Here is a 55,412-nt window from a genome sequence, read left to right as displayed (position 1 = left end):
GGCTCGCGGCCCCGGCGGCTGCTCCGAGCGAAACGATCCCGAGCGAACGGACCGTTAGACCAATCTAGTGGGACCAAAGTTCCGTTCACTCCGAATGCACGCGGCTGATCGCGTGGCGCGCGGGCGTGTCACCGCACCGGCCGCATCAAGATTTTCCGAGTGAACGGACTGTTCGTCCAATCTAGTGGGACGAAAGTTCCGTTCACTCCGAACGCATCCCCTGATCGCGTAGCGCGCGGGCGCGTCGGCCGGGGAATCAGAAGCGCGGCGCGAGGCCTTCGGCGATCGCCGAGATCCGGTCGGCGTACGGCGCCTGGGAAGCGCCGACCGGTTCGCTCAGCACCGTCACCGTGCCGCCGCTGCGCGTGGGCAGCTGCGTGATCGCCGTGCCCTTCGGCCGGTCTTCGGCCGCGTTCGCCGACCCGGGCGGCGTCACCAGCACGGCGACCTTCCCGTTGGCCGGGCCCTGCCGCACGGTCACCGCGGCGGTGCGCGCCCCGTCCGGACAAGGCGGCTTGGCACCGATCGGCTGCGTGCCTGCCGCCTCCGGGAACTCGCTGCGCAGCGCGGACGCCACGGCCTGGTCCGGCGGGCCGCACTCCGCGCCGCCGCCGGGATCGCCGAGCACGATCGGGCCGGAGCGCGGCGTGGCGGGGCTCTGCGGGTCCGGCAGCGCCATCGGCGACTGGTCCATCGGCGCGCTCGGCTCCTGCCGCGGCGGCTGCGCCACCGTGCCGGACGGCCCGAACGCACCCGTGCCGAAACCGACCCCGCCCGCCAGCAGGGCCGCGGACACCAGCGTGCCGCCCGCCAGCGCCGTGCGGCGGCGCGCGGTGACCCGGCGCGAGCCGCGCCGCACGTCCTGCTCGTCGAACGACGCCGCGGGACCGCCGTGCGCGGCCTGCCGGAAAACCTCGCTGAGCTCTGCCTCGTCCACTTCCCCGCACCTCCTCACGACGTCGACCGCAGATCGTCGAGCTGTCCGCCCAGCGCGGCCCGCAGCGCCTCCAGCCCGCGCGCGGACTGGCTCTTCACGGTGCCTTCGCTGCACTTCATGACCTCGGCGACCCCGGCGACGTCGAGCCCCTCCAGGAATCGCAGCACCAGCACGGCGCGCTGCTTGGCAGGCACCTGCCGCAGGCCCGCCACCAAGGTCTGCCTGGTCGCGATGCCGTCGTCGACCTCCGCGCCCTCGGCGGGCCGGTCCGGCAGCACATCGGTGAAGCGTTCCCGCCGCCACGGGCGGCGCGATTCGTCGATCACCGCGCGGCTGAGCGTCCGGCGCACGTAAGCGTCCAACGCGCCCTTGTCCCGCACCTTGCGCCAATGCCGGTGCAGCGAGATGAACGCGGTCTGCGCGAGGTCGTCCGCGCGGTGCCAGTCACCGCACATCATGTACGCCATTCGACGCACCGCCTCCCGCCGGGCCGCGAAATACTCCGCGAACTCCTGCTCTTCGCGCTGGTCCACGCGGACTCTCCGCTCGTCCGTGCTTGCACTGACTAGGACGGTGCGCCCGCCTCCCACCGTTGCACGAGGCCGGGTCACGGTGCTGTTCGCCACCCCGGCGGACCGCACCTCGCCCGCCGGAACCTGCCCGTCGGCACGTGCCGGGCACCTTAGTGCCGACGGGCGCACCGATGTCGCGCACCTGCCTCCGCAATGCTTGACGCTCGCGCGGGGGGCCGGGTTGGCCGCGGACGGCGCCGTTCCACGGAGCGGACCCGCGTCGCTGCGAGTTCTCCGGGAAACCGACCGGCCTGGATCACGCAGTTGCCTCTCCCCCGCACGGATGTGGTGTGATCGGTTCGTGACCAAAACGGCATCCATCGATCTGCGTTCCGACACGGTCACGCGCCCCGACGAGAAGATGGCGAAGGCGATGGCCGCCGCCGAAGTCGGGGACGACGTGCTCGACCACGACCCCACGATGCGCGCGTTGGAGGAGAAGTCCGCGCAGCTGCTCGGCACGGCCGCGGCGTTATGGGTGCCCAGCGGCACCATGGGCAACCTGATCGCGCTGTCGTTGCACCTGCACCGGGGAGATCGGTTCCTCGCACCGCGCGGCGCGCACGTGCTCACCCACGAGCTCGGGTCCGCTGCGTGGCTCGCGGGCGGGATGCCCGAGCCGCTGGAGTGGAACGCCGGTCCGGGACGGCCCACGGCCGACGTGATCCGCGCCGAAGCGAGCGACGGGGAGCGCTACGACGCGCTGCGCACCACGCTGCTGTGCCTGGAGAACACGCACAACGGCGCAGGCGGCGCCGTGATCCCGCCGCACGAGCACGCGCAACTGGCCGCCGCGGCGCGCGACTGCGGCTTGCGGGTGCACCTGGACGGGGCGCGGTTGTGGAACGCCGCGACTTCGCTCGGCGTGCCGCCTGCGGCGCTGACCGTGGGCGTGGACACCGTGCAGGCGTGCCTCAGCAAGGGCCTCGGCGCGCCTGTCGGCTCGGTGGTGGCAGGCACCAGCGACTTCGTCCGCGAGGCGCGCCGGGTGCGCAAGATGCTCGGCGGCGGGGTGCGCCAGGGCGGGGTGCTCGCCGCGGCCGGGCTGGTCGCGCTGGGCCGGGTCGAGGCGCTGGCCGACGATCACACGCACGCGACCAGGCTCGCCGAAGGGCTGACCGAGCTGGGCTGGCAGATCACCACGCCGCAGACGAACATCGTGCTGGCCGAGGTGCCCGACGTGCGGCTCACCCTCGACCGGCTGCGCGATTGCGGGGTGCTGGCGGTGCCGATGGACGGGCACGTCCGGTTCGTCACCCACCGCAACGTCGGCAAGCGCGACATCGAGGAAGCACTCCGCCGGATCAAACGCAGCAAGCACTGAGCCGCGCGACCGGTCACGCGGAACCACGCTCCAGGCGCTCGCGCCGGTGCGCGGCCATCCGGACCGGCGCGTTGCTCTCCCCACGTCCCCGGTAGCCGCCGATGCGCTGCACCACCTCGAAGAACACCCGCGCACCCGGCACGGCCACCGAGAAGTGCAGGTATTCGCCCGCGGCGTCGCGGTCGTAGAGCACCGAGTTCGCGCGCAGCTCGGCCAGCAGCTCCGCCCGCGGCTCCAGCCGGGCGTCCAGGTCGTCGTAGTAGTTGTCCGGGATCTGCACCACCGAGGCCCCCGCGTCCCGCACCGCGCGCGCCGTCGCGAAAACGTCTTCGCTGCGCAGCGCCACGTATTGCGGGTGTCGCACAGCGGGCGCCCACGGCCCGCGGCGCAGCACCGCGGAGTCCAGCGCGATCCGCACCGACTCTTCGCGGTCCACCACCATCCGGCTGCGCACCAGCCCGAACGGCGCCGCGAACTCCACCGGCGGCATCGGGTGCAGGCCGAGCACCGACCGGTAGAACAGGATCGCCTCGTCGTAGTGGTCGAACGGCTGGGTCATCGTCACGTGGTCGATCCCGGTGATCCCTGCGCTGGTCACCGGCGTGCCGGTCGGCTCGAAGTCGCCGAGCCACCCGGCTTCCTCGGACGCGCCGGTGCGGCAGAAGAACAGCGCGGTGCCGTCGGGTGCCGCGACCGAGGACAGGTCGGCCTCGTCCGGCCTGGCCGTGCGCGGCAGCACCGGCGCCAGCAGTCCTTCCGACCGGCGCACCGAATCGGTCGGCGCGTCGCTGTGCACTCCGAGCGCGGCGAGTTGCCCGCCGTCGTGCTCCGGTCCCGTGTTGACCAGCACCCGGGCGTCGCCCTGGGTCCACAGCCGCACCGGCTTGGAGCGGTGCGTGCCGGTGTGCCGGAAACCGAGTGCGGACAAGGTGCCGCTGAGCCGCTGGGCACCGGCGTCGTCCGCGCCGAGCTCCACGAATGCGGTCCCGGACAGCGCGGGCGGCGCAGGCAGCGCCGGATCTGGCCGGGGCGCGGAACCGGACAGCGGCCCGTCGACCGACTCCTCCAACGCCCGCAACGACCGCATCGCGTCCACCGCCGCGGGCCCCGGATCGGACTGCCGGAACACGTCGTTGAAGACCTCCAGCGACAACGGCCCCGCGTAGCCGGCCGCCAGCATCGTGCGCACGAATCCGGCCAGGTCGAACTCGCCCTGCCCGGGGAACAGCCGGTGGTGCCTGCTCCACTGCAGCAGGTCCATGTTCAGCCTCGGCGCGTCGGCCAGTTGCAGGAAGAACAGCTTCTCCGCCGGGATGGTGCGGATCGGGGTGAGGTCGCTGCCGCGGGACAGGATGTGGAAGCTGTCCAGGCAGACCCCCAGCGACGGGTGATCGGCCCGGCGCACGATCCGCCAGGCGTGCTCGTAGGTGTTCACGAACCGGCCCCAGGCCAGCGCCTCGTAGCAGACCCGGATGCCGCGACCGGCGGCGAGCTCGGCCAGCTCGCGCAGCTGCTCGGCGGCGAGGTCGTCGTCGTCCACCGCACCCGGCGAGGTCGATGAGCAGACCAGCACGGTGTCCGCACCCAGCTGGGCCATCAGGTCGAACTTGCGCTCGGCGCGGCGCAGGTTGGCCCGCAGCACGTCGCGCGGCACCGACTCGAAATCCCGGAACGGCTGGTACAGGTCGATCGACAGGCCGAGGTCGGCGCACTGCGCGCGGACCTGCGCGGGCGAGCAGGCCGCGGCGATCAGGTCGTTCTCGAAGATCTCCACGCCGTCGAAGCCCGCGGCCGCCGCAGCGGTGAGCTTGTCCTCCAGCGGGCCGGACAGGCAGACCGTGGCGATCGAGCGGTCGCGGTCAGCGGGCGGCGTGGACATCGGAACCTCCAGTACCGGCCACCAGGGCCTCGAAGTGGTCCAACATGCGGTCCGCGTCCGGTTCGTGCCCGGTGAACAGCCGGAACGCGTCGGCGGCTTGGAACACCGCCATGCCGCCGCCGTCCAGCACCCGGCATCCCCGCGCCCGCGCGGTGCGCACGAGCTCGGTGCGCAGCGGCCGGTAGACGACGTCGGCCACCCACAGGTCCGGGCGCAGCGCTTCTTCCGGCACCGGCAGGCCGGGATGCGCGGCCATCCCGACCGGGGTGGCGTGCACGAAACCGTCCGCAGCGCGCAGCGCCCGCACCGGCGCACCGCCGGACTCCGCGCGGTCCGCGCCGAACCGTTCGCGCAGCGCGGCGGCGAGTTCGTCGGCCCGGTGCCGCTCGAGGTCGAGCACGTGCACCGTTCCGGTTCCGACCGTGAGCAGCCCGTGCGCGACGGCGGCCCCGGCGCCTCCGGCACCCAGCAGCACGACCCGGTCCAGCGCGACGTCCGGCAGCCCGCGGCTGAGGCTGCGGGCGAACCCGGACCAGTCGGTGTTGTGCCCGACGGCCCTGCCCGCGCTGAACACGACGGTGTTCACCGCGCCGAGCGCAGCGGCGTCCGCGGACAGCTCGTCCAAGTGCTCGATCACCACCTGCTTGCAGGGGTGGGTGATGTTGAGGCCGGTGAAACCCGTCAGCCGCGCGGCGCGCAGCAACTCGCCCGCGGCCTGCGGGGGCAGTCCGAGCAGGTCCAGGTCGATCCTGCGGTACAGGCAGCCGAGCCCGAGTTCGGCGGCCTCCCGCTGGTGCATCGCGGGGCTCAGCGATGGGCCGATGCCGGCGCCGATCAGCCCGGTCAGCACGCCCTCGTCGCCGTCGTGGCCGTCGATGGGTTCCACCTCCCGGTCGGGAAAGTTATGAACGAACTAGCTAGTACATACTAGGGCGCCAGCAGCCCGCCGGGAAAGCCCGGCGGATTAGGGTGGACTCCCCGACCCGGCGACCAGGGAGTCCTCGTTGGCATCGTCCGCACCCGCCGATGGCCCGGCTGCCGCGGAGAATTCGCCGCCCCGGCAGCGGGACGCCGCGCGCACCCGCGAGGAGATCTTGGACCTCGCCACCGAGGAGTTCGCGGACAAGGGCTACGCGGGCGCCCGGGTCGACGAGATCGCGGCGCGCACCCGCACCACCAAGCGGATGATCTACTACTACTTCGGCGGCAAGGAGCAGCTCTACGTCGCCGTGCTGGAACGCGCCTACGCGGTGATCCGCAGCATCGAGCGCGAGCTCGACGTCGAGCACCTGGACCCGGTGCAGGCGATCCGCAGCCTCGCCGAGCTGACCTTCGACCACCACGAGTCGCATCCGGCGTTCATCCGGCTGGTCACCATCGAGAACATCGACCACGGCGCGCACCTGGCGAAATCCGCCGAGCTGCCCGGGCTGGCCACGCCCGCGCTGGAAGTGCTCACCGGCATCCTGGAGCGCGGCCGGGCCGAGGGCCGGTTCCGCTCGGACGCGGACGCGCTGGACGTGCACATGGTGATCAGCTCGTTCTGCGTGTTCCGCACCGCGAACCGGCACACGTTCCAAGCGATCTTCGGCCGCGACATGCTGGCGCCGCAGCGCCGCGAGCAGTACCGGCGGATGGTCGGCGATCTCGTGGTCCGCTACCTCGGCGCGGAGTGAGCGGGCGGCCGGGCCGCAGCACGGCGAAACCTTGACAGGGCGGAGATGTGGTCGCAAGGTAGCGGACTAACTAGATGGTACATAACTGCTTCGCATTGTTCTGACTGCCTGTTCTGCAACCTGTCTGGTCGCGTTCAGTGTTCTTGTTGAAGCGGCGAAGCCGCTTGCCGGCGACCACCTGAGCAACCGGCACCGCCGCGGGTTCTCAGGCGTCTGCTCGCGAGGACAGCTCCGACGCCTAGTAGGGCGCTACTTCAGGAGGAGATCCCGCAGCGAGCAGACGTCTGAGGTTCCGCCACGCAACCAGCTACGCAAAACCAGACGAGGAACAGGCACTTAGCAATGGAGCACGGATGTCAGGAGCCTCGGTGACCGAGCCTCGCAAGCCCGGGGATCCCGCCCCCGGCACCCCACGGACCGCCGCAATCGCCGCCTGGATCGGCAGCGCGCTGGAGTACTACGACTTCTTCATCTACGGCACCGCCGCGGCCCTGGTGTTCAACGACATCTTCTTCCCGGACGCCTCACCGGCCACCGGCACGCTGCTGGCGCTGGCGTCGTTCGGCGTCGGCTACGTCGCCCGCCCGGTCGGCGCGCTCGTGCTCGGGCACGTCGGCGACCGGTTCGGCCGAAAGCGCGTGCTGGTCATGACGGTGCTGCTGATGGGCTTGGCCACGGTCGGCATCGGCTGCCTGCCCAGCTACGACCAGATCGGGGTGGCCGCGCCGATCCTGCTGGTGACGCTGCGGCTGCTGCAGGGCTTCTCCGCGGCGGGGGAACAGGCGGGGGCGAACTCGATGACCCTCGAGCACTCCCCGGAGCACCGCCGCGGCTACTACACGAGCTTCACGCTCAGCGGCACCCAAGCCGGGCAGATCCTGGGTACCGCGGCGTTCCTGCCGGTCGCCGCGCTGCCGCAGGAACAGTTGATGAGCTGGGGCTGGCGCGTGCCGTTCTGGCTCAGCGCGATCGTGGTCGTCGCCGGGCTGCTGATCCGCCGCTCGCTGGACGAGACGCCGGTGTTCGAGCGGGAGACCGATCACTCGAAGCTCCCGCTCGTCGTGCTGCTGCGCGAACACTGGGGCGACGTGCTGCGGGTCGTGGTGGCCTCCGCGGTCGCCACGGTGAGCACCATGTTCACCGTGCACGCGCTGAGCTACGCGGTGAACACCGTCGGCCTGCAACGCACACCCATGCTGTGGGTGGGCGTGCTCGCGAACGTCGTGGCTCTGGCGGCGATCCCGCTGTGCGCGCTGTTGTCCGACCGGGTCGGGCGCAAACCGGTGTTCATCGGCGGGACGGCGGCCTGCGCGGTGCTGATGTTCGGCTACCTCGGGTCGATCTCCACCGGCGACTACACGCTGATCTTCGCCAGCGGCATCCTGCTGTTCGGCGTCGCCTACAGCGCCCCGAACGGGGTGTGGCCCGCCTTCTACGCCGAGATGTTCCCGCCGAAGGTGCGGCTGTCCGGGATGGCCATCGGCACCCAGATCGGCTTCGCCATCGCCGGGTTCTCACCGACCATCGCCGAGGCGATCGGTCCCGGCCGCGACGGCTGGATCGCGGTTTCCGCGTTCACCGCGGGCCTGTGCCTGCTCAACATCATCGCGGTGGCCACCGGGCGCGAGACGCACCGCGTGCGCACCGCGGACCTGGGCACGCGTCCCGTCGAAGATCCCGTGCCCGCATGAGCCGGCTGCGGCCGGGCTCGTCCGGCCCGGCCGCAGCGGTCCGCGCGACTACTTGGCGTCGAGCTTCTTGCCGTTCGAGCCGAGCTTGTTCTTGTCACGGGCGTAGCCGACGGCCGCCGTCGCGACGAACAGCACTCCGCCGATCACGGCGAGCCAGAACACGCCCTTGACCACAAATCCGATCACGGCCCCGGCCACGCTGAGGACCAGCCACAGCAGCAACAGGCCGCCGATAATCTTCCACCACATCTTCGCCCCACCCCGGTTCCACACCCGGCAACGCTGCTTCCACGGTAGCCGCGCCGCGCCGGGTCGCGGGCCCCGATTTGCTGGACCTCCGGGAAAAATCAGGGTTGCCGCAGCCAGGAAGCCAGCCGCGCGAGCGCTTCGGCGATCTCCTCGGTGGCGCCGGCGAACGACATCCGCACGAAGCGCCGCCCCCGTTCCGGGTCGAAGTCGACGCCGGGAACCACCGCCACCCCGGTGTCCTCCAGCAGCCGGTGGCACCAATCCGCCGAGTCGTCGGTGAGGTGCCCGATGTCGGCGTAGGCGTAGAACGCACCGTCGGCGGGCGCGACCTTGTCGATGCCCAGCTCGGAGAGTCCGGACAGCAGCAGTTCCCGGTTCGTCTCGTACCGCCGGACGTGCTCGGCGACCTCGTCGTAGGCGCTCGGGGTGAACGCGGCGACCGCGCCGTGCTGCGACATCGCCGGTGGGCAGAGGTTGAAGTTCCCGGTCAACGAGTCCACCGCGCGCAGCAGCCGCGGCGGCACCAGCATCCAGCCGAGCCGCCAGCCCGTCATGCACCAGAACTTCGAGAACGAGTTCACCACGATCGCCTCGCGGGAGAACTCCCACGCCGAGCGCAGCGGCTCGTCGTACCCGATGCCGTGGTAGATCTCGTCGCTGATCAGCTGCACGCCGTTGCGGTCGCACCAGGAGGTGAGCGCGCTCAGCTCGGAGCCGGTGAGCACCGTGCCGGTCGGGTTGGCCGGACTGGCCACGATCAGGCCTTGCACCGGCTCGTCCAGCTCGTCGAGCATCGCGGTGGTCGGCTGGAACCGGGTGGACGCGTCGCACGGCAGCTCCACCACCTCGCAGCCCAGCGCGGACAGGATGTTCCGGTAGGCCGGGTAGCCGGGGCGGGCCAGCGCCACCCGGTCGCCCGCGTCGAACGCGCTCAGGAACGCCAGCAGGAACGCGCCGGATGCACCCGTCGTAACCACCACGTCGTCGGACTCGACGGTCAGGTCGTGGGTGCGGGTGTAGTGCCCGGCGATGGCCTTGCGCAGCTCGGGCAGACCGAGTTGTTCAGTGTAGCCCAGCGGATCGCGGTGCAGCGCCTCGGCGGCCGCTTCCCGGACCGCCTTCGGGGCCGGAGTGCCGGGCTGGCCCGCGGCCAGCGAGACGACGTCGCCGCGCACCCGCTGCCGGGCCGCCGCGGCGGAAAGCACCTCCATCACCTGGAACGGCTGGACGTTCGCGCGGCTAGCCACCGCAAGTGCACCGGACTGCTCAACCATGCCCGGGAGGGTGCCAGACCGGACTCGTCATTCCGCCGCCGCTTCCGGATCGAATCCTCGCCAGGTGACCGCGGTCGGTCGTTCAGCGGTTCGCAAGAACTCGCCGAGGACAGCGGTGAAGGTCTCCAGCGGCAGGCCCGAGCCCGGCGGGAAATCGTCGTCGTCGAACTCGCAACCCTCCGATCGGGGATCGCCGACGGGGTATGCCTTGTCGTGGTTGCGGTCCTGGTGGCTGAGGTAGCCGAAGCCATCCACCACGTTGGCGTACACGTCGTGATCACGGAAGCCGTGTTCCTCGTCGTACAGGGGGCGATCACAGTGGATCAGCCGTGCGAGGTCGGCCATCGGATCGGACAGCTCCTGCACCAGTTCGCCGACCGTTACTTCGTCAGTTATCAGCAGGTTCCCGGCCCGTTCACCGCCGTCCTCGGTGATCACTGCCCAACGAGCGTCGATGGTCATCGTCTGCATTCCTTGCCGTTGTAGAGCCGTCCGGTTGGACTGCTTCCATCTTTTACTCTCAGCGTGCTTCCCGTTGGCAGGAAGCGTGCCAGTTGCTTGTCGCATGTTTCGGGGAGATCATCATCGATGCCTGGTCTGCTCCCGCAGACGGGACGGTTGATCTCGATCTCAGCGTGGCTGATGTCCTGATCCGCCATTCGCATCGCGAACTGAACCTCCAGGTGCCGAGCGATGGCAGGCTCAGCGCCGGGGCGCCCGTAAGTCAGCCCGAGCTCCACGCCCCGCTGACGTGCGGCACCGTAGTACTGTCCGCCTCTTCCGCTCTCCAGCATCACCGCATCGCCATCGGGCGTGAACCAACGGCCGTGGGTCTTGCCAGGACGCGGAGGACGTGGGAGTTCGGATCTTCGGGTTTGGATCCCGGGCGCGGTTTCGCCAGCCTGCGGCGCGGCCGGTGTGGGATTCGGTGTTGGTTCAACCGCGGGCAGACCGATGTTCTGCCGGTAGGCGTCGATCAGTGTCGCCGCGAGCCGTATCTGTTCGCGTTGCGCAGCAAGTTGCTGCGGCACGGCCTGCTGTTGGCGTGCTGCGGCAACCGCGTCGTCGGCAGCGGCGCCCTGTAGCGCTCTTCCGAGGTGTTCGTGGGCGTCGTCGGAGTGGCTGATCGCTTGGGTGAGGTGATCGGCGGCTTCACCGATCTTGCGGATCGCTGTCGCGATCCCCTCGCCGAGCTGTTCCATGGCGGATGCCATCGGCGCCCCCTCGACCGGTCGGAACACGGGTCAGGTCGCCGATCATGCCGGTGCCCCCTGACATCCTGTCCGCTCGCAGCCGCTCGGCGAGCTTCGTACTGCTGGTCCGCGCACTTTCCGGCGAACCGCGGATCAGGCCGGGTCGTCGAGGTATCCGGACTTCGCCGCGGTGAGGAACGAATTCCACGCCGCAACCGGAACCACGAGCGGCGGGCCGGAGCGGTCCTTCGAGTCACGCACGCCTACGTGATCAGCGGATAACCGGACTTCCACGCAGTTGTCGCTACCGCCTGAGCTTTTGCTGCTTTTGATCCAGTCAGCGCTCATGAGAACTCCTTGAGTACTTTTTCGATCAGGTCGCGTGATTCATCGGCAGGTAGCGCGTTCCGATACGTGTGCTCGAAAATCCGGGACATCACTGCGATATCGGATTGATCGTCCAGGTAGACCGACGGCCCATACACCACCGAGGAGTACGCGACCGGGCAGCCACGATCACCGAAGCCGAAGAGCGTCAAGCCGCCGCCTCGGCCGGGATGCGCGAAGACACCCGACCGCAGCACACGCACATCGAGACAGGCGTGCCGGTCGTTGAGTGCCAACAAGTGAGCCAGTTGCTCGCGCATCACCTCGGTATCACCAACGGTCGTGCGCAACGCGACCTCATCGACGACTGCGCGCACGGACTGCGGCCCATCCGGAACGAAGATCTGTGCGTGTCGTGCGCGGCGGAAGGCGATGCGGTCTTCGACTTCCGTTGCGGACTCGCTCGGGAATATCTCACCCCACTCCGCTATCAACGCTCGAACATATTTCGGAGATTGCAGGATTCCCGGCACGATGGCGGGTTCGAAGGTGCAGATGTTCGTCGCGCTCGCTTCTACATCCGCGAACCGTTGGAAGGCATCGGGCAGGGTGTCGACGTAAGAGCGCCTCGGCTGGCGTTTCCGCGCCTTTGCCGCAAGGGCGCGGACCGTCTCCTGCTCATCGGGGTCGACGCCGTAAAAGTCGAGCAGCGCGTCCAGGTCCGCAGCGGGCGGTGCGCCTTCGCCGTCCTCGATCTGCACGATCCTGGAGCGGGCCTTGCCAAGAGTCTTGGCCGCTTCCTGCTGCGATTTGCCTGCCGCCGAGCGCAGGCGACGCAGCGTCAGGCCGAGTTGACGGCGCTCGAACGTTTGGCGTGCTCGGCCCACGGTGGAACTCCGGTTTCACCCTAAAGATCGACTTACAAGACGAACGGCGCCGATCTACCTTTAAGACTGACAGTCAGTCTTAGCTGTAGTGCGCAAGCTCATCGTAGTCACGCGACAAGGGAGCGTCATGACCCTCTACGACTCATCGAAGGTGTCCGTGGAGTCCTTTGTGGACATGGCGGCGGATGTGGCGGTGCGGCAGGAGGTGGACGAGCTGAACGAAGTCGTCACGCTGTTCTTCGGCAGGGACGAGTTCATCCTGCTGCTCGGCCGGGAAGCGCTCGCTCGCATCGTCGAAGCCGGCTCGCACGCACTAGCCCGGTTCGCCGCCACCCCCGGCTGATCTCGCCGAGCGAACGGACCACTGGTCCCAATGGATCGGGCGAGCGGTCCGTTCACTGCTGGAGAAGCTGCTAAGCGGTGATTTCGCCGCGGGCGGCGCGCAGGGCGATGTCGGTGCGGTGATGGGAGCCGGGCAGGTGGACCTCGGCGACCCGCCGGTACACCTCGGTGCGGGCCGACTCCAGGTCCGCGCCGGTCGCCACGACCGACAGCACGCGGCCACCGGCGGAGAGCACCGCGCCGTCCTCGCGCCTGCGCGTGCCGGAGTGCAGCACGCCGATGGCGTCGCCGCCGGTGAGCACGTCGTCCAAGCGCGGCCTGCCCGGGTAGCCCTCGGCGGCGAGCACGACCGTCACGGCCGTGCCCGGCTCCCACTCCAGCGGCGGCTGCTCGGCCAGCTCACCGCGGGCGACCGCGTCCAGCAGCCCTGCGAGCGGGGTGTGCAGCAGCGCGAGCACGGCCTGCGTCTCCGGGTCGCCGAAGCGGCAGTTGAACTCGATGACCTGCGGTCCGGCCGAAGTGAGCGCGAGTCCGGCGTAGAGCAGCCCGGAGAACGGCGTGCCGCGCTCGGCCAGCTCGTCGACGACCGGCTGCACGACCGTGCGGACCACATCCGCGGCCAGTTCCGGCGGCGCCCACGGCAGCGGCGCGTAGGCGCCCATCCCGCCGGTGTTCGGCCCGGCGTCCTGGTCGCCGACCCGCTTGAAGTCCTGCGCGGGCAGCAGCGGCACCACGGTGGTGCCGTCGACCAGGCAGAACAGCGAGGCTTCCGGACCGTCCAGGAACGACTCCAGCAGCACCGGGTGCCCGTCGTCGAGCAGCGTGATCGCGTGCGCGCGGGCGGCGTCGAAATCGGAGGTGACCAGCACGCCCTTGCCGCCGGCCAGCCCGTCGTCCTTGACCACCCAGGTCGGGCCGAAGCGGGACAGCGCGGCGTCGAGCTTGGCCGGGTTGTCCACGGTCTCGCTGTGCGCGGTGGGCACGCCTGCCGCGTCCATGACGTCCTTGGCGAACGCCTTGGAACCTTCGATGCGGGCGGCCTGCTTGGACGGGCCGAAGCAGGCGATGCCCGCGGCGCGTACCGCATCGGCGGCACCGGCGACCAGCGGGGTTTCCGGCCCGAACACGACCAGGTCCGCGCCCCAGCCGGTGGCCAGCTCGGTCACCGACGCCGGGTCGGCGACGTCGACGGGGTAGGACTCGGCCAGCGCGGCGATGCCGGCGTTGCCGGGGGCGCAGGCCAGGGCGGTCACCGACGGGTCGCGGGACAGCGCCAGCACGATCGCGTGCTCCCGGCCGCCCGCACCGATCACGAGGATTCGCACGTCCGGAAGCGTAGAACCTGCCGCGGCCGGGCGGTTCAGGACCCCGGCGGCCGGTGGCCCTCGCGACACCCGGTGTCTCCCGCTCAGTCACCTGCCTGCCACCGCGCCCGCCGCGGGTGCTGGGCTTTCGCCCTGGCGACTGAGCCGCGGACGCACGGCGTCCAATGCACCCCGGCCGCACGGCGTCCAATGCACCCCCGGACGCACGGCGTCCAATGAGCCGCAAGCGCGCGCGGCGTCCAATGGTTCACGGGCGCACGGCGTCCGACCCGCGCCGACGTCGCCCGATCGGGCTGGGACCGCGCCGAGTGAGGGGTCGTTCGTCCCGATGGATCGGGGCCTTCACTCCGCGGTCGCGGGATGGGTGGGCGCGGGTAGGTGCAGAGCGTGCGAGCCTTCCGGGCGGCCGCGTCGCCGTGGCTTCACCTGGCGGTCGGCGCGACGTCGGGCACCGGTGTCCGGATCGTCGCTCGTGGCGGCGAAGCTCGCCGGTGCCCGAAACATTGGAGGTCTGATGCAGATCCGGACATGTGCCCTGGTCATCGCGGTGGCCGGCGCGGCCGCACTGGCCACGCTCACGATCCCGGCCAACGCGGAGCCCGCCGGTCGGCCCGGGGCCGGCGAGGTCGAGGTCTTCGGCCATCGCGGCGCGTCCGGCTACCGCCCCGAGCACACCCTGGCCGCCTACGAGCTGGCCGCGCGGATGGGCGCCGACTACATCGAACCGGACCTGGTCAGCACCAAGGACGGCGTGCTGGTCTCGCGGCACGAGAACGAGATCAGCGGCACCACCGACGTCGCCGACCACCCCGAATTCGCCGACCGCAAGACCACGAAGGTCATCGACGGCGTCGAGCTGACCGGCTGGTTCACCGAGGACTTCACCCTCGCCGAGCTCAAGACGCTGCGCGCCAAGGAACGCATCCCGCAGCTGCGCCCGAACAACACGGCCTACGACGGCAAGTTCCAGGTCCCGACGTTCCAAGAGGTCATCGACCTGTCGAAGCGGCTGTCCGGGGAACTGCACCGGGACATCGGGGTGGCGCCGGAGACCAAGCACCCCAGCCACTTCCGCCGCATCGGGCTGCCGCTGGAGCCGGGCGTGGTGCGCGCGCTCGACGACAACGGCCTGAACCGGCCGGACGCGAAGGTGGTGGTGCAGTCGTTCGAGGTCGGCAACCTGCGTGAGCTGGACCGTTCGCTGCGCGTCGAGCTGGTGCAGCTGATCAGCGACAGCGGCGCGCCGCAGGACTTCATCGAGGCCGGCGACCCGCGCACCTACGCGGACATGGTCGAACCCGGCGGGCTGCGGCAGATCGCCGAGTACGCCGACGTGCTCGGGCCGGACACCAAGGTCCTGCTGCCGGTCGACGACAGCGACCACCTGACGAAGCCGACGACGGTCACCGCCGACGCGCACGCCGCGGGGCTCGAAGTCGTGCCCTACACGGTGCGTGCGGAGAACGACTTCCTGCCCGCGGACCTGCGCTCCTCGGCCGACCCGGCGCGGCACGGCGACGTGTTCGGCTACTTCGGCCTGCTGCTGGACCAGGGCATCGACGGGATCTTCAGCGACTTCCCGGACCTGGCCGTGCAGGCGCGCGACGGAATCAACTGATCCGGGCACATCCGAGCAAATTTGCTCGATGCGTCCGATTTGACGCTGATTCGGCGATCAGCCCTTCCAGTTGTGCCACTTTTCGGACGAGTAAGGCACAACTTCCTTGTTGGCGTAATCGTTCTTCGTCTGGTTCACGACGCCGGATCCTTGGGCTCCGTCGTAGACCGCGAGGAAGTCGCCGCCGTAGTCCTCGGTCTTGCCGTCCTTGGAGAACGTGATGTGGTAGCCCGCGTAGCCGGGAGCGGTGGTCGTCTTGCACTCGCCCGGCTTGGCGAAGTCGGTCGCGTGCGCACCGTCGTTCGTGACGGCCTTGGCATCGTAGCCGGAGCCTTCGTTGCAGACGGTCAGCTCGTTGTTCTCGCCCGCGCTCGCAACACCGGCCATGCCGGTGAACGCCAGCGCGCTCAACGCCAGACTCGCGCCCATCAAGCCGAGCACGGACGCGCGGCGACGCGGACGGGACTGCGTGTTCGTCGAATTCACAACATCTTCTCGCATGTCCCGAGCATCGCATCACGAGCGCAACGACCTACCAGGCCGGCGCACCGGCGAACGCCACTTCAGGGAATTCCCTCGTGTTTTCCGTCGACCTTTTCGGGTGTTCGACATTTCCGGTTTCAGGGAGATCCCGCACGAATCCGGAATCGGGTCCGGGACGAGCTGTACGGGTATCACCCTGATCGAGAAGCCGCGGCGGGCCCGGGTTCCGTCACCGTGCAGCGAGCCAGGTCCGGGGCGAGCCGACCGTCAGGACGCGGGGACCGGCGAAGGTTCGCGCGTCGGCGACTCCGCCGCCGCGTCGTGCCCGGCGAGCAATCCACGGCTGGCCAGCACCGGCCGCACGCCCTCGCCGAACCAGTACGCCTCCTCCAGGTGCGGATAGCCGGAGAACACGAACTCGTCGACGCCGACCGCGTGGTACTCGGCCATCAGGTCCGCGACCTCCTCGTGGCTCCCGACCAGCGCGGTCCCGGCACCGCCGCGCAGCAGCCCGATGCCGGACCACAGGCCCGGATGCACCTCCAGCTTCCGCGCGTCGCCGTGCAGCACCCCGCCGTGCAGCTCGGCCATCCGGCGCTGCGCGGTGGACTCGGTCTCGGCGAACTTCGCCTGCGAGGCCGCGACCTCGGCCGGATCCATCTGCTCCAGGAACCGTTGCGCGGTGGCCCAAGCATCCGCCGAGGTGTCGCGGGTGATCGTGTGCGCGCGCAGTCCGAACCGCAGCGTGCGGCCCTCGGCGGCGGCCAGCTCGCGCAGCCGCGCGATCCGCTCGCCCACCTTCGCAGGCGGTTCGCCCCAGGTCAGGTGCACGTCGGCGCGCCGGGCCGCGACCGGCAGCGCGGCATCGGAGGAGCCGCCGAAGTACAGCGGCGGCTGCGGATCGGGCACGTCGAACGCCGTGGCGCCGCGCAGTTGGAAGTGCTCGCCGTCGAAGTCCGCGGGCTCGCCGGACCAGATCGCGCGCATCGCGGCCAGGAACTCGTCGGTGCGCTCGTAGCGCTTGTCGTGGTCCAGCCAGTCCCCGTAGCGGCGCTGCTCCACGGACTCGCCGCCGGTGACGATGTTCAGCAGCAGCCTGCCGCCGGAGACCCGCTGGTACGTCGTCGCCATCTGCGCCGCGAGCGTCGGGGTGAGCGAGCCGGGCCGGAAGGCGACCAGGAACTTGATGCGCTTGGTGCGCCCCAGCAGCGCGGCCGTGGTGACCCACGCGTCCTGGCACCAGCTGCCGGTCGGGGTGAGCATCCCGGTGAAGCCGAGGTGCTCGACGGCCTGCGCGACCTGCGCCAGGTAGTCGACGTCCGGCTGCCTGGGCGTGTTCGCACCGGTGGCGGTGACGTGCGGACGGTCCACAATGGACCGCCCGTCGCCGTGGGTGGGCAGGAACCAGTGCAACGTGATGCTCATGGCGGCGTCCTCCCTGCGTTCGGAGATCAGGTCGACGAGCGGCGGCTCAGTGGAATGCGGCGAGCTGCGGCTGGAAGCGGGTGTCGACGTAGTCGGCGAACCGGAACGGGCGCGGGATCTCCTTGGCCTGCACGAACGCGTCCGCGAGTTGCTGCGAGGACCGGATCACCTCCGCGTCCAGCGGAATCGGCAGGTTCGGCCCCGCCTCGGTGGCCGGAGTCGTCACCTCGATCGGCAGTCCGGTGTCCTGCGCCCAGGCCCGCGCGCGTTCCGGCCGGTGCCGGTCCGAGAAGACCTGCGCCTTCGCCAGCCGCACCGCGAAGTCGGCCAGCGCGGTGTTGCGGGCCGGGTCGGCGAGCGCCGCGGTGCCCGCGATCAGGAAGTCGTAGCCGTTGGCGATGCCGGTGCCGTCGGTGAGCACCCGCGCGCCGGTTTCCAGCCGCACCTGCGAGAAGTACGGGTCCCAGATCGCCCAAGCGTCCACGTCGCCGCTGTTGAACGCGCCGAGCGCGTCGGCGGGTTGCAGGATCACCAGCTGCACGTCGTCCGGGCTCATGCCGATCTTGCGGAGGTTCAGCAGGATCTGGCCGTGCGCGGAACTGCCCCTGGCCACGGCGATCTTCTTGCCGCGCAGGTCCTCGACCCGCTGCAGCGGGGAGTCCTTGCGCACGACCAGCGCATCGCTGGTCACGTTGCCCCTGGACACCGAGATGGCCTTCACGTCGCGCTTCGCGGCCGCGGCGAACAGCGGCGGGGTGTTGCCGACGCCGCCCGCGTCGACGGCGTCCGCGGACACCGCCTCCAGCAGCGGAGGGCCGGAGGTGAACGTGGACCACTCGATGGCGTAAGGCGCGCGGTCCAGGCCCGCCGAGCGCAACAGGGACTGCGAATTGCCCTTCTGGTCGCCGACCCGCAGCCGCACCCTGCGGAGCTCTTCGGGTCCGACCCGGTCGGGCACCGGAACCGGTTCGTTCCCGCTCGGCGCGCTCGCGCACGCGGTCAGCGCGCCTGCGGAAGTGGTCAGTACGAGTGCGGACAGGAAGTCACGACGGCGCAAGGTCGTTCGCTTTCGTTCGGCGACGGCATCTCCCGGCGGTGCGGAACTGCTGGGCACCGGCCGGTGAGCGGGAACATGCGGCCGCCGAGCGGCGACCCGTCAACGCGGTCTTCGCCGGGAATCAGCGCATCCCGGCGCGAAGGATCAGCCGCGGTGACAGATCGCGCTGGCTTGGCGCCGGAGGTCGACGTGCAGGCGCCCGGTGAGGGCGGGGCGCTCGGACATGCGCGGAAGGTTCGCAGCAGCGCGATGGACCGTCAACGTGGTCCCAGCCAGTGATATCAAGCCGGAGTGAACGGAACTTTCGTCCCGCTAGATTGGTCAAACGGTCCGTTCACTCGGAAAGAAGTTGCGCGTCGGGGGCGACCGCGCGGCCCCGCGCGAGCACCAGCCGCTGCCGGTGCAGCGCGGCGAAGTCCGCCAGCGGATCGCCGTCGAGCGCCAGCACGTCCGCCGCGCACCCGGGAGCGAGCCGACCGACCCCGGTCAGGCCGAGCGCCTGCGCCGCACCGGTGGTGGCCATGTCGAGCACCCGTTCCGCGCTCCAGCCGACCGCCTCGACGTAGTAGTTCAACGCGCCCGCGTAGTTGTCGAACACCGAGGTCGGCAGCCCGCCGTCGGTGCCGGGCACGAACCGCACGCCGAACTCGTCCATCCAGCGCACCCGCTCGACCGCGGCTCGGGCACCCGCCTCGCCGGTGATCCGGGCGAATCCGGCCCAGTCCGGCGGGTAGGCGTGGCAGACGGTGATGCCGCGGCGGGCGATCTCGCGCGCGACGTCGTCGCGCAGGTCGGCTCCCTCGCCACCGGCGGCCTGCCACGAGCAGTGCTCCAGGGTGTCGACCCCGGCCTCGACCGCGGCCACGATCGCGTCGGTGCCGTGCGCGTGCGCGGCCACCGGAAGATCGAACTCGGCGGCCGTTTTGACCACCAGCGCCAGTTCGTCGCCGTCGAACTGGTTCTGCCAGGTGGGCGCCGATTCCCGGGTCATCTGGCCGCCGCTGGCCATCACCTTGATCACGTCGGCGCCGAGCTCGGCGTTGCGGCGGATCCGGTCGCGGATCGCCTCCGGGCCGTCCACTTCGCCGCCGAAGAACCAGCAGTGCCCCTTCGGCGGAGTGAGCGGCGGGCCGGAACCGAGCAGGCGCGGACCGGTGATTTCCCCGCGGTCGATCGAATCGCGCACCCGCAGCACGAGCCCGCCGCGATCCCCCAGGTCCCGCAAGGTGGTGACCCCGGCGCGGAGGGCCTGCTGCGCGCGACCGGCGATGCCGAGCAGCAGCTGCTCGTCACCGGCCTCCTGATACCGGTCCAGCATTCCGAAACCGGCATCCCAAACCAGGTGCACGTGGCCGTTGATCAAGCCGGGCAGCACGGTGGCTGCGCTGTGCCGCACGGCTTCGGCACCGGCTTGCGCTTCGACCTCGGCGCGCGGGCCGACCGCGGTGATCGTGTCGTCGTCGACGAGCACCGCTCCGTCCGGGATCCGTTCCCCGGCCGGGCCTACCAGCACTTGACCTGCGGTGATGAGTCGCTGCACCGGAACCTCTCATTCCTGCTCGGGCATGGCCTGGGCGAGCCGGACGAGCTCGGCCACGTCGCTGTCCACCGTCGTGTTCGCGGCAGCCGGCGCGGCGACCAGCAGCGGCGCGTCCGAGGAGGGCGTGTGCCCGCGCTCGCGCAGCCGCAGGGCGCGGCGCACCGCGGCCGCCTGCTCGCCCGGTGGGTCCGCGCTGCTGTAACCGACGTCGCGCAGCCAGGGCGAAAGCTTCGAAAGCCCGTCCCGGCATTCCACCGACCGGCGCCAGTACTCCCGGTGCAGCTGGCCGGGGGAGAGCCGGTCGCGCCACAGCCTCCCGGGTTCGCGCCTGGCGTGGTCGTCCAGCGCGTCCTCCGGGAACGCCGCGTGCAACGGCTCCCACAGCGGCCGCAGGGCGTGGAACGCCCGCCGGTGGCGCAGCCGCACCCGCAGCGCCGCGCCGCGGGCCGCGATCCCCACGGCCAGCAGGCCCGCGATCCACAACGTCGCGCCGAGGTCGATCAGCACCGTCGCAACGTTGGTCACCGGGGCGGGCGCGGTCATCCCGAGTCCGCGCAAGCCGACGTAGAGGCCGCGGCACGCCGAGGCGACGCCGAACAGCACCATGCCCGCGGCGGCCATCCACAGTCCGATCCGCGCGCGCACGCTGGACTCGCGCCCGTAGCGGGCCGCCCACACCGCGGAGCAAGTGGCGGCGTAAGCGAAGTAGCCGACCGCGACGAGGTAGAACGCGACCACCTCGGGCCGCCCGAGCGCGGCGTCCTGCAACCGGCCGCTGCTCGGGTAGGCGCCTTCCTGCAACGGCGCGGGGGTGCGGGCCATCGCCACCGCCAGCACCGCGCACACCACCAAGACCACGGCGCTTTCCCACCACACCCGCGCAGGCAGCCGCTGCTTGTGCAGCCCGCTGTCGAACCGCGTTCCCGAAGCCGAGAGCAGGAAGAACACCATGACCGCGCAGAAGCCAACGGCCAGCGAGCAGTTCTGCACGACCTTGCCGAGCCCCGGCGTGATCAGCTCGGCGCTGAGCACGCGCAGCGCCGCGATCACGAACCCTTCGCCCAGCAGCATCGCCAGCAGCGCGATGACGATCACGCGCAGCCCGCGGTCCTGCGGACTGCGCACGAGCCGGTAGGCGAACCACGCGGTCAGCGCGAGTTCCAGGTAGTCGATGACCTTCACAGCCAGTCGACCCGATCGCCGAGGGCGCGCTGCACGCTGCGCGCCCGGTCGCTGGCCGACGGCAGCGCCACGCCGGATTGGGCAGCCGCGCTGCCGAGCAGCAGCGTCGCGATCGTCTCGGCCTCCCGCTCGATCCCGGTCGTGTAGGAGGTCCGGCGCAGCGCCCCGGCGCTGTCGTCCGGGTCGATCTCGCTGAGGTCGCGCACCGTCTTGAGCGGGTGCTTCGCCAGCACGTGCCCGAGTTCGTGGGCGATGACGTGCTCCTGGTGCAGCGCGGTCGCGACGGCTTGGTAAAGGATGTAGAACGCGCCGGGGTCGTCCGGATCGGGCGCGTAGCGGACGGTGAGCCCGAACGGGCCTGCCGCCGGGAGGTCGAACGGCGCGGCGACGATCGGCGCCTCCCAGATCTTCGAGATCCGCTCGCACACCTCGGTCATGCTGGTCGGGCTGTCGATCCGGGCGCGTCGCATGATCTGGCGCAGTTCGCGGCGCAGCCTGCTCTCCTCGCGCCTGCGCCGCCATCCGCTGGGCGAACCGTTGACCATCGTCCCTCCGCTCGCGCTCGTCCGGGGCCGGTGCCGAGCCCCCTGCTCAGCCGGATGAACCGCGCTGCTGGTGCAGGAACCGGATGAAGTCGGCGACCTGCTTGCGCTCCGGTTCCGGGAGCTCACCGGCCCGGTTGAGCAGGACCGGGAGCTCGTCGGGAACCCCTCGCCCGGAATCGCCGCGGCCGGTGAACGAGTCGGTCGTGGTGCCGAACAGGTCCGCGAGCGCGCGCACCAGGTCCCACGCGGGCGCGTGGTGCTTGTTCACCAGACCGGACAGGTGCTGGCGCGAGATCCGGTATCCGCGCTCGGTCAGCGCCGTGGCCACCGCGGGGATCGTCCACGGTTTGCCGCTGTCCTGAACTCCTGCGTCCATCAGCTCGCGCAGCCGCGCGGCGAACGCCTCGCGTGCGTCATCCGCCTCAGCCATCACGACGCCTCCTATCCGTACCCCCCGAGCTTGTGTCAAGCATGTACGACAGTACCGTCTTGAATGTTTGACACGCTAGGTGCCCGCACGTACGGTTCACACCGAGGCGCGTCAAAAATACCTGACGCGCTGCGGACGCCACAACGAGTCCGGATCCGGTGCGGGTCCCCGGAGCGACCTGGGGGTTTCCGGGGACCCGCACCGCTGGGCGCCGGGAGGGGCGCCGCGCGACCGCGGCGGAGGCGTGCACGCCGGTCCGAGCCGGCGCGCGGAACTCAAGCCATGGTGTGCCGGACGATCGTGTGATCGCGGCCGGGACCGACGCCGATGGCGGACATCCGGGCCTCGGTGAGCTCTTCCAGCCGCAGCACGTAGTTCTGCGCGTTCACCGGCAGGTCCTCGAAGGTCCGCGCGTGGCTGATGTCCTCCCACCAGCCCGGCATCTCCTCGTAGACCGGCACCGCGTGGTGCACCCCGGTCTGCGTCATCGGCATCTCGGTGACCCGCTGCCCGTCCACGTCGTAGGCCACGCACACCGGGATCGTCTCCAGCCCGGAGAGCACGTCGAGCTTGGTCAGGAAGTAGTCGGTGATCCCGTTGACCCGCGTCGCGTAGCGCGCGATCACCGAGTCGAACCAGCCGGTGCGCCGCGAGCGGCCGGTGGTGACGCCGAACTCGCCGCCCTGCTTGCGCAGGTTCTCGCCGGCGTCGTCGGTGAGCTCGGTCGGGAACGGGCCCGCGCCGACGCGGGTGGTGTAGGACTTCAGGATCCCGATCACCGCGGTGATCTTCGTCGGGCCGATGCCGGAACCGGCGCAGGCCCCGCCCGAGGTCGGGTTCGACGAGGTCACGAACGGGTAGGTGCCGTGGTCCACGTCCAGCAGCGTGCCCTGCGAACCCTCCAGCAGCACCGTCTCGCCGCGGTTGATCGCCTGGTTGACCAGCAGCTTGGTGTCCGCGATCCGGCCCGCGAAGCGCTCGGACTGCTCCAGCACCGTGTTCACGACCTCGTCCGGGTCCAGCGCGCGCCGGTTGTAGACCTTGACCAGCAGCTGGTTCTTGAACTCCAGCGCGGCCTCGACCTTCTGCCGCAGGATCTTCTCGTCCAGCAGGTCCTGCACGCGCACTCCGACGCGGGCGACCTTGTCCTGGTAGGCCGGGCCGATGCCGCGGCCGGTGGTGCCGATCTGCTTCTTGCCCAGGTAGCGCTCGGTGACGCGGTCGATCGCCACGTGGTACGGCATGATCATGTGCGCGTCGGCGGACAGCAGCAGCCGCGAGGTGTCCACGCCGCGCTGCTCCAGCCCTTCGAGCTCGTCGAGCAGCACGCCCGGGTCCACCACGACCCCGTTGCCGATCACGTTCGTCACGCCCGGGGTGAGGATGCCCGAGGGGATCAGGTGCAGCGCGTAGTCCTGACCGTCCGGCAGCACCACGGTGTGCCCGGCGTTGTTGCCGCCCTGGTACCGGACGACCCACTGCGCCTGCTCGCCGAGCAGGTCGGTCGCCTTGCCCTTGCCTTCGTCGCCCCACTGGGCTCCGATCAGCACGATCGCCGGCATGTGAAACTCCAACCTGACTGTGGGTGCGTACCGGGCGGTCCCCGCCTCGACGCGGCACCGATGCCGGTCGATCAGGATAAACCAGGAGCGGAACGTGAGTACGACTGCACTGTGCTGCGGAAACGCCGGGCACGCCACGCAATCGGCCGGTGACGGCGTGCAGTGGCAGCAGGTGCCCGAGATGCCCGGCCGGGCCGATGTCGATCCGCTGCTGCCGGACGGTCCGGGGCGGGTCGTGGTGCGCGGCTCGGACGCCGACCTGGCGGCGGTCGTGCTGCGGTTGCTGCGCAAGAACCGGATCGCCGACCTGGCCGTGGGTTACGTGCCGGTGCGGAAGTCGCCGGCGACGAGGCTCTGGGGCCTGCCCGTGGGACCGGATGCGGTGCAGGTGGCGCTGCACGGAGCGGCTCGTCCGGTGCCGCTGGTGCGGGACGACTCCGGCGGACTGCTGATCGCCTCCGGGCTGATCGCCCCGATCACCGGACAGGTCTACTGCGACGACCAGCGGGTGCTCAACGGTCCGGCGGTGCGCCTGGAGGTCTCACCCGACCCGGCCGCCGAGCCGCTGGCGGAACCGACCTCCGACCCGATGTCGGCCATGCTCGAACCCGCCGCGGACGGGCTGCTGGTGACGACCGTGCGGCGCGGGCTGCTGCGGCAACGCCGCGAAACCACCAAGGCACGCGCGGTGCAGGCGGGCTTCCGGGACACGACCGTGCACCGCGACGGCGCCGAACATCCGCGGCCGGTCGGCAAGTGGGTCTGGTACCGGCACACCGAAGATCTGCAGCTCGCGCTGCGGGCGGCGCCGACCGGCAAAAGGTGAACATCGTGGCGCTTTCACGCCAAGTCACTCCATAGTCACTTTGCGGCATTGCCACGGCCACTTCGCTCCGTGAAGGTCAGGATCGACACCGCCGAGCAGCCTTGCGGAGGACTCGATGACCACGAAGCAATCCCTGCGCGCGGCGCTGACCGCGCTCCCGCTGGCCGGCGTGCTGACGCTGGGCCTGGCGACACCGGCGGGCGCCGAGCCGCCGGGCATCCCCGACCCGGCGACCGCGCAGGCCGAACTCGGCGAACTCGTCGTCGCCCCGGAAGGTTCGCTGGACGGCTACGACCGCGACAAGTTCCCGCACTGGAACGAGGGTTCCGACGGCTGCAGCACCCGCGAGGCGGTGCTCAAGCGGGACGGCGAGAACGTCGAGGTCGGCTCGGACTGCTACCCGACCTCGGGCACCTGGAACAGCCCGTACGACGGCGGATCCTGGACCAAACCGTCCGATTTGGACATCGACCACGTGGTGCCGCTGGCCGCGGCCTGGCGCTCCGGTGCCGCGCAGTGGTCCCAGGAGCAGCGCCAGGCGTTCGCCAACGACCTGGAGAGCCCGCAGCTGATCGCGGTCACCGACAACGTCAACCAGGAGAAGAGCGACCAGCCCCCGGACCAGTGGCTGCCGCCGGAGGCCGGCTACCACTGCACCTACGCGTCGATGTGGATCGGCTCGAAGCACAAGTACGAGCTGACCGTCACCGAGGCGGAGAAGGGCGCGCTGGAACAGGCGCTCGGCACCTGCTGAGCATCCCGGCGGCGGCGTTCCGCAGTGGACGCCGCCGCCGGCTCAGCTGTGCTCGCCCTCGCGGCGGGGGTGCAGCGGCGGCAGCGCCGAGATCGCTTCGGTGCGGGTGAGCCCGCTGGCCTGCAACAGGTCCACCGCGATGGATCGCACCTGCAACACCACGACCTGCATCGAGAAGTCGCCCTCGCCCAGCAGTTCCACCGATGACGCGCGGGCGACCGAACGCGCGGTCTCCCGCGCCTGCAACGGTTCCACCCCGCTGGCCAGCTCATCGCGCAGCAGCACGACCGAACCCGCCAGCTCCTCCAGCAGGCCCGGCAGCGGGTGCGGAACGGGCTCGCCATCGCGCAGCGCGGCCAGTGCGCGCCGCGCGAGCACGCGCGTGTTGCGCAGCGCCCGGTCGATCGGCGTGGCCGCCGACTCGTAGCGCTCCAGGTCGCCGCGGCGCCGCCAGCGGATCGGCGCGAACTTGGCGATCTCGCCGCCTGCCGTGAGCGCGGTGCGGAACTCGTCGACCAGCTTCTGGCTCTTGCGCGCCCCCGCCAGCGTGTCCGAAGCCAGGTCCGGGTCCCGGCGCGCGACCGCGCCCGCGACGCCGCGCAACCCGTCGGCCAGCGCGCCCAGCACCAGCCGCCCGTTGCGGTGCGCCACCGCGAGCGGGTTCGCGGGCAGCAGCACGGCGACGACGAAACCGACCATGCCGCCGATCGCGGCGTCGATCATCCGGGTCCACCCGCCCGCGCTCAGCGGCGGCAGCAACGTCGCCACCAGCACCGACGACGAGGCCGCCTGCATCACGATGACGCCGCCGCTGTCGGTGAGCACCGCCGTGCTCATCGCCAGCGCGACGACCAGCGCGATCTGCCACGGCCCGGTGCCGATCTGCGAGATCAGCACATCGCCGACGCCGATGCCGATGCTGACTCCGACCACCAGCTCCAGCGACCGCCGCATCCGCTGGCCCAGCGACACCCCCAGCGAGATCACCGCGGCGATCGGCGCGAAGAACGGCTGCGGATGCCCCGCCACGTGCTTGGCCAGCCACCAGGCGAGCCCGGCCGCGACCGCGCACTGCACGATCGGAGTGCCGGTGCGCAGCAGGCGGCGCAGCCGGCGGATCAGTTCCTGGCGAAGTCGATGCACGGGCGAGATTCTCCGTCACCCGAAAGCCGACCTGAAGTGATCAGGGCGCTTACTCAGCGGGGTTCTTTTGAAGAAGCGGCGAAGCCGCTTGCGCCGACCACCCGAGCAGCCGGCACCGCCGCGGGTTCTCAGGCGTCTGCTCGCGAGGACAGCTCCGACGCCTAGTAGGGCGCTACTTCAGGAGGAGATCCCGCAGCGAGCAGACGTCTGAGGTTCCGCCACGCAACCAGCTACGCAAAACACCTTCTACAGACCGGTCGCGTCGAGCGAGGCCGGGTCGCTGTCGAGGAGGAGTTGCCTGCAGCGGTCGTACTCGTCCTGCTCGCCGATCGAACCCGCCGCCTTGGCCAGCACCGCGACCGCGCGCAGCACGCCCTGGTTGGGGCGGTGCCGCCACGGCACCGGGCCGAAGCCCTTCCATCCGGACTTGCGCAGCGCGTCCAGCCCGCGGTGGTAGCCGGTGCGGGCGTAGGCGTAGGCGGCGATCACTTCGCCCCGCTCCAGCGCGGTCTCCCCGAGCTGCGCCCACGCGGCGCTGCACGTGGGGTGCTCGGCGGCGACCTGGGCCGGGTCGTTCCCGGCGTCCAGCGCGGACTGCGCCTGGGAGTTCTCCGGCAGCAGCGTTTCCGGCGGTTCCAACAGGTTCGTCATGGCGCCATCCTGTCACCCGGCACACGAACGCCGCCCCAGCCTCGGCCGGGGCGGCGTTTCGGATCAGCGAGCCGCTGCTCAGCCGGCCAGCATCCGGCCCGCGGACTTGAGCGTCTCGCAGCCGTTGGCGACGCGGGCGGCCATGGACTGCTCGGCGGCCTTGAGGTAGCTGCGCGGGTCGTAGACCTTCTTGTTGCCGACCTCGCCGTCGACCTTGAGCACGCCGTCGTAGTTCTTGAACATGTGCTCGGCGATCGGGCGGGTGAACGCGTACTGCGTGTCGGTGTCGATGTTCATCTTCACCACGCCGTAGGAGACCGCCTCGTGGATCTCCTCCAGCAGCGAACCGGAACCACCGTGGAAGACCAGGTCGAACGGCTTCGAGCCGGCGGGCAGGCCCAGCTTCCGGGTGGCGACCTCCTGGCCCTGCTTGAGGATCTCCGGGCGCAGCTTCACGTTGCCCGGCTTGTAGACGCCGTGCACGTTGCCGAAGGTCGCGGCCAGCATGTAGCGGCCCTTCTCGCCGCCGCCGAGCGCGTCCACGGTGTGCTCGTAGTCGCCCGGCGCGGTGTAGAGCTTCTCGTTGATGTCGTTGCTGACACCGTCCTCCTCACCGCCGACGACACCGACCTCCAGCTCCAGCACGATCTTCGCCTTGGCCGCGTTGTCCAGCAGCTCGCTGGCGATCTGCAGGTTCTCGTGCAGCTCGATCGCGGAGCCGTCCCACATGTGCGACTGGAACAGCGGGTTCTCGCCGCGGGCGACGCGCTCCTGGCTGATCTGGATCAGCGGCCGGACGAAGCCGTCCAGCTTGTCCTTGGGGCAGTGGTCGGTGTGCAGCGCGATGTTCACCGGGTACTTCGCGGCCACCACGTGCGCGTACTCGGCGAGCGCGACGGACCCGGTGACCATGTCCTTGACCTTGGTGCCGGAGGCGAATTCCGAGCCGCCGGTGGAGACTTGGATGATGCCGTCGCTCTCGGCCTCCGCGAAGCCGCGCAGCGCCGCGTTGAGCGTCTCCGACGAGGTCACGTTGATCGCGGGGTAGGCGAACTCGCTCGCCTTGGCCCGGTCCAGCATCTCCGCGTAGACCTCGGGGGTGGCGATGGGCATCGGTCGTCCTCCTCGGGGTGGAGTGAATCTTGGCGGCGGGAGATGCGCCGAATCCTACGAGGGCGCGCTAGGTCCGCGCGGCCCTCTTTCAGACAGCGCTACCCGTTCGCGTCACAGTGAAAACAACTTGATCGGTCTGGTACTGCACCGTTGTCGGAATCCTCACACGAGCAGCGGTCCGACCTGCCGATCGATCAAGAAACCCAGGCGCCGGTGACGGTGTTCCACTCGCGGATGGTGGCCGAGGCCAGCGCGCCTTCCTTGAGGTACGGGTCCTCGTCGAGCAGGGCCTGCACTTCCGCGTCGTCGGCGGCCTCGTAGATGATCTGCGCGCCCCTGCCGTCCGCGTACGGGCCGCCGGCCAGCAGGATCCCCTTGTCCGCCAACGACTTCGAGTACTCCCGGTGCGCCGGGCGCACCGCGAGCCGGTGCTCCTCGTCGTCGCCGTAGACCATCTCGACCACGAACTTCGCCATTGCGGACCTCCCTGACTACTCCGGCGGCGCGGACCCTACCGCCCGTGGGACACGCGGGACCGCGAGCCGGGTAGCTTCATGGCCATGCTCGGGGATCATTCATCGGGGGTCGAACGCAGCGTCGAGAAGACCTTGGGCCATCTGCGCGCGATCGACACCTCGGCCACCGCGACCGACGGCCAGCCGCTCACCCTCGAAGACCTCTACCGCCAGCAGCGGATGCGCATGGTGCGCCTGGCGATCCTGCTCGTCGACGAACCCGCGACCGCGGAGGACGTCGTGCAGGAGGCGTTCACCGGCCTGTACCGCAACTGGTCCGGACTGCGCGATGCGAACGCCGCGCTCGGCTACCTGCGCACCGCCGTGGTCAACGGCAGCCGGTCGGTGCTGCGGCGGCGCAAGACCGCGCGGGAGTACCAGCCGCCGCACCAGGCCGACGCGCGTTCCGCGGAGTCGCTGGCGATGCTCACCGCCGAGCACCAGTCGGTCGTCGCCGCGCTGTCCGGGCTGCCGCCGCGGCAGCGGGAAGTGCTCGTGCTGCGCTACTACGGCAACCTCTCGGAGGCCGAGATCGCCGAGGCCACCGGGGTCTCGAAGGGCACCGTGAAGTCCACCGCCAGCCGCGCGCTCGAAGCGCTGCAGAAGATCATGCGGACCGAGTGATCGCGGGCAACACCACATCGAGCTGGTGTAGACCACTCGCGCGCCCGTGGCGGAAGATGGACGGCACACCGTCCGCGGCGGTTCCGCCGCCGGTCCGCGCGGTGCGGCCCCGGTGAACCGGGTACGCCGGGCGCAGCGCAGAACGGAAAGTGGGTACGACCAGTGCACAGCGCGCACGACGACACCGGTGTCCGCACGATCGCCGCGAGCCGGATCGTCACGCCGCAGGGCGTGCTGGAACCCGGCTGGATCCGGCTCTCCGGTGCGAGCATCGCCGAACTCGGCAGCGGCACTCCGCCTGCGAGCACCGACCCCGGTGCGGGACCGGCGGACATCACCGACCTCGGTGCGGGCTGGCTGGTACCGGGCTTCGTCGACATCCACTGCCACGGCGGTGGCGGCGGCTCGTTCACCGGCGTGGAACTCGACCAGGCCGAGGCGGCGCTGGCCGCGCACCGCGCGCACGGCACGACGACCATGCTGGCCAGCCTGGTGTCCGCGCCGCTGGCCGACCTGACCAAGCAGATCTCGGCGCTGCGCGAACTCGTCGAGGACGGGCGGCTGGACGGGATCCACTTGGAGGGCCCGTTCCTGTCCGCGGCCCGCTGCGGCGCGCACGACCCGGCGGTGCTGCGCGCGCCGGACCAGCAGTCGGTGCGCAAGCTGCTCACCGCGGGCCGCGGCGCGGTGCGGATGGTGACGCTCGCCCCGGAGCTGGACGGCTCCGTCGAGGCGGTCCGCGAGCTGGCCGATGCGGACGTGATCGCCGCGATCGGGCACACCGACGCGGTCCGCGAAGACATCGTGCCCGCAGTGGAGGCAGGCGCGACCGTGGCCACGCACCTGTTCAACGGGATGCGCCCGCTGCACCACCGCGAACCGGGGCCGGTCGGCACGCTGCTGGCGGACGAGCGGGTGACCGTCGAGCTGATCTGCGACTTCGTGCACCTGCATCCCACGGTGGCCGGCCTGGCCGCGCGGCACGCGGGCGCGGGGCGGACGGTGCTGGTCACCGACGCGATCAGCGCGACCGACGCCGGGGACGGCACCTACGAGCTGGGCAAGCTGCCGGTCACGGTCTCCGGCGGCGAAGCCCGGCTGGCCGACGGTTCGCTCGCGGGCAGCACGCTGACCATGGACACGGCGTTGCGCAACCTGGTCACCGGCTGCGGCCTGTCCGTGCCGGAAGCGGTGGCCGCCGCCGCCACCCGGCCCGCCGAGCTGCTCGGCGCGGGCGACCGCGTGGGGGCGCTGCGCCCGGGACTGGCCGCGGACCTGGTGTTCCTGGACGAGGAGTTGACGCTGCGCCACGTGATGAAAGACGGCTCGTGGGTGAGCTGATCACCGCAGCGCCCGCGATGCGGCCACGGCCGAGCCGGACGCACCAGTGCGCGATCCTTCGTTGTCGCACTCTTTAACCTGGACTCATGGACAACCAGCCGGAGAACCCGGAGCGCGTGCTCTCGGCGGCATTGCGCGCCCAAGCGGCCGGTGGCGACCAACGGGAGCAGCCGCCGGCGCCCGCCCCGACGCCCACCGGGAAACCCGGGAAAACCGCCCGCCCCCGGCTGCCGATCGCGTCGGCGCTGGTGTTCGCCCTGCTGCTGGGGCTGGCCGCGGGAGCGATCCTCGCGTTCTTGTCCCTGCCGTGAGCCCGGTGGAGCCCCGCTGAACCGGATCCGCGCAGGTCACGTCGATGACCGGGCTGGGCACGCAGGCACACCGGGTACCGGTACCGTTGGCGGCCGTGACCACCGAACTCCCCGCGATGCTGCACGCCGCAGCCCCGGAGAACCTCGCGCTGCTGCCGTCCTGGCTGGACCCGGAGAACATCATCCGCTCGCTCGGACCGTTCGCACTGGTCGGCGTCTGCCTGATCATCTTCGCCGAGTGCGGCCTGCTCGTCGGCTTCTTCCTGCCCGGTGACTCGTTGCTGTTCGTGGCCGGCCTGTTCGTCGGCACCGGCGCCATCAGCACGCCGATCTGGCTGACCTGCCTGCTGCTTTCGCTGTGCGCCTTCATCGGCAACGTGACCGGTTACTGGATCGGCCGGAAAGTCGGCCCGGCGCTGTTCAACAAGCCGGACTCCAAGCTGTTCAAGAAGGAGCACGTGGACAAGACCCACGAGTTCTTCGAACGCTACGGCGCCCGCGCGATCATCCTCGCCCGGTTCGTGCCGATCGTGCGCACCTTCATCACCGCGGTCGCCGGCGTCGGCCAGATGGATCAGCGCAAGTTCTTCGCCTACTCCGCCATCGGCGCGGTGCTGTGGGCGGCGGGCATGACCGTGCTCGGGTTCTTCCTCGGCAACATCCCGTGGATCAAGGAGAACCTGGAGGCGATGGCGATCGTGATCGTGCTGATCTCGATCCTGCCGATCATCTTCGAGTACGTGCGCAACCGCCGCACCAAGGCCACCGACGCGGCCTGAGCCGTTGCCCGCCGAGCCTGGTCGTTACCAGGCTCGGTCCGGGTTCGCGTGTTGCGCGACCCAGGTGTGCATCGCGATCCCGGCCGCGACGCCCGCGTTGATCGAGCGGGTGGAACCGAACTGGGCGATGGACACGACGACGTCCGCGGTCCCGCGGGAGTCCTCGCGCAGCCCCGGCCCTTCCTGACCGAACAGCAGCAGGCAGCGCCGCGGCAGCGGGGTGCGCTCGATCGGGGTGGCGCCGGGCGTGTTGTCCACGGCGACCACCGACAGCTGCTCGCGGGAGGCGAACTCGCGCAGCGCCGCCAGGTCCGGGTGGTGGTGGATGTGCTGGTACCGGTCGGTGACCATCGCGCCGCGCCGGTTCCAGCGGCGGCGGCCCACGATGTGCACCGCGCGGGCCGCGAACGCGTTTGCGGTGCGCACGACGGTTCCGATGTTGTGGTCGTGCTGGAAGTTCTCGATGGCCACGTGGAAGTCGTGCCTGCGGGTGTCGAGATCGGCGACGACGGCCTCGCGGCGCCAGTAGCGGTAGTGGTCGACGACGTTGCGGCGGTCGCCGCCTTCCAGCAGCTCCGGGTCGTAGCGGTCGTCCTGCGGCCACGGACCTTCCCACGGTCCGACGCCGACGCTGGTACCCCACTCGGTGGGGCCTACCTGGTCCTGGTCCTGCACTGTCCGGTCGGCTCCTCGTCAGGCCAGCCCGAGATCGGCCAGGCCCAGCAGCGAGCGGTACGGCACTCCCGCCGCTTCGATGGCTTCTTTCGCCCCGGTGGCGCGGTCCACCACGGTCGCCACCCCGGCGACCTCGGCGCCCTGTTCGCGCAGCGCATCGACAGCGGTGAGCACGCTGCCGCCGGTCGTAGAGGTGTCCTCCACCGCCAGCACCCGCTTGCCTGCGACGTCCGGGCCTTCGATGCGCCGCTGCATGCCGTGCGACTTGGCGTCCTTGCGGACGACGAAGGCGTCCAGCGGGTCGCCCCCGGCGTGCAGCATCGCGGCGGCGACCGGGTCCGCGCCCAGCGTCAGGCCGCCGACGGCGGTGTAGTCCCAGTCCGCGGTGAGCTCCCGCAACAGCGAGCCGATCAGCGGAGCAGCGGCGTGGTGCAGCGTGGCCCGGCGCAGGTCGACGTAGTAGTCGGCCTCCTTGCCGGAGGACAACGTGACCTTGCCGTGCACCACGGCGAGATCGGTGACGAGCCGGGCGAGTTCGGTGCGCTGCCGCTGGTCGAGCTGGTTCACGAACCGCCAGCATACGCACCGCGACGCACCCGCCCGGGCTGCAGGGTTCAAGTGCGGCAGGGTTCAAGTGCGGCAGGGTTCAAGTGCGGCAGGGTTCAAGTGCGGCAGGGTTCAAGTGCGGCAGGGTTCAGGTGCGGCCGGGAACGGTGCGGGTGACGATCGCGCGCTGCAAGCCGAACGGGATGAGCTTGCCGACCGTCACCAGGGCCTTGTACTGCGCGCCGGGGATCGACACCGACTTCCCGCGCCGCAGGTCGGCCAAGCCCTCGTGCACCACGTCGTCGGCGCGCAGCCAGAACAGCTTCGGCAACCGCCCCATGTCCAGCCCGGCCCGCTGGTGGAACTCGGTCCGGGTGAACCCGGCGCACAGCGCCAGCACCCGCACTCCCGAGCCGGTCAGCGAACCGGCGAGCCCGGCGGAGAAGGTCGTCACCCAGGACTTCGTGGCCGAGTAGGTGGAACCGGACACCGAGAAGAACCCGGCGACGCTGGAAACGTTGATCACGTCCCCACCGCCGCGCGCCCGCATCCCCGGCACGGCCGCGTGGGTGAGCCGCAGGACCGCCGCGACGTTGAGGTCGAGCTGCTTGCGCAGCGTTTCCGACTCGGTGTTCCAGAACGCACCGGAGGTGCCGAACCCGGCGTTGTTGACCAGCAGGTCCACCGGACGGCGCTCGTCGGCGACGCGCCGCTCCACCTCGGCGAGCTGCTCGGCGTCGGCGAGGTCGGCGGCGAGCACTTCCACCTCGACGCCGTGCCGTTCGCGCAGGCTTGCGGCCAGTTCCTCCAGCCGCGCGGCGTCCCTGGCGACCAGCACCAGGTCGTGGCCCTCTGCGGCCAGCCGCCGGGCGAAGGCGTTGCCGATCCCGGAGGTCGGGCCGGTCACGAGTGCGGTAGGCATGGGTGGCACCGTAACCGGTTCGGTCGAACGGACCGGTTTCAGGACTGGTTTTCCGAGTGCTCCCGCTGCATCTTCACGGTGTCGTTCGTGTCGGCCGGGGAGGTCGCGCCGGTGCGGCCGGTGCGCTCGGTCGGTTCATCGTCGGGCGCTTCGGTGTCGTCCTCGACGTCGAGAACTTCCGTGCCGTTGTCGACGTCGAGAAGGTCGGTGCCGTTGTCGACGTCGAGAACGTCCTCGTCGGCCCGCTGCTCGTCCGCGGCGTGCTCCTGCTCGTTGGGATCCGTCTCGAACGGGTCGATCAAGTCCGCGAGCTCACCCAGCGAACGCAGCAGGCGTTCCAGCCGGGCCGGGTCGGCGGCGTCCGGTTCGATGGCGGCCAGCACCCAGTCCTGCTCCAGCCACACGACGGTGACGTCGCCGCCGACCTCTTCGGCCGCCTCGACCATGGCCGGGGTGACCAGCGGGCGGGCCGCGGCGACCTCGGTGACGAAGGCGTAGCGGGACCCGACCGGGCCGAGCAGGTCCAGTCCGGAGTCCTGCGGCACCGGCACGTCCGGCTGCCACAGCTCGATGGTGGTGCTGACCTTCCGGCGGCACCGCACCCCGGCGAGCACGGTGGCGACCCTGCCGCCGACGGTGAGGTCGAGGACGTAGACCTGCCTGCGACCGTCCGCGGTGAACGTCGACCCGGCGACCACGTCGGTGGCGCTGCCGCCGTGGTGCTGGGCGAGCGCGCCGCGCTCCCACCTGCTCGGCAGCACTTGGTCGGCTTCGGCGAACTGCCAGCCGCGCAGCGCGGCCCAGCGGCGGCGTTCGCGGTTGGTCGGGGCGCGGCGCGCGCGGTCGGCGATCAGCAGCGCGACACCGGCCGCGACGGCTACGACGGCGATCAGGAACCAGACCCAGGCAGGGATACCCACACGGGCAGGGTAGTCCCGAGGTCCGCCACCGCGAAGATCGCCGGGGCCCTGCGTCGCGAATTGCGCCATCCGTGCCATGTGCGCTGGGCGGACGACCCTCGGAGTGATCAATCGGACACGCACGGGCGTGTGCGCTGAGCTGTCCGGGCGGTGGCCGGGGGCGGTGCACGACCCGCTCGCGGCAGCCGGGCTCAGGCGAGGTCGTCGGGCTCCCGCATCGCGTGCACCTCGCTCCAGTCCGGCTCGGCGCCCGGAAGCGCGGCACGCGCTCCGGAAGCCCGCAGGCCCTCGATCGCCAGCGCCAGGTAGCGCGAGCGGAGTTCGGCACGCCGCGGCTCATCGGTCGGCAACGCCGGGTTGAGGTGTTTGAACAGCAGCACCACGTCGGCCGCCACGAAGTCGCCGCGCAGTTCGCCTGCTTCGTGCGCGGCGCGGACCAGGGCCTCGACGGCCTCGGACATCTCCTGGCGCGCCTGCCGGTACTCCGGCGAGTGCGGCTGGTCGTCCGGCGGCAGCACGGTGCCGACTCCGCTGTCCTCCGCCAAGCAGCGGAACAGGAATCGGGTGAACGCACGCCACGGATCGGCTTCCGCGGCACGGGCCTCGGCGGCTTCGGTCGCGATCCGCTGCAGGCAGCTGATCCGCACTTCCTCGGCGAGCTGCGTCTTGCTCGGGTAGCGCCGGTAGATGCTGGCCACGCCGACGCCCGCGCGGGCGGCCACTTCCGAGATCGGGGCGTTGAAGCCCTGTTCGGCGAACACTTCCCGGGCCGCGGTGATGACCCGGTCGGCATAGCTGATCGGCCGCTGCGCTGTGGTCACGACCACACTCTACGCCGGAGCGGAATCATCCGTTCCGCGGGCGGGTTGCGGCGGAGCGGAGTCATCCGTTCCGCAAGGAGGAGGATCATGTCCGCTCCGCAGCTCGCGCTCGACCGTCCCGCCGCCGCACTGACTCCGCGGCGGACGCTGACCCGGCGACAGGCGTTCTGGTCCGTGGGCGGGCTGCTGGCGCTGTTCCTGATGGCCTCCACCGCGCCTTCCCCGATGTACGCGATCTACCAGCAGCGCTGGGGATTCTCGGCGACGGTGCTCACCGAGGTCTTCGCCGTGTACATGGTCGGCATCCTCGCGGCGCTGGTGCTGCTGGGCGGTTTGTCGGACCGGATCGGCAGGCGTCCGGTGCTGCTGGCCTCGGTGGCGCTGGAGATCGTGTCGATGGTGGTGCTGGCGTTCGCGCCCGGCGTGGGCTGGCTGTTCCTGGGCCGCGTGCTGCAAGGGATCGCCACCGGCGCGGCGACCAGCGCGATCAGCGGTTCGCTGCTGGATTTCCAGCCCGCGGGGACGGGTCGCGGAGCCACGATCAACGCGGTCGCCGCCGGTGCGGGCATGGCGGTCGGCTCGGCGGCGGCCGGGTTGCTGGTGCAGTTCGCACCGATGCCCACGACGCTGAGCTACCTGCTGCTGATCGCCGGGTTCGCGGTCTCGCTGGCGGTGCTCTGGGCGATGCCCGAGCCGGTGCTGGTGAGCGGGTCGCTGCGCGACTCGTTGCGACCACAACGACCCACCGTGCCCGCGGGCCGCGGGAAGGTCTTCGCGCTGCTCGCGACGACGATGCTGGCGACCTGGTCGGTCGGCGGGATGTTCATGTCCCTCGGGCCGTCGGTCGCCAAGGGCCTGGTCGGCGGAGGCTCTTACCTGATCGGCGGTCTCGCGGTGGGCGCGGTGACCGGCGTCGGTGCGATCGCGCAGCTGCTGCTTTCCGGATGGAGCGGGCGGCGTTCGGTCCGCGTCGCGGCTCCGCTGCTGATCGTCGGGCTCGCCGGAGTCGCGGCTTCGGTGCTCGTCGGCAGCGCCGCGATGTTCTTCGGCGGAGCCGTGGTGCTCGGGATCGGCTGGGGACTGATGTTCGTGGGCGGGTTCCGGCTGATGACGGCGCTCGCCGATCCGGACAGCCGCGCGGGCACCGCGTCGATGATCTACGTGGTGGCGTACCTGTCCTCGGCGGTACCGAGCGTGGTCCTCGGGATCCTCACCACCCACATCGGCCTGACCACCTCGACGCTGATCTTCGCGATCGCCGCCGCGCTGTTCGCCACCGTCGCCTGGACCAGCACCCACGTCCGCACCTGAGCGCGTCCGCTCCTCCCGCGGAATTTCCCGCCCGACACGCCCACACGCCGCCCGACCAGCGCAGTTCCGTTCGGAGTGAGGGACCTATTCGCCCCGATAGAACGGTCGATGGAGTCCTTCACTCGGGACCTCCGCTCCGCTTCGCACGGTTTCGTTGTGAGTGAACGGCCTGTTCGCCCAATCTATTCGGACGAACGGTCCGTTCGCTCGGGAGATCGTTCGTTGGGAGACGAGTGCGGGGGCGCGCCGGGGAGGAGTGGCGTGCCCCCGCCGGCCTCCGGTCGCGCGGCGCCGTGTCGGGGCTGGGCGTCGCGGCGGGCGGGAGGCCGTCCTCGGAGTCCGGCGGTGGAGGGGCGGGAGAGCCGCTCGGGCCCGAGGAAGTTCAAGGATCAGCCGAAGAATCCGGTGATCTTCGGGAGTTCGCTGCGCAGCACCGCGTTGCACGCTTCGCACGTGGGGGCGCGGACCCAGTCGAGCTCGGCCACCTCGGTGGCCAACGACACGGTGCTGCCGCACACCGCGGTCGCCTCGGTCTGCCCGCACCAGCGACGACCGCGGAAGGCGTGCCGCACCACATCACCGCTCGGCCGCCAGAAATGCCGCGCGGACACCTCAGACATCGCAGGCATCCAGACACTTCCGGCACGCATCACGGTCGAACTCCCCATCCGGACACTCGCCACGCCGCAGATGCAACGGCCCGTACACGAAAACCCCGCACACCGCCGGCAACACACCCCCATCCGTCCGCCGCACCACGTGCCAGAACGAATCCACCGGCCCACACGACGCCGCCCACACCGACACTCAGCACCCCCAGTCAATTCCTTTACCAGCCTTACCTTTGAATGATCGACACGGGTAACTGCCGGATCAATACCCCGATCGAGGGGTGATCTTTTCGGCGCGGGACCGTAGCCTAATTTTCATGACCGGAAAATCGGAGAACACCCCGAAAGCTCGGGCGCTCGGTGCTGAACTGCGCGAGTGCCGGTTCGAAACCGGCCTGACCCAGCAGCAGCTCGCCGACCGGATCGGCGTCAGCTACGTCTCGGTCTCCCGCTACGAAACCGGCTCGCGCTCACCGAAGCCCGAGGACGTGGCACAGCTGCTGACCGTCCTCGGCGTGACGGGCGACAGGTACAGCCGGCTTGTCGACCTGTCCCGCGGCGCGGACCAGCCCAACTGGCTCGACACCGGTCAAGGAATCCGGAAGGAACTGACCAGGCTGATCGAGTTCGAACGCACGGCGACCAAAATCACGGACGTCGCGATCGGCGTCATTCCAGGCCTATTGCAAACAGCTGACTACGCGCGATCCGTCATGGCCGACATGGCTACCGATGAGATCGAGCCGTACGTGGCCATGCGAGTCGGCCGCCGTGAAGTTCTGCACCGAAAGAATCCGATCAACTTCGACGCCTTCATCTCCGAAAACGTGCTCCGAGACAGGTTCGCCGGAGCGGCGACCATGCTCGAACAGCTCCGCCACCTAGAATCGATGGCAGAGCTCGAGAACGTCACCATCAATGTGATCCCCGCGGTTTCCGAACGCTGGCACCCGGCGCACGCTGGCGCTTTCATCTTCTTCGACTTCGCCAAGACCACGCCGATGGTGCATTTGGAGCACTACGCATCCGGCGTCTTTCTCTATGGCGACGACGAAGTCAGCCCCTATCGATCCGCGTTGGCTACGCTGCAACAGGTAGCGATGGACCGAGACCAGTCGGCAAAACTCATCGCCACCACCGCTCGCGAGCTGGAAGGTGCAGATCCATGACGGAACCGACGAACTGGCGCAAGTCCAGTCGTTCCCAGCAAGTCTCTAGCTGCGTCGAGGTAGGCAGGCTCCCATTAGGCGCCGCGGTGCGCGACACCAAGAATCGCGCGGCCGGTTACCTCACCGCGGACAGCACTCAGTGGTCCGCGTTCCTCGCAGCGATCAAGTCCGGCCGCTACGACCGCTGACACGCGTGCGGTGCGGGGACCGTTCACCTCGATTCGGTCCCCACACCGCACTGGCGGCGATCAGGCCGCCTGGACCGTCAGCGCGGAGTTGTCGTCGGTGACGTCCACGATCACCTTGTCGCCGTCCCGGACCTCACCCGCCAGCAGCTGCTTGGCCAGCTGATCACCGATCGCCGACTGCACCAGCCGCCGCAGCGGCCGCGCGCCGAAGATCGGGTCGAAACCGTTGATCGCCAGCCAATCGCGCGCCGCCGGGCGCACGTCCAAGGTGAGCCGCCGCTGGCCCAGCCGCTGCGCCAGCCGGTCCACCTGGATGTCCACGATGGACGTCAGCTCCTCGGTGGACAGCGAGTGGAACACCACCACGTCGTCCAGCCGGTTCAGGAACTCCGGCTTGAACTGCGAGCGCACCACCGTCATGACCGCCTCGTCCCGCTGCTGCTCGGTGAGGTTCGGATCCGCGATCGCCTGCGATCCGAGGTTCGAGGTCAGCACCAGGATCGTGTTCCGGAAATCCACCGTCCGGCCCTGCCCGTCGGTGAGCCGCCCGTCGTCGAGCGCCTGCAGCAGCACGTCGAACACGTCCGGGTGCGCCTTCTCCACCTCGTCCAGCAGCACCACCGAGTACGGCCTGCGGCGCACCGACTCGGTCAGCTGACCGCCCTGGTCGTAACCGACGTAGCCGGGCGGCGCACCGACCAGGCGAGCCACCGAGTGCTTCTCGGAGTACTCGCTCATGTCCACCCGGATCATCGCCCGCTCGTCGTCGAACAGGAACCCGGCCAGCGCCTTCGCCAGCTCGGTCTTGCCGACGCCGGTGGGCCCGAGGAACAGGAACGAACCGGTCGGCCGGTCCGGATCGGCGACCCCGGCGCGAGTGCGCCGCACCGCATCGGACACCGCGCGCACCGCCTCGGCCTGGCCGACCACGCGGGCTCCCAGCTCGTCTTCCATGCGCAGCAGCTTCGCCGTCTCGCCCTCCATCAGACGCCCGGCGGGGATGCCGGTCCAGGAGCTGACCACGCCGGCCACGTCGTCCGGAGTGACCTCCTCCTGCAACATCGCCTTCTGCTCGGTCTGCTCCTCGGTCGCCTCCGCCAGTTCCTTCTCCAGCGCCGGAATCCGGCCGTAGCGCAGCTCGGCGGCCTTGCCCAGGTCACCATCGCGCTCGGCGCGCTCGGACTCGCCGCGGAGCTGTTCGAGCTGGGTCTTGAGGTCGCGGACCTTGTCGATGGACTCCTTCTCGCCCTGCCAGCGCACGGTGAGCTCGGAGAGCTGCTCGCGCCGGTCGGCGAGCTCGCCGCGCAGCGTCGCCAGCCGATCCGCCGAAGCCGGGTCGGATTCCTTGGCCAGCGCCATCTCCTCGATCTCCAGGCGGCGCACCGCGCGCTCCACCTCGTCGATCTCCACCGGCCGCGAATCGATCTCCATCCGCAGCCGGGACGCGGCCTCGTCCACCAGGTCGATCGCCTTGTCCGGCAGGAAGCGCGCGGGGATGTAGCGGTCGGACAGCGTCGCGGCCGCCACCAGCGCGCCATCGGTGATCCGCACGCCGTGGTGCACCTCGTAGCGCTCCTTGAGCCCGCGCAGGATCGCCACGGTGTCCTGCGAGCTCGGCTCACCGACCATCACCTGCTGGAACCGCCGCTCCAGCGCGGCGTCGGTCTCGATGTGCTCGCGGTACTCGTCCAGCGTGGTCGCGCCGACCATGCGCAGCTCACCGCGCGCGAGCATCGGCTTGATCATGTTGCCCGCGTCCATCGCGCCCTCGCCGGTGGCACCGGCGCCGACGATGGTGTGCAGCTCGTCGATGAACGTGATGACCTGGCCGGCGGAGTCGGTGATCTCCTTGAGCACCGCCTTGAGCCGCTCCTCGAACTCCCCGCGGTACTTCGCGCCCGCGACCATCGAACCGAGGTCGAGCGCGACGACCCGCTTGCCGCGCAGCGACTCCGGCACGTCACCGGCCACGATCCGCTGCGCCAGGCCCTCCACGATGGCGGTCTTGCCGACGCCCGGTTCGCCGATGAGCACCGGGTTGTTCTTCGTGCGCCGGGACAGCACCTGCACCACCCGGCGGATCTCCGAGTCGCGGCCGATCACCGGGTCCAGGTCGCCCTTGCGGGCGCGGTCGGTGAGGTCCTGGCCGTACTTCTCCAACGCCTGGTACGTGCCCTCCGGATCCGGGCTGGACACGCGGGCGGAACCGCGCACATCGGAAAACGCCTCGCGCAGCGCGTCCGGCGTGGCGCCGTGCCTGCGCAGCAGGTCGGCCACCTGTCCGCCCTCGGCGGCCAGGCCGACCAGCAGGTGCTCGGTGGAGACGTAGTCGTCGCCCATCTCGGTCGCGAGGTGCTGCGCGTGGGTCAGCGTCTTCACCGCGTCCCGGGACAGCTGCGGCGCCGAAACGGTCGAGCCCGAAGCGGTGGGCAGGCCGCCGATCAACCCCTCCACTTCGCTGCGCACCGCGGCCGGGTCGGCGTCCACGGCCGACAGCAGCGGCGCGGTGAGCCCGTCTCCCTGCGCCAGCAGGGCCCCGAGCAGCCGGGCCGGGACGACATCGGGATTGCCTGCGACCGTCGCGGCCTGCGCTGCCGAGGAGATCGCCTGCTGGGTCTTCGTGGTCGGGTTGAAAGCGTCCATTCCTCCACCTCGCCGGGCATCGCTCGCGGGTCACCATGCTCGCGTCGAAATGCCGCCGTGCACACCTGCCGCGCCGCTCGATGGCGCCCGATCCGAAGTCGGAACAGGAACCGCCGCGAGCGGCACCAACAGGAAAGTTGAGTCCGTTGCGCTCAATATTACACGAACATCATCGTGGCGCACCGTATTTTTCCGACACGGCGAGTTACCGTCGCCGCCTCCACCACCCGAGCTTCCGCCCCTGATCACGCACGCAAAAGGGCCGCTCGCCCGTGTTCGGCGAACGGCCCTCAGCGGTGCGAGCGCGGCGTCAGTCCTGCTGGACCGCCTGGATGTCGATGTCCACCCGCAACGTGGTGCCGATGGCGGCGATCCCGGTGCGCACCGCCTGGTTGAACGTGATCGCGAAGTCCTCGCGGTGCAGCTCGGTGGTCGCCGAGGCCGACGCCCGCATCCCGCCCCACGGGTCCGGCCCGACACCGGAGTAGTGGGTGTCCAGCTTGACCTGCCTGGTCACTCCGCACAGCGTCAGATCACCGACGAGTTCCCAGCGCTCCCCGCCTGCCGGCCGCAACCCGGTGGAGGCGAAGCTGATCTCCGGGTACTTCTCCACGTGCAGGAAGTCCTCGTTGCGCAGGTGCTCATCGCGCTGCGCGTTGGCGGTGTCCACGCTGGCCGCGTCGATGCGCACGGCGACCGAGGACCGCTCCACCGGATCGGCGATCCACACGTCACCGGAGAAGTCGGTGAACCGGCCGTGGATGCTGGTGATGCCCAGGTGCCGGGCGCTGACCCGCACCGACGAGTGCACCGGGTCGATCCGCCACAACCCCTCCGCGGGCAGCTCGGCGGCCCCGGCCCGGCGCAGCTCCACCACGCCGAGGGAAGCCGGTGCGCCGTCGCGGACCATCGTGGTGCGGGCGACCGGCTCGTAGCCGAGCGCGGTGACGATCGCGGTGTAGGTGCCTGCGGCCAGTCCGCTCGCCGTCGCCGCGCCATTGGCGTCGCCCTGCACCCTGGCGATCTGCGCGCCGCCGCCGTCGATGACGGTCAGCGCCGCCTCCGGGACGGGCCAGCCGTCCCCGGTGCGCACCGTCGCCGTCACGGCCCCGGACTTGCCGTCCACCGCGTTCCCGCTCCCTTCGTGTACCGCCGTCATCCTCAGTACCCCAACTCCACGTCGTGCGTGGCGCGTTGCCCGTCCAGCCGCAGCGGGGTCGCGACCGGCGGGTACCCGGTGGCGATCACGGTGTAGTCCCCGTCCGCGAGGTCGGTGAAGGTGTAGTTGCCGTCGCCGTCGGTGGTCGTCGCCAGCACCACCTCGCCCGACGCGTCGAGCAACGTCACCCGCGCGTCCGGCACCGGCAGCCCGAGGTTCGCCGAGCGCACCACGCCGGTGAGCGCGGCCGCCGATGGCAGTGCCACGTCGATCGACGTGCGCTGGCCGTCGGCGACGGTGACCGGGGTGGCCATCGGGCGGAAGCCGTCGGCGGTGGCGGTCAGCGCGTAGGAACCGCCGACGAGGTCACCGAACCGGAAGGCTCCGTCGTCCCCGGCCCGCAGGGAGTCCACGACCTCACCGCGCACGTCGGTGAGCACCACCGTCGCTCCCGCGACCACCAGATCCCCGGACCGCACCACGCCGTCGACCGTGCCGGAGCCGAACATCCGCACGTCGTGCCGCACCGGCCGGTCGCCGACCACGACCATCGACGCGGTGGGCTGGTAGTTGCCCGCCGAGGCGATCAGCACGTAGGTGCCGCCGGTGGCGACGGTGAGCCGGTAGTCGCCGTCCGCGGTGGTGCGGGTCCGTTCGACCTGCCTGCCCTGCGCGTCGGCGAGGGTCAGCACCACACCGGTGACCGCGGCGCCAGTCGAATCCTGCGCGGTGCCGTGCACGAACAGCCCGCCGGTACCCGCTCCGGCACTCGCGAGATCACCGGAGAGATAGCTGCCGTTCGCCTCGACGCCACCGGATCGAGGTCCGGTTGACCAGGCGTGGGAATAGTTGCCCACAGAGTTGTCCACAGGCTCGTCAGCGGGCCTCGGGACCGCTGCCCGCACGCCCGCAAGCTGCGCGGAATCACTCTGGCGAGTGATCGGCGCGGTCTCCGTCCCCACGGAGTTGTCCACAACCTCGAGAGGGCTGTCCACAGCTTCGCCGCGCACGTCGTCCTGCGTTCCGATCGTCCTGCGCAGTGGAACCTCCTTGATGAAAAGCACGGCCAGCAGCGTCACCACCGAGATGCAGGCGGAGACGAAGAAGATGTCCCCGATCGCATCTCCGTAGGCCGAACGCACGATCTCCTGCATCGGGCCGGGCAGCGCACCGACGTCCAGCGAACCGCCGCCCGCGGAGGCACCACCGGCCCCCACCGGGACGCCCATCGCGGCCAGGCCCTCGTTGACGTATTCGCTGACCCGCGTGGCCAGCACCGCGCCGAGCACCGACACCCCGGCCGAGCCGCCCAGCGTGCGGAAGAACGTGACCACCGAGGTCACCGAACCCATGTCCGCGCTGGCGGTGACGTTCTGCACCGTCAGCACCAGGTTCTGCATCAGCGAGCCGACACCGATGCCCATCATCGCCAGGTACACGCCGACCAGGACCAGGTTGGTGGTGTGGTCCATGGTCGACAGCAGCCCCGTGCCCGCGATCAGCATCAGCGAGCCGAAGACCAGGAACGGCTTCACCTTGCCGCTGCCCCGCGAGATGATCTGCCCGGAGACGGTGGAGGAAACGAACAGCCCCAGCACCATCGGCAGCGTCATCAACCCGGCGTAGGTGGGCGTGTAGCTGCGCGCGATCTGGAAGTACTGGCCGAGGAACACCGAACCGCCGAACATGGCGGTGCCGACCGCGACGGTGCCGATGGTCGCCAGCGTGATCGCCCGGTTGCGGAACATGCCCAGCGGCACGATCGGCTCGCGCACCTTCGATTCGATGATCAACGCGATGATCAGCGCCAGCACGCCGCCACCGACGAAGCCCGCGGTCTCCGGCGATGCCCACGGGAACTGCTTGCCCGCCAGCGAAACCCAGATCAGCAGCAGGCTCACACCACCGACCAGGAACAACGCGCCGAACCAGTCGATGTGCACGTCGCGCTTGATCACCGGCAGCTTCAGCGTGCGGCCGAGCACGATGAACGCGATCACCGCGATCGGCACCGTCACCCAGAAGCACCAGCGCCAGCCGAGCGGCGAGTCCACGATCAAGCCGCCGGCCAGCGGCCCGCTGACGGTGGCGACGGCGAACGTGGCGCCGATGTAGCCGCTGTAGCGGCCGCGTTCGCGCGGCGAGACCATCGCCGCGATCACGACCTGGATCAGCGCCTGCAGACCGCCCATGCCGATGCCCTGCACCGCGCGGAACCCGATCAGCATCGGCATCGACTGCGCGAACCCGCCCAGCACCGATCCGAGGGTGAAGATGGTGATCGCGATCTGGTACAGCAGCTTCTTGCTGAACAGGTCGGAGAGCTTGCCCCAGATCGGGGTGGAGGCCGTGGAGGTCAGCAGCATCGCGGTGACCACCCAGGTGTACTGGCTCTGGCTGCCGCCCAGGTCGGCCAGGATGCGCGGCAGGGCGTTGGACACGATCGTCGAGCTCAGGATCGCGACCAGCAGCGCGAGCATGAGCCCGGACATCGCCTCCAGGATCTGCCGATGGGTCATCGGCGAGTCGCTGGTCAGCGTGTCCTCGGCCCGCTGGTGCCGACCGCTTGGCGGTGCTGGTGAGCTCGTCGGCGCGGCTTCGCCGATCGTCGAGCGGGTCATCTGGTTCCTTTCTGCGCGGGCGGGCCGGGGTGGGTGCCGGTCTGGTGCTCGGTCGGCTGCGGTGCCGGGGTCGCCTGCGGTGCCGGCGGCAGCGCCGCGGCCCGGATGTCGGCGACGCAGCTGTCGAGCAGTCCGGCCAGCTCGCGGACCTGCTGCTCGTCCCAGTCCTGCAGGGCGGTGCTGAGCCACTCGGCGCGGCCGCGTTCGATGCGTGCCAGCGCCTGCTCGCCCTCGGGAGTCGCCCGCAGCAGCGCGACGCGGCGGTCCTGCGGGTCGGCGCGGCGGGTGATCAGGCCGGCCTGCTCGAGCTGGGACACCTGTCTGCTGACCACGGACGCGTCGACGACGCGGTGCGCGGCGAGTTCGGAGGCCCGGGATTCCCCGCAGTGCACGAGCTCTCCGAGCAGACCGGTGGCGGCGTAGGGCAGGTCGGTGTGGACGTGCTGGTTGAGCGTTTGCACCGCGATCTGCTTGAGGCCGATCAGGGCGCGCAGCGGCCGCAGCAGTGCTCCGCACGATTCAGGTGTTGGTCCCATAAACCCAGTCCTTTAGTTGCTGCACGCAACTATATGGGCCGTTAGTTGCTTTAGGCAAGTTATTTGCCAGTGGCGGTCGCCACTACGGCCAACAGGAGCAACTTGTACGGTCGTGCCGATCACCGAACCGGCCGGGTTCGGCCGTTCGGGAACAGGCGCCGCCCGCGAACGTCCGGGCGCGCCGCAGGAAGCCTCAGAACATGGTGTTGAGCTGGGAAAGCAGCCGGGACAGGTCCTTGAGGTCGGCGGTGGACCAGTGCGCGAACTCGCCGTGCAGGTGCTTGCGCCGCTGCTCGCGGACGTTCGCCAGCCGCGACCGGCCGGAGGCGGACAACTGGATGCGCCGCGCCCGGCCGTCGTCCGGATCCGGCACCCGCTCCAGCAGATCCAGCTCCACCAGCGTCGCGATCTGCCTGCTGACCGTGGACTTGTCCAGCCCGGTGCGGTCCGCGACGTCCATCCCGCGCAACGATCCGGCGTCGTCGACCATCAGCAGCAGGCTGTAGGAGGCCGGGTCCAGGTCCGGGTGCACCTGCGCCGCCACCGTCATGGAGAAGTTCCGCGCGCGCCGGAACATCATCACCAGCTCGCGCTCCACCGCTTCGGCCGCGCCGCGACGCTCGCCGTCGCCGGTCCCACCGAGGTTCTCCACCGGTGCTTCGATCCGATCGATCACGGCTGTCTCCGCCCGCCGTCCTGCACTGTCCGCAGTTCCCAAGCACCGTCAGTGTCCCGCTCGTGCTGTGTTGCACCTCGCCCGGGGGTGTCCCGACACGGGCTGTGCCGGGCTGAGCGGAACGGGCCCGCTCGGCGCTCGCACTTCGCGGCGAAGTCGGCATCCGTCGGTGCCGCAGCAGAATCAGCACGGTCGGAAAGGGGACATGCGCACAGTGCCACGAGGCGCACCAGCCCCACACCGGCAGATGCAGGATCACCCCGTTCGTCGCCGGCACGATCGACATGTCGAGTGCAAACCGCGCTGGATAAGTGCGCACGGCCACGCGTTAAGGTGCCGAGCCGGGGACGCCAAATCAGCACCGGTGCGGATAATGTCCGGATGCCTTCGGCCAACGTGGAGACCGCGACCCAATGACAGCGAACGCCGTACTGAGCCCGGGACCGCGCCCGAACCGGCCGACGGACTCCCGCGCGGGCCAGATGGTCCACCTGATCCGGGAGACCTGGGCCGTCGTGGAACCGCGTTCGGACGAGGTCGCGCAGTTCTTCTACGGGATGCTGTTCAGCCTGGCCCCGAACACCCGCGAGCTGTTCTCGGTCAACATGCAGGTGCAGCGCAGCCGGTTGATGCGGGCGCTGGTGCACATCATCCAGATGATCGACAGGCCGGACGACCTGCGGCCGTTCCTGCACCAGCTCGGCCGCGACCACCGCAAGTTCGGCGTCGTGTCCGCGCATTACGAGGCGGTGGGCACCGCACTGCTGGCGGCGATCAAGAAGTTCGCCGGGGACAGCTGGACCGAGACGGTGGAACGCGCCTGGGCCGAGGGCTACACCGTGATGGCCTCGGCGATGATCGAAGCGGCCGCCGAGGACGAGGGCCCCGCCTGGTACGAGGGGGAGGTCGTCGACCACCAGCGGCTGGGCTGGGACGTGGCGATCATCCGAGTGCGCACCGACCACCCGGTGCCGTACCAGCCTGGCCAGTACGTCAGCGTCGAGGTGCCGCAGCGGCCGCGCCTGTGGCGCTACCTCACGCCCGCCAACGCTCCGGCCGAGGACGGCGTGCTGGAGTTCCACGTCCGCGCCGTGGACGGGGGCTGGGTGAGCCGGGCGCTGGTGGGGCACGCGCAGCTCGGCGACGAGTGGCGGATCGGCGCGCCGATGGGGCAGCTGCAGGTCGACCGCGAAGAAGGACCGGACGTGCTGATGATCGCGGGCGGCACCGGGCTGGCACCGATGCGGTCGGTCATCGAGGAACTGGCGCAGTACGGGCAGAACCCGGACGTGCGGCTGTTCTACGGCGGCCGCACCCGGGACGACCTCTACGACCTGGAGAACCTGCAGCGGGTGGCGATGACGAACCCGTGGTTCTCGGTCACGCCGGTGCTGGAGGACGACCCGTCGGCGACGGGCGCCGAACACGGCACGCTGGCCGACGTGGTGGCCGGGCACGGTTCGTGGGAGGACCGCGAGGTGTTCGTCAGCGGCTCACCGGCCATGATCCGGGCGACGGTGTCGAAGCTGCTGGTCGCGGGAACGCCGCTGGACCGGATCCACTACGACCCGTTCACCCTGGACTGAGCCGGTCAGCGGCGGTTGCGCCGCTGACCGCGCAGGCTCTGCTCGCCCTGGGGTTGCCACACCACCAGCGCGGTCTCCTGCCGGACCGGGACGAGATCGCGGCGGTAGGAGGCGTGCACCTGCGCCGCGGTCTGCTCCGCGGCCGCGTAAGCCGCCGTCAGCTCGTCCATCAAGCCCTGCACCTTGTCCCGCAGCGCGTCGACCTCGTTCTCGAGCTCGATGATGCGCTTGATCCCGGCGAGGTTGACGCCTTCCTCCTGGGACAGCCGCTGCACCTCGCGCAGCAGCGCGATGTCGCGAGCCGAGTAGCGGCGCCCGCCCGCCGGGGTGCGCCCCGGCGATACCAGGCCGAGCCGGTCGTAGCTGCGCAGCGTCTGGGCATGCAGGCCGGACAGTTCGGCGGCCACGGAGATCACGAAGATCGGGCTGTCCTCGGTGGCTCCGGGCGGGAAGCCGACCGTCATGTTGAACTTCGCGCCGCGCCGACCGTCACCCATGCCTACCTCCCGAGCTGCTCGTCCCACTCCGCACGCGGCTCGTGGTCGCCGGTGGCCGCCGCGTACGACTGCAGCGCCTCGGTCGCATCATCGTCCAGTTTGGACGGAACGACGACCTGCACGGTGACCAGCAGATCACCGCTGCCGCCGGACTTCCTGCCCACACCTTTGCCGCGCACCCGCAGCGTCCGCCCGCTGGCGGTACCGGGCTGCACCTTCAGCGAGACCTTCCCGTCCAGGGTCGGCACGGTCAACGTAGTGCCGAGCGCCAGCTCGGGGAAGGTCACCGGAGCGGTGATCGTCAGATCGTCACCGGATCGTCCGAACAACTTGTGCGGCTCCACGTGCACCACCACGAACAGGTCGCCGGCCGCGGCGCCGTTGCGGCCCGGTTCGCCCTGACCGGCCAGCCGGATGCGCTGGCCGTCGTTGACGCCCTGCGGGATCCGCACGGTCAGCGTCCGGTTGCGGTTGGCCACGCCTTCGCCGCGGCAGTCCGGGCACGGGTGGTCGATGATCTGACCGCGACCGCGGCAGTCCGGGCAGGGCTCGCTGAACGCGAACGCGCCCTGGTTGCGGGTCACCAGCCCGGCACCCGAGCAGGTGCTGCAGGTGTGCGCGCGGGTCCCCGGCCTAGCGCCGGAACCGTGGCAGGTCAGGCAGGTGGCCGGGCTGGACAGCCGCAGCGGCACCGTCGCCCCGCGCACCGCTTCGGCGAAGTCGATGCGCACCTCGGTCTCCACGTCGGAACCGCGCTGCGGACGGTTCGCGGTGCCCGCACCGCCGCCGCGCCGGCTGTTGCCGAACAGCCCGCCGAACAGGTCACCGAGTCCGCCGCCCGCACCACCGCCGGGACGGCCGCCGCCGAACAGGTCACCGATGTCGAAACCGCCGGTGGTGCCGGTGCCCGCACCGGTGCCGAAGCCGCCGAAACCGCCGTGCCCGCCGCCGAGGCCGCTGCCGAACAACCTGCGGGCCTCGTCGTACTGCTTGCGCTTCTCCGGGTCGGACAGCACGCCGTACGCCTCGGAGACCGCCTTGAACTTGGTCTCGGCCTTGGTGTCGCCCGGATTGGCGTCGGGGTGGTTCTCCCGCGCCAGCTTCCGGTACGCCTTCTTGATCTCGTCTGCCGACGCATCGGACGAGACGCCCAGTTCGCCGTAGAAATCCTTGTCGAGCCATTCCCTGGCACTCACCGGGCGACCCTCCTCTCGTGTCCCATCCGGCTCCGGTCTCGCTGCGCCGAGCCGCCCCGCACCGGGCGGGGCGGAGTTCCGGCGGCCGACCGGGCGGTGCCGGGCCGACCAGCGGCCGGAGCCGGACGGACCGGCTGCGCACCGGCCCGTCCCCGGCAATTCCGTGCAAGACCGTTCATCGCGGGGATGCGCACTGCGACCCCGTCCGGTTCCGCGCGTACCGCTGCGGCCTGCGCCGCCCTGCGCGACGTAGCGCTCGACGCAGGGCGCAGCGCAGCGGCAGGGCGCAGCGCAGCGCGCACGCAGAGCCGCGCGGGCTCGCCGGAGTCCCCGCCCGGCTGTTCCCGGGCGGGGACGACCGGTCGAGGTCGCGATCTCACTGCGCCGTGTCCTCGCCCGCGGCGGCGCCGTCGTCCGGCGGTGCCGCGGCCTCCGGCTCGTGGTCGGTGACCGCGACCATCGCGGGCCGCAGCACCCGTTCGCCGAACCGATACCCGCGCCGGAGCACGGTCGTCACGGTCGGCCCGGAGACCTCGGCGGAAGTGTCGTGCTGGACCGCCTCGTGCACCGAGGGGTCGAACTCGTCGCCTTCCTGGCCGAACGCCTCCAGGCCCGCGTTCGTCAGCGAACCGACGAGCTTGTCGGCCACCGACTTGAACGCGCCGGTGAGGTCGCCGTGCGCCTCGGCCCGCTCCACGTCGTCGAGCACGGTGAGCAGGTCTTCGGCCACCGACGCCTTCGCGGAGTTGATCACCGATTCCCGGTCGCGCTCGATCCGCTTGCGGTAGTTGGCGTACTCCGCCGTGACCCGCTTGACGTCCTGGGTGAGTTCGTCGACCTGCTTGCGCAGGCCGGCTTCCTCGGATCCCTCGGCCGCGGCATCCTCGGCGGCGCCGTCCTGCTCACCGGCCGCCGCCGAGTCGCCCTCGGTTGGCTCATCGGCGACCTTGGCCAGTTCCTCGTCCAGCGTGCCGGACATGCTCTCTGCCACCTGTTCCTGCTCGGTGCCGGCTCGTCGTTGCCCGGTCTGCGGATCGATCCGCCGCCGGTCCCGGACCACCACCGGCTCCTGCTCGCCGTCCTGCGGCGCCTGCTGCCGGTCGGAGTTGCCTGAGCTCTCGGAGGTCACTTCTTCTTCTTTTCGTCCTCGTCGTCGACGATCTCGGCGTCCACCACGTCGTCCGCACCGGAGCTCTGCCCGCCTGCGGTGGCACCGGCACCAGCGGCGCCCGCGGCACCGGCATCACCCGCGGCACCGGCCGCGTCCGCACCGGTGTCGGCGTAGAGGGCCTGGCCGAGCGCCTGGGACTCGGTCGCCAGCTTCTCCACCGCGGACTGGATGGCGGAGACGTCCTCGCCCTTGAGCGACTCGTTGACCTCGTCGATCGCGGTCCGGACCTTGGTCTTGGTCTCGTCCGGCAACTTCTCGTCGTTGTCGGTGAGCACCTTCTCGGTCTGGTAGACGAGGGTCTCGGCCTGGTTGCGGGCGTCGGCCTCCTCGCGGCGCTTCTTGTCCTCCTCGGCGTGCGCCTCGGCGTCGGCGACCATCCGGTCGATGTCCTCCTTCGGCAGCGCCGAGCCGCCGGTGATGGTCATCGACTGTTCCTTGCCGGTGCCGTGGTCCTTGGCGTTGACGTGCACGATGCCGTTGGCGTCGATGTCGAACGAGACCTCGATCTGCGGCACGCCGCGCGGCGCCGGCGGCAGCCCGGTGAGCTCGAACATGCCGAGCTTCTTGTTGTGCGCGGCGATCTCGCGCTCACCCTGGAAGACCTGGATCTGCACCGAGGGCTGGTTGTCGTCGGCGGTGGTGAAGGTTTCCGAGCGCTTGGTCGGGATCGTGGTGTTGCGCTCGATGAGCTTGGTCATGATCCCGCCCTTGGTCTCGATGCCCAGGGACAGCGGGGTCACGTCCAGCAGCAGCACGTCCTTGACGTCGCCGCGCAGCACGCCGGCCTGCAGCGCGGCACCGACGGCCACGACCTCGTCCGGGTTGACGCCCTTGTTCGGCTCCTTGCCGCCGGTCAGCTCCTTGACCAGGTCGCTGACCGCGGGCATCCGGGTGGACCCGCCGACGAGCACCACGTGGTCGATGTCGGCGACCTTCGTGCCCGCGTCGCGCACCACGGACTCGAACGGCTTGCGGGTGCGCTCGAGCAGGTCGGAGGTGATCCGCTGGAACTCGGCGCGGGACAGCGTCTCGTCCAGGAACAGCGGGTTCTTGTCCGCGTCGACCGTGATGTAGGGCAGGTTGATGTTGGCGGTGGAGGAGCTGGACAGCTCGATCTTGGCCTTCTCCGCGGCTTCCTTGATCCGCTGCAGGGCCATCTTGTCCTTGGTCAGGTCGATGCCGTTCGAGCTCTTGAACTTCTCGACCAGCCAGTCGACGATCCGCTCGTCCCAGTCGTCGCCGCCGAGCAGGTTGTCACCGCTGGTGGCGCGGACCTCGACCACGCCTTCGCCGATCTCCAGCAGGGACACGTCGAAGGTGCCGCCACCGAGGTCGAAGACCAGGATGGTCTGCTCCTTCTCGCCCTTGTCCAGGCCGTAGGCGAGCGCGGCCGCGGTTGGCTCGTTCACGATGCGCAGCACCTCGAGCCCCGCGATCTGGCCGGCCTCCTTGGTGGCCTGCCGCTGCGCGTCCTCGAAGTAGGCCGGAACGGTGATCACCGCGTCGGTGACTTCCTCACCCAGGTACGCCTCGGCGTCGCGCTTGAGCTTCATCAGCACTCGCGCGCTGATCTCCTGCGGCGTGTACGCCTTCTCGTCGACCTCGGTCTTCCAGTCGGTGCCCATGTGCCGCTTGACCGACCGGATGGTGCGGTCAACGTTGGTCACCGCCTGGTTCTTCGCGGGCTGCCCGGTGAGGATCTCGCCGTTCTTCGCGAAGGCGACGATGGACGGCGTCGTCCGCGAGCCCTCGGAGTTGGCGATGACCGTCGATTCACCGCCTTCGAGGACGGAAACGACGGAGTTGGTCGTCCCCAGGTCGATACCGACCGCTCGCCCCATGGATGTTTCCTCCTGCTTCATGCTCATGCGCCCAGGACCGGTTAGTCCGTTGAGCCTTACCAACTCAACTTCTACCGGCCGGGTCCAACGGCCGTCAAACCGGATTTGAGCGCCGGTGGCTCAAGGTTTCTGCCTGAACAACGCGTGCGCAGCACGAAGAGTTCCCGCGGAGATCGACACTTTCGTGCGATCAGCCGGGTTCGACCTCGATGCCGCCGGTCTCGACGCGCAACGCGAGCCGCCGGTCCGAGCCGGGATCCTCGGCGACCCGGACGTCCCGCGAGCCGACACCCGCCTGCGCGTCCACCCGGTACGGCCCGTCCGGAACCCGCAGCGCGATCGTGCCGGTCCCGGTCTCGGCGCGGACGTCGCGCGGTGCCGTGAGGCCGAGGTCGATCTGGCCGGACCGGAGCTTCGCCGCGACGGTGCCCGCGGAAACGTCCTCGCCGGTGAGCTGCCCGGTGGTGCTTTCAACGTCCACGCTGCCTCGGACACCGTCCAGCTCGATCCGCCCGGTGGTGGTGCGCACCCGCACCGGACCGTCGACCCGCGCCACCTTCAGCCGCCCGGAACCGCCGGTCACGTCGACCTCGCGCATCCCGTCGACGTCCAACGCCCCGGACGTCAGCTCACCGGTGACCGGTACCGGTTCGGGAAGCGTCACGACGTACCGGATCGAACAGTCCCGCCCGCAGTCCCGGAGCCGCAGGGACGTGCCGTCCACCTGGTGCCGCGGCCGGTTCGGGTCGCCGCCCTCGTGCGTCTCGATCTCCTGGCGGACCTCCGCGCGCGCACCCGGCGCGCTGCGCACGTCGACCCCGGCGCTGCGGGCGTCGAGCCGCACCTCGGTGATGCCGTCGAGCGGCGTGGTCACCACGGCCGACTCGCTCGGCTCGGCGGAGTCGGAGCTGTTCACGACCACCCCGTCGTATCCACCGCACCCGGCGGTGACCAGCAGCAGCGCGACGCCGGTGACGGCCGCCTTGTTCGAGAGCATGAACGCTTCCCCCTCGGTCGATCCGGAACACGGTCCGCACCGTTTCCACCGGACCCGCGCGGCCGGCGCCACCTCGGACCCGGTGGGCACACCCGATCCAGCGATCCCGCAGCGTCAAGAACGCGATGCGCCGAGATGGTCCAGCGGTCGCAGGAGGAAGTACAACGCCGGCTCGAAGTCGTCGGCCTTCGGCGGCTCCTCCGCGATCAACGCCTGCATGAGCATCCCGTCGATGGCCGCGAACAGCGCTTTGACCGCCCCGGCGTCCGCCCCGCGGCTTTCGTCGATCTGCGCGGCGGCCACCTCGATCCATCGGCGCGCCGCCGGGCGCAGCGCCGGGCGGCGGGCAGCGAGCAAGTAGAGCTCGTACTCCGCGATGGTGCGCGCCCGCCGCTCGTCGATCATCAGCGCCAAGTTCTCCGCGATGACGCGCGCCCACTCCCGCCCGTCCGCGGGCGCGCGCTCGCGCATGTTCGCGATATCCGCGATCAGCAGGTCGACGCTCTCCAGCAACGTCGCCACCAGCAGGTCGTCGATGCCGGTGAAGTAGTAGGCGATCGATGCCGCGGGCACTCCGGCCTCGCGGGCGATGGCGCGATGGCTGACGCCGGCTACGCCGTCGCGTTCGACCACCCGCGCCGTGGCGTCGAGGATGGCGCGTCTGCGGCGCTCGCCCTTGGCGCGGCGGCCGTCCGAAGTCGCTGACCCGGTCAATGCGCACCGCCGAGTTCCAGCGCCAGCACCCCGCCGATGATCAGCAGGAGGCCGCCGACCTGCACCGCGGTCACCTGTTCACCGAGGAACAGCACCCCGATCACGGCGATCAGCGCCACCCCGGCGCCGGACCAGATCGCGTAGACCACGCCGACCGGCAAGCCCGCCTTGAGCACCGCGCCCAGAGCCGCGAAAGCGGCGCCGTAGCCGACCACGACCAGCGCGGACGGCAGCGGCTTGCTGAACCCCTCGGAGAACTTCAGCGAGATCGTGCCGAGCACCTCCGAGCAGATCGCCAACGCCAGCAGCAGATAACCCACCGGATCTCCCAGAAAGCTGAACGGTCGTACTACTTCCGGGGTGCAGCCTACTCGAACCCGCGGCCGCAGGACGATCAACGGACGGGCCCGGCAGCCGCAGCCCCAGGAAGATCAAGGCTCCGAGCAGCAGGTAAGTGGCGAAAATCGCACCTGCGCGAACAGCGGCCGGCGAGCGGCGCGAACCGCCGCGGGCAGCAGGCAGCGCTGACCGCGAGCGCGCACGGATGCACCGCGTCCAGCAGGGACGATCCGCAGAAACCCGAGCAATGGCCGCTTCTTGCCACCCGAGCGCCGACCTGTCTTCCGGGGCGAGGGCACCGCAATTTGCTGTACAGCTGACCAACTAGTTTTTCGCGTCGGGGTCTCGCAGAATCAGCCCCTGCTCCCACCACCGGAGCCCCGCTGGTTACCGATCGGTAATAAGGCGTACGCTCCCCAAACGGACTAACCCCGAACATGGAGGCCGCGAGCATGAGTGCTCTGCAGCTGGTCCTGGGCCTGATCTGCCTGGCCGTCACGGCCGTCGCGGTGGTGATGGTCGTGCGGACAGTGCGGCGGATGATCTCGTCGATCCGCCTCGGACAACCTGACCCGACCAGGCGCGGCCCGTTCGGGGCCCGGTTCGGGAACATGCTCAAAGAGATCGTGGGCCACACGAAGATGCTCAAGTGGGGGCACGTCGGCGTGGCCCACTGGTTCGTGATGGTCGGTTTCGGC

Annotated in this window: 57 protein-coding genes and 1 pseudogene; 16 read left to right on the top strand and 42 right to left on the bottom strand. The window is 70.5% G+C overall.

All coding sequences use genetic code 11. The features are described 5' to 3' along the window. Positions 1-256: 256 nt before the first annotated feature. Positions 257-937 carry a hypothetical protein gene (locus INP57_RS04470; RefSeq protein WP_200068781.1) on the bottom strand — a complete coding sequence of 227 codons (681 nt, stop codon included), beginning with the start codon at positions 935-937 and terminating at the stop codon, positions 257-259. A gap of 14 nt (positions 938-951) precedes the next feature. Beyond that, positions 952-1,470, bottom strand: a complete 519-nt coding sequence (locus INP57_RS04465; protein WP_200068780.1) for a SigE family RNA polymerase sigma factor — start codon at positions 1,468-1,470, stop codon at positions 952-954. 322 nt (positions 1,471-1,792) lie between these two features. Between INP57_RS04465 and INP57_RS04460 the strand changes: the two genes are divergently transcribed. Next, positions 1,793-2,833, top strand: a complete 1,041-nt coding sequence (locus INP57_RS04460) for a threonine aldolase family protein (RefSeq protein WP_200068779.1) — start codon at positions 1,793-1,795, stop codon at positions 2,831-2,833. Between the two features lie 13 nt (positions 2,834-2,846). On the opposite strand, the gene INP57_RS04455 is transcribed toward INP57_RS04460, so the two are convergent. Further along, the gene (locus INP57_RS04455; protein ID WP_200068778.1) at positions 2,847-4,712 is read right to left on the bottom strand and encodes a bifunctional sugar phosphate isomerase/epimerase/4-hydroxyphenylpyruvate dioxygenase family protein; all 1,866 of its coding nucleotides are present in this window, start codon (positions 4,710-4,712) and stop codon (positions 2,847-2,849) included. Continuing rightward, positions 4,693-5,598 (bottom strand): shikimate dehydrogenase, encoded by a 906-nt coding sequence (locus INP57_RS04450; RefSeq protein ID WP_307849905.1) that lies wholly within the window; start codon positions 5,596-5,598, stop codon positions 4,693-4,695. The genes INP57_RS04455 and INP57_RS04450 overlap by 20 nt, the downstream gene beginning before the upstream one ends. Before the next feature lie 118 nt (positions 5,599-5,716). Between INP57_RS04450 and INP57_RS04445 the strand changes: the two genes are divergently transcribed. Then, on the top strand, positions 5,717-6,388 hold the full coding sequence (locus INP57_RS04445) for a TetR/AcrR family transcriptional regulator (protein WP_200068777.1): 672 nt from the start codon (positions 5,717-5,719) through the stop codon (positions 6,386-6,388). A 368-nt stretch (positions 6,389-6,756) separates the two neighbouring features. After that, positions 6,757-8,079, top strand: coding sequence for an MFS transporter (locus INP57_RS04440; RefSeq protein ID WP_307849904.1), 1,323 nt, complete (start codon positions 6,757-6,759; stop codon positions 8,077-8,079). A gap of 48 nt (positions 8,080-8,127) precedes the next feature. Here INP57_RS04440 and INP57_RS04435 read toward each other — a convergent pair whose 3' ends face one another. The 6 genes from INP57_RS04435 to INP57_RS04410 all read right to left on the bottom strand — a co-directional run bounded on the left by INP57_RS04435 (position 8,128) and on the right by INP57_RS04410 (position 12,009). Next, positions 8,128-8,328: a hypothetical protein gene (locus INP57_RS04435; protein WP_200068775.1), complete on the bottom strand. Its 201-nt coding sequence runs from the start codon at positions 8,326-8,328 to the stop codon at positions 8,128-8,130. Between the two features lie 98 nt (positions 8,329-8,426). Beyond that, positions 8,427-9,602, bottom strand: coding sequence for a pyridoxal phosphate-dependent aminotransferase (locus tag INP57_RS04430; protein ID WP_200068774.1), 1,176 nt, complete (start codon positions 9,600-9,602; stop codon positions 8,427-8,429). Positions 9,603-9,629: 27 nt separating this feature from the next. Next, the gene (locus INP57_RS04425) at positions 9,630-10,064 is read right to left on the bottom strand and encodes an Imm1 family immunity protein (protein WP_200068773.1); all 435 of its coding nucleotides are present in this window, start codon (positions 10,062-10,064) and stop codon (positions 9,630-9,632) included. Then, on the bottom strand, positions 10,061-10,816 hold the full coding sequence (locus INP57_RS04420; RefSeq protein WP_200068772.1) for a DddA-like double-stranded DNA deaminase toxin: 756 nt from the start codon (positions 10,814-10,816) through the stop codon (positions 10,061-10,063). The genes INP57_RS04425 and INP57_RS04420 overlap by 4 nt, the downstream gene beginning before the upstream one ends. Before the next feature lie 132 nt (positions 10,817-10,948). Next, positions 10,949-11,143 carry a DUF397 domain-containing protein gene (locus INP57_RS04415; RefSeq protein ID WP_200068771.1) on the bottom strand — a complete coding sequence of 65 codons (195 nt, stop codon included), beginning with the start codon at positions 11,141-11,143 and terminating at the stop codon, positions 10,949-10,951. Further along, a complete protein-coding gene (locus tag INP57_RS04410; protein ID WP_200068770.1) occupies positions 11,140-12,009 on the bottom strand; it encodes a helix-turn-helix domain-containing protein in 870 nt (289 codons plus the stop codon). The genes INP57_RS04415 and INP57_RS04410 overlap by 4 nt, the downstream gene beginning before the upstream one ends. Before the next feature lie 127 nt (positions 12,010-12,136). Here INP57_RS04410 and INP57_RS04405 point away from each other — a divergent pair, with 127 nt between their 5' ends. Further along, complete coding sequence (locus INP57_RS04405) at positions 12,137-12,352, top strand: hypothetical protein (RefSeq protein WP_200068769.1); 216 nt, start codon at positions 12,137-12,139, stop codon at positions 12,350-12,352. Between the two features lie 70 nt (positions 12,353-12,422). Here INP57_RS04405 and purD read toward each other — a convergent pair whose 3' ends face one another. Beyond that, the gene (gene purD, locus INP57_RS04400) at positions 12,423-13,676 is read right to left on the bottom strand and encodes a phosphoribosylamine--glycine ligase (protein ID WP_200068768.1); all 1,254 of its coding nucleotides are present in this window, start codon (positions 13,674-13,676) and stop codon (positions 12,423-12,425) included. Between the two features lie 514 nt (positions 13,677-14,190). Here purD and INP57_RS04395 point away from each other — a divergent pair. Then, positions 14,191-15,294 carry a glycerophosphodiester phosphodiesterase gene (locus tag INP57_RS04395; protein WP_200068767.1) on the top strand — a complete coding sequence of 368 codons (1,104 nt, stop codon included), beginning with the start codon at positions 14,191-14,193 and terminating at the stop codon, positions 15,292-15,294. Between the two features lie 57 nt (positions 15,295-15,351). Here the strand turns inward: INP57_RS04395 and INP57_RS04390 are convergent, their stop codons facing one another. From INP57_RS04390 to INP57_RS04355, 9 genes are all read right to left on the bottom strand, one after another. Then, positions 15,352-15,795 (bottom strand): hypothetical protein, encoded by a 444-nt coding sequence (locus INP57_RS04390; RefSeq protein WP_200068766.1) that lies wholly within the window; start codon positions 15,793-15,795, stop codon positions 15,352-15,354. Positions 15,796-16,044: 249 nt separating this feature from the next. Then, positions 16,045-17,202 (bottom strand): LLM class flavin-dependent oxidoreductase, encoded by a 1,158-nt coding sequence (locus tag INP57_RS04385; protein WP_200068765.1) that lies wholly within the window; start codon positions 17,200-17,202, stop codon positions 16,045-16,047. Positions 17,203-17,248: 46 nt separating this feature from the next. Further along, the gene (locus INP57_RS04380) at positions 17,249-18,259 is read right to left on the bottom strand and encodes an ABC transporter substrate-binding protein (protein WP_233626917.1); all 1,011 of its coding nucleotides are present in this window, start codon (positions 18,257-18,259) and stop codon (positions 17,249-17,251) included. Positions 18,260-18,403: 144 nt separating this feature from the next. Further along, positions 18,404-18,484, bottom strand: a complete 81-nt coding sequence (locus INP57_RS30475) for a putative leader peptide (protein ID WP_367269018.1) — start codon at positions 18,482-18,484, stop codon at positions 18,404-18,406. 109 nt (positions 18,485-18,593) lie between these two features. Then, a complete protein-coding gene (locus INP57_RS04375; RefSeq protein WP_200068764.1) occupies positions 18,594-19,799 on the bottom strand; it encodes an amidohydrolase family protein in 1,206 nt (401 codons plus the stop codon). A gap of 9 nt (positions 19,800-19,808) precedes the next feature. Next, entirely contained in the window at positions 19,809-20,981 is a 1,173-nt protein-coding gene (locus INP57_RS04370) for an MAB_1171c family putative transporter (RefSeq protein ID WP_200068763.1), read from the bottom strand. Beyond that, complete coding sequence (locus INP57_RS04365) at positions 20,978-21,526, bottom strand: M48 family metalloprotease (protein WP_233626915.1); 549 nt, start codon at positions 21,524-21,526, stop codon at positions 20,978-20,980. Before INP57_RS04365 ends, INP57_RS04370 begins: the two co-directional genes overlap by 4 nt. A gap of 46 nt (positions 21,527-21,572) precedes the next feature. Beyond that, positions 21,573-21,956, bottom strand: coding sequence for a hypothetical protein (locus tag INP57_RS04360; RefSeq protein ID WP_200068762.1), 384 nt, complete (start codon positions 21,954-21,956; stop codon positions 21,573-21,575). 275 nt (positions 21,957-22,231) lie between these two features. Then, positions 22,232-23,518 (bottom strand): adenylosuccinate synthase, encoded by a 1,287-nt coding sequence (locus tag INP57_RS04355; protein WP_200068761.1) that lies wholly within the window; start codon positions 23,516-23,518, stop codon positions 22,232-22,234. A 94-nt stretch (positions 23,519-23,612) separates the two neighbouring features. Between INP57_RS04355 and INP57_RS04350 the strand changes: the two genes are divergently transcribed. Then, a complete protein-coding gene (locus INP57_RS04350) occupies positions 23,613-24,344 on the top strand; it encodes a hypothetical protein (protein ID WP_307849903.1) in 732 nt (243 codons plus the stop codon). Positions 24,345-24,459: 115 nt separating this feature from the next. Next, complete coding sequence (locus INP57_RS04345) at positions 24,460-25,098, top strand: HNH endonuclease family protein (protein WP_200068760.1); 639 nt, start codon at positions 24,460-24,462, stop codon at positions 25,096-25,098. A 42-nt stretch (positions 25,099-25,140) separates the two neighbouring features. On the opposite strand, the gene INP57_RS30185 is transcribed toward INP57_RS04345, so the two are convergent. The 4 genes from INP57_RS30185 to INP57_RS04325 form a co-directional block, all read right to left on the bottom strand. Next, on the bottom strand, positions 25,141-26,241 hold the full coding sequence (locus INP57_RS30185; RefSeq protein WP_307849902.1) for an FUSC family protein: 1,101 nt from the start codon (positions 26,239-26,241) through the stop codon (positions 25,141-25,143). 246 nt (positions 26,242-26,487) lie between these two features. Further along, on the bottom strand, positions 26,488-26,892 hold the full coding sequence (locus tag INP57_RS04335; RefSeq protein WP_200068759.1) for a DUF3151 domain-containing protein: 405 nt from the start codon (positions 26,890-26,892) through the stop codon (positions 26,488-26,490). A 78-nt stretch (positions 26,893-26,970) separates the two neighbouring features. Then, positions 26,971-28,005, bottom strand: a complete 1,035-nt coding sequence (fbaA, locus tag INP57_RS04330; protein WP_200068758.1) for a class II fructose-bisphosphate aldolase — start codon at positions 28,003-28,005, stop codon at positions 26,971-26,973. A gap of 194 nt (positions 28,006-28,199) precedes the next feature. After that, on the bottom strand, positions 28,200-28,481 hold the full coding sequence (locus INP57_RS04325; protein WP_200068757.1) for a YciI family protein: 282 nt from the start codon (positions 28,479-28,481) through the stop codon (positions 28,200-28,202). An 84-nt stretch (positions 28,482-28,565) separates the two neighbouring features. Between INP57_RS04325 and INP57_RS04320 the strand changes: the two genes are divergently transcribed. From INP57_RS04320 to INP57_RS04305, 4 genes are all read left to right on the top strand, one after another. Next, positions 28,566-29,144 (top strand): SigE family RNA polymerase sigma factor, encoded by a 579-nt coding sequence (locus INP57_RS04320; RefSeq protein ID WP_374220912.1) that lies wholly within the window; start codon positions 28,566-28,568, stop codon positions 29,142-29,144. Between the two features lie 162 nt (positions 29,145-29,306). Next, the gene (gene nagA / locus INP57_RS04315) at positions 29,307-30,485 is read left to right on the top strand and encodes an N-acetylglucosamine-6-phosphate deacetylase (RefSeq protein ID WP_200068755.1); all 1,179 of its coding nucleotides are present in this window, start codon (positions 29,307-29,309) and stop codon (positions 30,483-30,485) included. Positions 30,486-30,571: 86 nt separating this feature from the next. Then, positions 30,572-30,796, top strand: a complete 225-nt coding sequence (locus tag INP57_RS04310; RefSeq protein ID WP_200068754.1) for a hypothetical protein — start codon at positions 30,572-30,574, stop codon at positions 30,794-30,796. A gap of 116 nt (positions 30,797-30,912) precedes the next feature. Further along, positions 30,913-31,575 carry a DedA family protein gene (locus INP57_RS04305; protein ID WP_200069331.1) on the top strand — a complete coding sequence of 221 codons (663 nt, stop codon included), beginning with the start codon at positions 30,913-30,915 and terminating at the stop codon, positions 31,573-31,575. Between the two features lie 24 nt (positions 31,576-31,599). On the opposite strand, the gene INP57_RS04300 is transcribed toward INP57_RS04305, so the two are convergent. The 5 genes from INP57_RS04300 to INP57_RS04280 form a co-directional block, all read right to left on the bottom strand. Beyond that, the gene (locus INP57_RS04300; RefSeq protein WP_200068753.1) at positions 31,600-32,250 is read right to left on the bottom strand and encodes a TrmH family RNA methyltransferase; all 651 of its coding nucleotides are present in this window, start codon (positions 32,248-32,250) and stop codon (positions 31,600-31,602) included. Between the two features lie 18 nt (positions 32,251-32,268). Next, a complete protein-coding gene (pyrE, locus tag INP57_RS04295; RefSeq protein WP_200068752.1) occupies positions 32,269-32,817 on the bottom strand; it encodes an orotate phosphoribosyltransferase in 549 nt (182 codons plus the stop codon). Positions 32,818-32,944: 127 nt separating this feature from the next. Next, positions 32,945-33,718, bottom strand: coding sequence for an SDR family NAD(P)-dependent oxidoreductase (locus INP57_RS04290; RefSeq protein ID WP_200068751.1), 774 nt, complete (start codon positions 33,716-33,718; stop codon positions 32,945-32,947). A 38-nt stretch (positions 33,719-33,756) separates the two neighbouring features. Further along, positions 33,757-34,638, bottom strand: coding sequence for a TtfA family protein (locus INP57_RS04285; protein ID WP_233626911.1), 882 nt, complete (start codon positions 34,636-34,638; stop codon positions 33,757-33,759). Between the two features lie 191 nt (positions 34,639-34,829). Further along, positions 34,830-35,459, bottom strand: coding sequence for a TetR/AcrR family transcriptional regulator (locus tag INP57_RS04280; protein ID WP_200068750.1), 630 nt, complete (start codon positions 35,457-35,459; stop codon positions 34,830-34,832). An 87-nt stretch (positions 35,460-35,546) separates the two neighbouring features. Here INP57_RS04280 and INP57_RS04275 point away from each other — a divergent pair, with 87 nt between their 5' ends. Then, positions 35,547-36,770, top strand: coding sequence for an MFS transporter (locus tag INP57_RS04275; protein WP_200068749.1), 1,224 nt, complete (start codon positions 35,547-35,549; stop codon positions 36,768-36,770). Positions 36,771-37,159: 389 nt separating this feature from the next. Here the strand turns inward: INP57_RS04275 and INP57_RS04270 are convergent, their stop codons facing one another. Further along, the gene (locus INP57_RS04270) at positions 37,160-37,390 is read right to left on the bottom strand and encodes a hypothetical protein (protein ID WP_233626908.1); all 231 of its coding nucleotides are present in this window, start codon (positions 37,388-37,390) and stop codon (positions 37,160-37,162) included. Between the two features lie 308 nt (positions 37,391-37,698). On the opposite strand from INP57_RS04270, the gene INP57_RS04265 reads away from it, so the two are divergent. Further along, the gene (locus tag INP57_RS04265) at positions 37,699-38,550 is read left to right on the top strand and encodes a helix-turn-helix domain-containing protein (protein ID WP_200068748.1); all 852 of its coding nucleotides are present in this window, start codon (positions 37,699-37,701) and stop codon (positions 38,548-38,550) included. Further along, positions 38,547-38,738 (top strand): DUF397 domain-containing protein, encoded by a 192-nt coding sequence (locus tag INP57_RS04260; protein ID WP_200068747.1) that lies wholly within the window; start codon positions 38,547-38,549, stop codon positions 38,736-38,738. The genes INP57_RS04265 and INP57_RS04260 overlap by 4 nt, the downstream gene beginning before the upstream one ends. Positions 38,739-38,798: 60 nt before the next feature. Here the strand turns inward: INP57_RS04260 and clpB are convergent, their stop codons facing one another. The 5 genes from clpB to INP57_RS04235 all read right to left on the bottom strand — a co-directional run bounded on the left by clpB (position 38,799) and on the right by INP57_RS04235 (position 46,373). Further along, complete coding sequence (clpB, locus tag INP57_RS04255) at positions 38,799-41,381, bottom strand: ATP-dependent chaperone ClpB (protein WP_200068746.1); 2,583 nt, start codon at positions 41,379-41,381, stop codon at positions 38,799-38,801. Between the two features lie 310 nt (positions 41,382-41,691). Beyond that, on the bottom strand, positions 41,692-42,540 hold the full coding sequence (locus tag INP57_RS04250; RefSeq protein ID WP_200068745.1) for a YceI family protein: 849 nt from the start codon (positions 42,538-42,540) through the stop codon (positions 41,692-41,694). Between the two features lie 2 nt (positions 42,541-42,542). Next, a complete protein-coding gene (locus tag INP57_RS04245; protein ID WP_233626993.1) occupies positions 42,543-45,059 on the bottom strand; it encodes an MDR family MFS transporter in 2,517 nt (838 codons plus the stop codon). Positions 45,060-45,157: 98 nt separating this feature from the next. After that, entirely contained in the window at positions 45,158-45,697 is a 540-nt protein-coding gene (locus tag INP57_RS04240) for a MarR family winged helix-turn-helix transcriptional regulator (RefSeq protein ID WP_200068743.1), read from the bottom strand. Between the two features lie 193 nt (positions 45,698-45,890). Continuing rightward, positions 45,891-46,373 carry a MarR family winged helix-turn-helix transcriptional regulator gene (locus INP57_RS04235; protein ID WP_295139633.1) on the bottom strand — a complete coding sequence of 161 codons (483 nt, stop codon included), beginning with the start codon at positions 46,371-46,373 and terminating at the stop codon, positions 45,891-45,893. A 482-nt stretch (positions 46,374-46,855) separates the two neighbouring features. On the opposite strand from INP57_RS04235, the gene INP57_RS04230 reads away from it, so the two are divergent. Then, the gene (locus INP57_RS04230; protein WP_200069328.1) at positions 46,856-47,959 is read left to right on the top strand and encodes an FAD-binding oxidoreductase; all 1,104 of its coding nucleotides are present in this window, start codon (positions 46,856-46,858) and stop codon (positions 47,957-47,959) included. Between the two features lie 5 nt (positions 47,960-47,964). Here INP57_RS04230 and INP57_RS04225 read toward each other — a convergent pair whose 3' ends face one another. The 7 genes from INP57_RS04225 to INP57_RS04195 form a co-directional block, all read right to left on the bottom strand. Then, positions 47,965-48,456 (bottom strand): heat shock protein transcriptional repressor HspR, encoded by a 492-nt coding sequence (locus INP57_RS04225; protein ID WP_295139631.1) that lies wholly within the window; start codon positions 48,454-48,456, stop codon positions 47,965-47,967. Between the two features lie 2 nt (positions 48,457-48,458). Beyond that, a complete protein-coding gene (gene dnaJ, locus INP57_RS04220) occupies positions 48,459-49,652 on the bottom strand; it encodes a molecular chaperone DnaJ (protein ID WP_200068742.1) in 1,194 nt (397 codons plus the stop codon). Positions 49,653-50,028: 376 nt separating this feature from the next. Continuing rightward, positions 50,029-50,781 carry a nucleotide exchange factor GrpE gene (gene grpE, locus INP57_RS04215; RefSeq protein ID WP_295139627.1) on the bottom strand — a complete coding sequence of 251 codons (753 nt, stop codon included), beginning with the start codon at positions 50,779-50,781 and terminating at the stop codon, positions 50,029-50,031. Continuing rightward, positions 50,778-52,664, bottom strand: coding sequence for a molecular chaperone DnaK (gene dnaK / locus INP57_RS04210; RefSeq protein WP_200068741.1), 1,887 nt, complete (start codon positions 52,662-52,664; stop codon positions 50,778-50,780). The genes grpE and dnaK overlap by 4 nt, the downstream gene beginning before the upstream one ends. Positions 52,665-52,854: 190 nt before the next feature. Continuing rightward, positions 52,855-53,661, bottom strand: coding sequence for a DUF4097 family beta strand repeat-containing protein (locus INP57_RS04205; protein WP_200068740.1), 807 nt, complete (start codon positions 53,659-53,661; stop codon positions 52,855-52,857). A 114-nt stretch (positions 53,662-53,775) separates the two neighbouring features. Next, positions 53,776-54,375: a TetR/AcrR family transcriptional regulator gene (locus INP57_RS04200; protein ID WP_200068739.1), complete on the bottom strand. Its 600-nt coding sequence runs from the start codon at positions 54,373-54,375 to the stop codon at positions 53,776-53,778. Next, on the bottom strand, positions 54,372-54,695 hold the full coding sequence (locus INP57_RS04195; protein WP_200068738.1) for a DMT family transporter: 324 nt from the start codon (positions 54,693-54,695) through the stop codon (positions 54,372-54,374). The genes INP57_RS04200 and INP57_RS04195 overlap by 4 nt, the downstream gene beginning before the upstream one ends. A 471-nt stretch (positions 54,696-55,166) precedes the next feature. Between INP57_RS04195 and INP57_RS04190 the strand changes: the two are divergent. Further along, positions 55,167-55,412: pseudogene (locus tag INP57_RS04190) on the top strand (Fe-S oxidoreductase); the annotation flags it as partial.

Origin of the sequence: Saccharopolyspora galaxeae (assembly GCF_016526145.1) — a bacterium.
GTDB classification, from domain to species: Bacteria; Actinomycetota; Actinomycetes; order Mycobacteriales; family Pseudonocardiaceae; genus Saccharopolyspora_C; species Saccharopolyspora_C galaxeae.
Note: the sequence above shows the minus strand (reverse complement) of the source record. Positions and strands in the feature narration are given on the sequence as shown.

Coding starts and splice junctions, on each gene's coding strand:
- INP57_RS04355 (WP_200068761.1), bottom strand. CDS start 23,518: ATGCCGGCGATCGTGCTGATCGGAGCCCAGTGGGGCGACGAAGGCAAG.
- INP57_RS04435 (WP_200068775.1), bottom strand. CDS start 8,328: ATGTGGTGGAAGATTATCGGCGGCCTGTTGCTGCTGTGGCTGGTCCTC.
- INP57_RS04275 (WP_200068749.1), top strand. CDS start 35,547: ATGTCCGCTCCGCAGCTCGCGCTCGACCGTCCCGCCGCCGCACTGACT.
- INP57_RS04360 (WP_200068762.1), bottom strand. CDS start 21,956: ATGGCTGAGGCGGATGACGCACGCGAGGCGTTCGCCGCGCGGCTGCGC.
- INP57_RS04310 (WP_200068754.1), top strand. CDS start 30,572: ATGGACAACCAGCCGGAGAACCCGGAGCGCGTGCTCTCGGCGGCATTG.
- INP57_RS04420 (WP_200068772.1), bottom strand. CDS start 10,816: ATGGCATCCGCCATGGAACAGCTCGGCGAGGGGATCGCGACAGCGATC.
- INP57_RS04430 (WP_200068774.1), bottom strand. CDS start 9,602: ATGGTTGAGCAGTCCGGTGCACTTGCGGTGGCTAGCCGCGCGAACGTC.
- INP57_RS04325 (WP_200068757.1), bottom strand. CDS start 28,481: ATGGCGAAGTTCGTGGTCGAGATGGTCTACGGCGACGACGAGGAGCAC.
- INP57_RS04460 (WP_200068779.1), top strand. CDS start 1,793: ATGTGGTGTGATCGGTTCGTGACCAAAACGGCATCCATCGATCTGCGT.
- clpB (WP_200068746.1), bottom strand. CDS start 41,381: ATGGACGCTTTCAACCCGACCACGAAGACCCAGCAGGCGATCTCCTCG.
- dnaK (WP_200068741.1), bottom strand. CDS start 52,664: ATGGGGCGAGCGGTCGGTATCGACCTGGGGACGACCAACTCCGTCGTT.
- INP57_RS04345 (WP_200068760.1), top strand. CDS start 24,460: ATGACCACGAAGCAATCCCTGCGCGCGGCGCTGACCGCGCTCCCGCTG.
- INP57_RS04225 (WP_295139631.1), bottom strand. CDS start 48,456: ATGGGTGACGGTCGGCGCGGCGCGAAGTTCAACATGACGGTCGGCTTC.
- INP57_RS04305 (WP_200069331.1), top strand. CDS start 30,913: ATGCTGCACGCCGCAGCCCCGGAGAACCTCGCGCTGCTGCCGTCCTGG.
- INP57_RS04390 (WP_200068766.1), bottom strand. CDS start 15,795: ATGCGAGAAGATGTTGTGAATTCGACGAACACGCAGTCCCGTCCGCGT.
- INP57_RS04320 (WP_374220912.1), top strand. CDS start 28,566: ATGCTCGGGGATCATTCATCGGGGGTCGAACGCAGCGTCGAGAAGACC.
- INP57_RS04260 (WP_200068747.1), top strand. CDS start 38,547: ATGACGGAACCGACGAACTGGCGCAAGTCCAGTCGTTCCCAGCAAGTC.
- INP57_RS04205 (WP_200068740.1), bottom strand. CDS start 53,661: ATGCTCTCGAACAAGGCGGCCGTCACCGGCGTCGCGCTGCTGCTGGTC.
- INP57_RS04270 (WP_233626908.1), bottom strand. CDS start 37,390: ATGTCTGAGGTGTCCGCGCGGCATTTCTGGCGGCCGAGCGGTGATGTG.
- INP57_RS04365 (WP_233626915.1), bottom strand. CDS start 21,526: ATGGTCAACGGTTCGCCCAGCGGATGGCGGCGCAGGCGCGAGGAGAGC.
- INP57_RS04425 (WP_200068773.1), bottom strand. CDS start 10,064: ATGACCATCGACGCTCGTTGGGCAGTGATCACCGAGGACGGCGGTGAA.
- INP57_RS04455 (WP_200068778.1), bottom strand. CDS start 4,712: ATGTCCACGCCGCCCGCTGACCGCGACCGCTCGATCGCCACGGTCTGC.
- INP57_RS04265 (WP_200068748.1), top strand. CDS start 37,699: ATGACCGGAAAATCGGAGAACACCCCGAAAGCTCGGGCGCTCGGTGCT.
- fbaA (WP_200068758.1), bottom strand. CDS start 28,005: ATGCCCATCGCCACCCCCGAGGTCTACGCGGAGATGCTGGACCGGGCC.
- INP57_RS04240 (WP_200068743.1), bottom strand. CDS start 45,697: ATGGGACCAACACCTGAATCGTGCGGAGCACTGCTGCGGCCGCTGCGC.
- INP57_RS04415 (WP_200068771.1), bottom strand. CDS start 11,143: ATGAGCGCTGACTGGATCAAAAGCAGCAAAAGCTCAGGCGGTAGCGAC.
- INP57_RS04385 (WP_200068765.1), bottom strand. CDS start 17,202: ATGAGCATCACGTTGCACTGGTTCCTGCCCACCCACGGCGACGGGCGG.
- INP57_RS04250 (WP_200068745.1), bottom strand. CDS start 42,540: ATGACGGCGGTACACGAAGGGAGCGGGAACGCGGTGGACGGCAAGTCC.
- INP57_RS04290 (WP_200068751.1), bottom strand. CDS start 33,718: ATGCCTACCGCACTCGTGACCGGCCCGACCTCCGGGATCGGCAACGCC.
- INP57_RS30475 (WP_367269018.1), bottom strand. CDS start 18,484: ATGTCCGAGCGCCCCGCCCTCACCGGGCGCCTGCACGTCGACCTCCGG.
- INP57_RS04405 (WP_200068769.1), top strand. CDS start 12,137: ATGACCCTCTACGACTCATCGAAGGTGTCCGTGGAGTCCTTTGTGGAC.
- INP57_RS04335 (WP_200068759.1), bottom strand. CDS start 26,892: ATGACGAACCTGTTGGAACCGCCGGAAACGCTGCTGCCGGAGAACTCC.
- INP57_RS04245 (WP_233626993.1), bottom strand. CDS start 45,059: ATGACCCATCGGCAGATCCTGGAGGCGATGTCCGGGCTCATGCTCGCG.
- INP57_RS04395 (WP_200068767.1), top strand. CDS start 14,191: ATGCAGATCCGGACATGTGCCCTGGTCATCGCGGTGGCCGGCGCGGCC.
- INP57_RS04230 (WP_200069328.1), top strand. CDS start 46,856: ATGGTCCACCTGATCCGGGAGACCTGGGCCGTCGTGGAACCGCGTTCG.